A 57,671-nucleotide genomic window follows, 5' to 3' on the forward strand; every position below is an offset into this window, starting at 1 on the left:
AGTGTTGAGAAAGGAATAAAAGCGAGAATGACCGGTTACAGCGTATGGTGTAATCGTTTTCACTATTATCAGCGAAACGGTAAACGAAACGATGAGAGCGGCACGTATTTAATAATAGCAGCAATAAAAAAAGCCAGCATAACGCTGGCCTTTTACGCATAAAGCAGGTGAATTATTTCAGACCGGCAGCGTCACGCAGCAGCGCAGCTTTGTCAGTTTTTTCCCATGGGAAATGTTCACGACCAAAGTGACCATACGCCGCAGTTTCTTTGTAGATCGGGTGCAGCAGATCCAGCATCTGGATCAGGCCGTACGGACGCAGATCGAAGAATTCGCGTACCAGCAGTGTCAGTTGCTCGCTCGGCACTTTCTCAGTACCAAAAGTTTCCACCATGATGGAGGTCGGCTCTGCCACGCCGATGGCGTAGGACACCTGAATTTCACAACGGTCCGCCAGACCCGCCGCCACGATGTTTTTCGCGACATAACGCGCCGCGTACGCCGCAGAACGGTCAACTTTAGACGGATCTTTACCGGAGAACGCGCCACCGCCGTGACGTGCCATGCCGCCGTAGGTATCAACAATGATTTTACGACCGGTCAGACCGCAGTCTCCCATCGGGCCGCCGATAACAAAACGGCCAGTCGGGTTGATGAAGAATTTGGTCGACGCATTCAGCCACTCTGCCGGCAGTACCGGTTTGATGATCTCTTCCATCACCGCTTCCTGCAGCGATTTCTGATCGATATTTTCTGCGTGCTGAGTGGACAGCACCACCGCATCGATACCGGCGATTTTGCCGTCATCATACTGGAAAGTGACCTGACTTTTCGCATCCGGGCGCAGCCATGGCAGGGTGCCGTTTTTACGTACTTCAGCCTGACGCTGCACGAGACGGTGAGCATAAGTGATTGGCGCTGGCATCAGCACGTCGGTTTCGTTGGTGGCGTAGCCAAACATCAGGCCCTGGTCACCCGCACCCTGTTCCAGCGGATCCGCACGGTCAACGCCCTGGTTGATGTCCGGAGATTGTTTACCAATCGCGCTCAGAACCGCGCAGGAATTGGCGTCAAAGCCCATATCGGAATGCACATAGCCAATTTCGCGGACGGTGTTACGGGTGATCTCTTCGATATCAACCCATGCGCTGGTAGTGATTTCACCACCGACCAGCACCATGCCGGTTTTGACGTAGGTTTCACAGGCAACGCGTGCTTTCGGATCCTGCTCGAGGATCGCGTCCAGGACGGCGTCGGAGATTTGGTCAGCAATTTTGTCTGGATGCCCTTCAGATACGGACTCGGACGTAAAGAGGTGTTTTGCCATGTTTTATTTCACCTAAGGAGAGTACGTTAAGCTCAAACTTTTGTATCCGTTAACTTTTCTGGATGATTCCGCTAGCACTGCGGGAAATAGTCACAAGAAGTCTGAGTGTTAATCAGTATAGATGGATTAACATCTGGATGGCTATTTTAGGTGATTTATTCATCGGATTGCCAGTTTTTTTTGATGCAGGTCGCAATCGATGATGAAAACGCGCTGGAAATTTTTCCTGACAGCGGTGGCAGAGTGTGCATTTTTATTTTGCATTTTGCCCCGGTTATCGGTATAAAACGCCGCGCGCGGCTTATGCAAAAAAGCGCACGGTGAAAATCATCGTGATGCCACTTCCAGCCGGGTTAAGCAGTGAACTATTAGCTTTGGCTTGTCGCTGGCCTCAGAGGGTTAGCGTGGAGGTGATACAAAAGAATGAACCGTCGTTTTCCGCTGAATCAGTCATGCCGTTCTGGCATGCGCTTAATTCCCGCAACCTGCATCTCTAATTTGCAAACCTGCCGATGTTCTACCCATCTCGGCGCTTCTCAGGATTCCAGGGCCGGTAAGGCATTGTGAAGTCTGAACAAGGGCGCTCTTGTTCCGACAAGAGTTTTCTCGTGGTTTCTCCGGATAGTCATAATTAGTCCGGATCTGTGTTTTACAATGATATGAACATGAAACCGGTCGCACGGCCGCAGACTCAGCACGCTGTGCTGGGTAAACGCGCCGTTTATGGGTTGTTATCGCAATATTACGCTGCGATAGTAGTCAACTGTTTTACACTTAATAAGACAATTTGAGGTTCGCTATGTCTGACGACATTTCTATGGTTTCGCCTTCGTCAGCAGGCGAACAGGGTGTACTACGTTCCATGCAGGAGGTTGCGATGAGCTCCCAGGAAGCCAGCAAGATGCTACGTACTTACAACATTGCCTGGTGGGGCAATAACTATTACGACGTCAACGAACTGGGACACATCACCGTCTGCCCGGATCCTGATGTGCCGCAGGCGCGCGTTGATCTCGCCGAACTGGTGAAAGCCCGCGAAGCGCAAGGGCAACGTCTGCCTGCACTGTTCTGCTTCCCGCAGATCCTGCAACACCGTCTGCGCTCGATTAACGCCGCGTTCAAACGCGCGCGCGAATCCTACGGTTACCACGGCGACTACTTTCTGGTTTACCCGATCAAGGTGAATCAGCATCGCCGCGTTATTGAGTCGCTGATCCACTCCGGTGAACCGCTGGGTCTGGAAGCGGGCTCAAAAGCGGAACTGATGGCGGTACTGGCGCATGCCGGGATGACCCGCAGCGTGATCGTCTGTAACGGTTATAAAGACCGTGAATATATTCGTCTCGCGCTGGTTGGCGAAAAGATGGGGCACAAGGTCTATCTGGTCATCGAAAAGATGTCCGAAATTGCTATCGTGCTGGAAGAAGCCGAGCGTCTGAACGTGGTGCCGCGCCTTGGCGTGCGTGCGCGTCTGGCCTCGCAGGGTTCCGGTAAATGGCAGTCTTCCGGTGGTGAAAAATCCAAATTCGGCCTGGCGGCGACGCAGGTGCTGCAACTGGTGGAGATCCTGCGTGACGCGGGGCATCTGGAAAGTCTGCAGCTGCTGCATTTCCACCTCGGCTCGCAGATGGCGAACATTCGCGATATCGCGACTGGCGTACGTGAATCCGCACGTTTCTACGTGGAACTGCATAAGCTGGGCGTCAATATTCAGTGTTTTGACGTCGGCGGCGGTCTGGGCGTGGATTACGAAGGGACCCGTTCGCAGTCTGACTGCTCGGTGAACTACGGCCTGAATGAATACGCCAACAACATCATCTGGGCGATTGGCGATGCTTGTGAAGAGAATGGCCTGCCGCACCCGACGGTGATCACCGAATCCGGTCGCGCGGTGACCGCGCACCACACGGTGCTGGTTTCGAATATTATTGGCGTTGAGCGCAACGAATATACCGTGCCTGCCGCACCGGAAGCGGATGCCGCCCGCGCGCTGCAAAGTATGTGGGAAACCTGGCAGGAGATGCACGAACCGGGCAACCGTCGCTCGCTGCGTGAATGGCTGCACGACAGCCAGATGGACCTGCACGATATCCACGTCGGTTATTCTTCCGGCACCTTCAGTCTGCAGGAACGCGCCTGGGCAGAGCAACTGTATCTGAACATGTGCCACGAAGTGCAGAAGCAGCTCGACCCGAGCAACCGCGCGCATCGCCCGATCATCGATGAACTGCAGGAACGTATGGCGGATAAGATTTACGTCAACTTCTCGCTGTTCCAGTCAATGCCGGATGCCTGGGGTATCGATCAACTGTTCCCGGTGCTGCCGCTGGAAGGGCTGCATCACGCACCGGAACGCCGTGCGGTGCTACTGGATATCACCTGTGACTCTGACGGTGCTATCGATCATTACGTCGATGGCGACGGGATCGCCACCACCATGCCGATGCCGCCGTACGATCCGGAAAACCCGCCGATGCTGGGCTTCTTTATGGTCGGCGCTTATCAGGAGATCCTCGGCAACATGCACAATCTGTTCGGTGATACCGAAGCGGTTGACGTGTTTGTTTTCCCGGACGGTAGCGTGGAAGTTGAGCTGTCTGACGAAGGGGATACAGTGGCGGATATGCTGCAGTACGTGCAGCTTGATCCCAACACTTTGCTAACGCAGTTCCGTGATCAGGTAAAAAACACCGATCTCGATGCCGCGCTGCAGCAGCAATTCCTCGAAGAGTTTGAAGCGGGTCTGTACGGCTATACTTATCTGGAAGACGAGTAACGGTTGATGCCCGGTGGCGCTGCGCTTACCGGGCCTGCGGATCTTACTTGAACCCGTACAAAATAACGGCGATAATTCGCTCTATAAGCAGTAACCCAAATCAATCCCTTCCTCGTCGGGCCTAACGACGCGGAGGGGATTTTTTTTACCGACTTTAGAAGAGGTCATAGCCATGAGTACCTTAGGAAATCAGTACGACAACTCTCTGGTATCTAACGCGTTTGGTTTTTTACGCCTTCCGCTGAATTTCCAGCCGTATGACAGTGACGCTGACTGGGTTATCACCGGCGTACCGTTTGATATGGCGACCTCTGGTCGTGCGGGTGGCCGTCACGGTCCGGCGGCAATCCGTCAGGTTTCTACCAACCTGGCCTGGGAACACAACCGCTTCCCGTGGAACTTCGATATGCGTGAGCGCCTGAACGTCGTGGACTGCGGTGATCTGGTTTACGCCTTTGGTGATGCCCGTGAAATGAGTGAAAAACTGCAGGCGCACGCGGAAAAACTGCTGGCGGCCGGTAAGCGCATGCTTTCTTTCGGCGGCGACCACTTTGTGACTCTGCCGCTGCTGCGCGCTCATGCGAAACACTTCGGCAAAATGGCGCTGGTGCATTTCGATGCGCATACCGATACCTACGCCAATGGCTGCGAGTTTGACCACGGCACCATGTTCTTCACCGCGCCGAACGAAGGGCTGATCGATCCGAATCATTCCGTGCAGATCGGCATCCGTACCGAATTCGATAAAGACAATGGTTTCACCGTGCTTGATGCCGGTCAGGTTAACGACCGCACTGTGGACGACATCATCGCGCAGGTGAAACAGATCGTCGGCGATATGCCGGTGTACCTGACCTTTGACATCGACTGTCTGGATCCGGCGTTTGCGCCGGGTACCGGGACGCCGGTGATCGGCGGTCTGACGTCCGATCGCGCCATCAAACTGGTGCGTGGCCTGAAAGATCTGAACATTGTGGGAATGGACGTTGTAGAAGTGGCGCCAGCCTACGATCAGTCTGAAATTACTGCGCTGGCGGCAGCAACGCTGGCGCTGGAAATGCTATATATCCAGGCAGCGAAAAAAGGCGAGTAATCGGACTATTTTACTCGCCATTTTGAACCCGGGCAGTGCTCGCCATCCTCACGTACTACGTGTACGCTCCGGTGGCTGTGCGCTGTCCGGGCTCAAACTGGCTTCGCCAATAACGTCCGATGCCATTAGATATGTGATTATTTAATCCCGTCCGCCTTCATACGGTCGCGCACGTGTTGTGCACGCTCGGCAGAGGCCGGGTGGTCGTCAAACATTGAGCTCTGGCGACCGGCATCCAGTTTCGCCAGTTTTTCGAAACTGGTGGCAAGACCCGTCGGGTTGATATTGCGCTTACGCAGCAGATCGTAAGAGTAGTCATCCGCTTCGGCTTCCTGGCGCTGAGAGAACTGTGAGTTCACCAGTTTCTCGCCAAGGTCGCCCAACTGCGACTGTGACAAACTCCCCACGACGCCACCGGTTGAGGCGGCCGCGACACGCAGGGCGTTAGTCCCCAGCGCAACCTGCATACCTTTTTTCACGTGACCCAGTGCAACGTGTCCCATTTCATGGCCGATAACCGCTTCGACTTCGTTATCGTTCATCATGTCCATCAGACCGCTGTAGACGCGGATACAGCCGTTTGCCATCGCAAAGGCGTTCACGTCTTTGGTCACATAAACTTTGTAGTTTACTGGCTGACCATTAATGTTGTCGCCAAGTGCCGCGGCAATCTTGTTGAGGCGTTTGGTGTATTCGCTGCTGGCAGGGGCGATGGTGGCTTTGCTGTCCAGTTCTTTACAGGACTGGTCACTTAAGGTTTTGACCTGTTCATCAGTGAGTGAATATGCCTGAAAAGCTTCCGCACCGGAGCTTAACAATCCGTTTGAATCCATGTTCTGGCAACCGGTTAGCGCGGTTGCGATCCCTAAGGCGAGTAATGCTGAGCGTATTTTCATCGGTTTATCTTCCGCACGGTGTAGTCATATCAATCTGAAAATTGGTCCGCAGACAGACAATGCGGATCGTGCTGGAAGTATAAAGAAAATAACGACAATGGCGTAAGCAGATTGCGCAACATGCGAGCATGATCCAGAGATTTCTGAAGCGGCAAAAGGATGCTCCATATACATGCTTTGTCGCTTGGGTTACATTGTTCACACTTTTTTCCGGCGTAGCCCAAAACGCGCTGTCGTCAAGTCGTTTCGGGCATGGCCTTCAACAGTCCGATCTGGAGTCAAAATGTCCTCACGTAAAGAGCTTGCCAATGCTATTCGTGCGCTAAGCATGGACGCAGTACAGAAAGCGAAATCCGGTCACCCCGGTGCCCCGATGGGTATGGCTGACATTGCCGAAGTCCTGTGGCGTGATTTCCTGAACCATAACCCGCAGAATCCGTCCTGGGCAGACCGTGACCGTTTCGTGCTGTCTAACGGCCACGGCTCCATGCTGATTTACAGCCTGCTGCACCTCACCGGCTACGACCTGCCGATGGAAGAGCTGAAAAACTTCCGTCAGCTGCATTCAAAAACCCCGGGCCACCCGGAAGTGGGTTACACCGCCGGGGTCGAAACCACCACCGGCCCGCTGGGTCAGGGCATTGCGAATGCGGTGGGTATGGCGATTGCCGAGAAAACTCTGGCAGCACAGTTCAACCGTCCGGGTCATGACATCGTTGACCACTTCACCTATGCCTTTATGGGCGACGGCTGCATGATGGAAGGTATCTCCCACGAAGTGTGCTCCCTGGCGGGCACCCTGAAACTGGGCAAACTGGTGGCGTTCTATGACGATAACGGCATCTCCATTGACGGTCACGTGGAAGGCTGGTTCACCGACGACACCGCGAAACGCTTTGAAGCCTATGGCTGGCATGTGGTGCGCGGCGTGGACGGTCACGATGCCGCCGCCATTAAACGTGCAGTGGAAGAAGCCCGTGCGGTGACGGACAAACCGTCGCTGCTGATGTGCAAAACCATCATCGGTTTCGGTTCTCCGAACAAGGCCGGTACGCACGATTCTCACGGTGCGCCGCTGGGTGATGCGGAAGTGGCCGCCACCCGCGAACAGCTGGGCTGGAAATACGCGCCGTTTGAAATCCCGTCTGAAATCTATGCACAGTGGGATGCAAAAGAAGCCGGACAGGCGAAAGAGTCGGCCTGGAACGACAAATTTGCTGCTTATGCGAAAGCCTTCCCGCAGGAAGCCGCTGAGTTCACCCGCCGTATGAAGGGTGATATGCCGGCAGACTTCGCGGCGAAAGCGCAGGCGTGGATTGAAAGCCTGCAGGCGAATCCGGCGAAAATCGCCAGCCGTAAGGCGTCGCAGAACGCGATTGAAGCCTTCGGACCGTGGCTGCCGGAGTTCCTCGGCGGCTCCGCGGACCTGGCGCCATCCAACCTGACCCTGTGGTCCGGTTCGAAAGCCATCAATGAAGACGCGGCAGGCAACTACATTCACTACGGCGTGCGCGAATTCGGTATGACCGCCATTGCCAACGGCATTGCGCTGCACGGCGGTTTCCTGCCGTACACCTCCACCTTCCTGATGTTTGTGGAATACGCACGTAACGCGGTGCGCATGGCGGCGCTGATGAAACAGCGTCAGGTGATGGTCTACACCCACGACTCCATCGGTCTGGGCGAAGACGGCCCGACCCACCAGCCGGTTGAGCAGATGGCATCCCTGCGCGTGACGCCGAACATGAGCCTGTGGCGTCCGTGCGACCAGGTGGAATCGGCGGTGGCGTGGAAATACGGCGTGGAGCGTCATGACGGCCCGACTGCGCTGATTCTGTCCCGCCAGAACCTGGCGCAGCAGGCGCGTACCGCGAAACAACTGGCGGATATCGCCCGTGGCGGTTATGTGCTGAAAGACTGCGCCGGTCAGCCGGAACTTATCTTCATTGCCACCGGCTCAGAAGTGGAGCTGGCGGTTGCCGCGTGGGAAAAACTGGCTGCGGAAGGGGTGAAGGCGCGCGTGGTTTCCATGCCGTCCACCGACGCGTTCGACAAACAGGATGCGGCCTACCGTGAATCCGTGCTGCCGAAAGCGGTCAGCGCCCGCGTGGCGGTGGAAGCGGGTATCGCGGATTACTGGTACAAGTACACCGGGCTGAACGGTGCTATCGTCGGGATGACCACCTTCGGTGAGTCGGCTCCGGCTGAGAAACTGTTCGAAGAGTTCGGCTTTACCGTCGACAACGTCGTTGCTAAAGCAAAAGCGTTGCTGTAATCACGTAAAAGCTGAAAACGGGTCGCTCAGGCGGCCCGTTTTTTTACCGCCGGGAAACAAAACGGATAATTCCTGGTAGTGGAATAACTAAACCACGTAAACCGCTTTAAAATGTGACGCAGGTCAGATAACTGGTTTCTCTCTCTGGACAATCATTCCTTTTATTCCCCGTTTCGCTTATTCTAGCTGAAACGCTTCAGTCGATTAAATGTTCGACAAATAATCAATCAGTCGCAGTTTGTGACAGGCGAGGTTCCCCTTAGCGCGTTGCTGCATTACTCTGTCAGCCACCTCAAATCAGGGAAAGTCTCGCAGGAGATCTATGACCGTACGCGTAGCGATTAATGGCTTCGGTCGCATCGGACGCAACGTGGTTCGCGCTTTATATGAATCCGGGCGTCGTGCGGAAATCACCGTGGTGGCAATCAATGAACTGGCAGATGCTACGGGCATCGCGCATTTATTGAAATATGACACCAGCCATGGCCGTTTTGCCTGGGATGTTCGCCAGGAGCGGGAACAGCTGTATGTCGGTGAAGATGTGATCCGTCTCCTCCATGAGCGCAGCATTGACGCGCTCCCCTGGCGGGAACTGGGCGTTGATGTGGTGCTTGACTGCACCGGTGTGTACGGCAATCGTGAACATGGCGAAGCGCATCTCGCCGCAGGCGCGAAGAAAGTGCTTTTTTCACACCCTGGCAGTAATGATCTGGACGCGACCATCGTCTATGGCGTTAACCAGCACGAACTCCTCGCCGAGCACCGCATTGTCTCCAACGCATCCTGTACCACGAACTGCATCATCCCCGTCATTAAACTGTTAGATGATGCGTACGGAATAGAGTCGGGCACGGTAACGACGATCCATTCTGCGATGCATGATCAGCAGGTGATCGACGCTTATCATCCGGACTTACGCCGTACCCGTGCCGCGAGCCAGTCGATTATTCCAGTGGATACGAAACTGGCAGCGGGGATCACGCGTATTTTCCCGCAATTCAACGATCGCTTCGAGGCGATTGCGGTGCGCGTCCCGACGATAAATGTGACGGCGATCGATCTTAGCGTCACGGTGAAGAAACCGGTAAAAGCTTGTGAAGTCAACAGGTTGCTGCAAAAAGCAGCACAGGATGCATTTCATGGTATAGTTGACTATACGGAATTGCCGTTGGTCTCCACCGATTTTAACCACGATCCGCACAGCGCCATTGTTGATGGCACTCAAACGCGAGTCAGTGGCGCGCATCTGATCAAAACGCTGGTCTGGTGTGATAACGAATGGGGCTTTGCTAACCGGATGCTCGACACCACGTTAGCAATGGCCGCGAAAGGTTTCAGGTAAAGCGCGTGTGCGCTTGCAAAACTTTAAGAATCAACGAGAGGACTCACCATGTCTGTAATTAAGATGACCGATCTGGATCTGGCAGGTAAACGCGTTTTTATCCGTGCGGATCTGAACGTACCGGTTAAAGATGGGAAAGTGACCAGTGACGCGCGTATTCGTGCTTCTCTGCCGACCATCGAACTGGCACTGAAACAGGGTGCAAAAGTGATGGTAACCTCCCACCTGGGTCGTCCGACCGAAGGCGAGTACAACGAAGAATTCTCTCTGCTGCCGGTTGTTAATTACCTGAAAGACAAACTGTCCAGCCCGGTACGTCTGGTGAAAGACTACCTGGACGGCGTTGAAGTGGCGGCAGGTGAGCTGGTTGTTCTGGAAAACGTTCGCTTTAACAAAGGCGAGAAGAAAGACGACGAAGCGCTGTCTAAGAAATACGCTGCGCTGTGCGACGTGTTCGTGATGGACGCGTTCGGTACAGCACACCGTGCGCAGGCATCCACTCACGGTATCGGCAAATTCGCTGACGTCGCGTGTGCGGGTCCGCTGCTGGCCGCTGAACTGGATGCGCTGGGTAAAGCGCTGAAAGAACCAGCTCGCCCGATGGTTGCTATCGTTGGTGGTTCTAAAGTTTCTACCAAACTGACCGTACTGGATTCTCTGTCAAAAATCGCTGACCAACTGATCGTCGGCGGCGGTATCGCCAACACCTTCGTCGCGGCACAGGGCCACAACGTGGGCAAATCCCTGTACGAAGCGGATCTGGTTGACGAAGCTAAACGCCTGCTGTCTACCTGTGATATCCCGGTTCCGACTGACGTTCGTGTAGCGACCGAATTCTCCGAAACCGCGAGCGCAACGCTGAAATCGGTTAACGACATTAAAGATGACGAGCAGATTCTGGACCTGGGCGACGTTTCTGCACAGAAACTGGCTGACATTCTGAAAAATGCCAAAACCATTCTGTGGAATGGCCCGGTTGGGGTGTTTGAATTCCCGAACTTCCGTAAAGGCACCGAAATCGTGGCTAACGCGATTGCCGACAGCGAAGGCTTCTCTATCGCAGGCGGCGGCGACACCCTGGCGGCTATCGACCTGTTCGGTATTTCCGACAAGATCTCCTACATCTCTACTGGCGGCGGCGCATTCCTTGAATTCGTCGAAGGCAAAGTACTGCCGGCAGTTGCGATGCTCGAAGAGCGCGCGAAGAAGTAAGACATTCAAGGGCAGGGAAACCTGCCCGTTTATTAGCGCGCTTTACAGCACGCACCCTTTTCACAGGCCGAAGATACAGGACTACGTAACATGTCTAAAATTTTTGATTTCGTAAAACCTGGCGTGATCACTGGTGATGACGTCCAGAAAGTGTTCCAGGTAGCTAAAGAAAACAACTTTGCGCTGCCCGCTGTTAACTGCGTGGGTACTGACTCCATTAACGCCGTTCTGGAAACTGCAGCAAAAGTTAAAGCACCGGTTATCGTTCAGTTCTCTAACGGCGGCGCGGCATTCATCGCCGGTAAAGGCGTGAAAACTGACGTTCCTCAGGGCGCTGCCATTCTGGGTGCTATCTCTGGTGCGCATCACGTTCACCAGATGGCTGAGCACTACGGTGTTCCGGTTATCCTGCATACTGACCACTGCGCGAAGAAACTGCTGCCGTGGATCGACGGTCTGCTGGACGCCGGTGAAAAACACTTCGCGGCAACCGGTAAGCCGCTGTTCTCTTCCCACATGATCGACCTGTCCGAAGAGTCTCTGCACGAAAACATCGAGATCTGCTCTAAATACCTGACTCGCATGTCCAAAATCGGTATGACCCTGGAAATCGAACTGGGTTGCACCGGTGGTGAAGAAGACGGCGTGGACAACAGCCACATGGACGCTTCTGCGCTGTACACTCAGCCGGAAGACGTTGATTATGCTTACACTGAGCTCAGCAAAATCAGCCCGCGTTTCACTATCGCAGCATCCTTCGGTAACGTACACGGCGTGTACAAGCCGGGTAACGTGGTACTGACCCCGACTATTCTGCGTGATTCTCAGGAATACGTTTCTAAGAAACACAACCTGCCGCACAACAGCCTGAACTTCGTCTTCCACGGCGGTTCCGGTTCTTCTGCTCAGGAAATCAAAGACTCTGTAAGCTACGGTGTAGTAAAAATGAACATCGATACCGATACCCAATGGGCGACCTGGGAAGGTATTCTGAACTATTACAAAACCAACGAAGCATATCTGCAGGGCCAACTGGGTAACCCGAAAGGCGAAGACCAGCCGAACAAGAAATACTACGATCCGCGCGTATGGCTGCGTGCTGCACAGACCAGCATGATTACGCGTCTGGAGCAGGCATTCAAAGAACTGAACGCGATCAACGTTCTGTAATTTATGCCTGATGGTAATGGAATGGCTTCCCGAGGGAAGCCATTTTTTTAGCGAATGCAGGTGCCTTTTTCGCCGGTCAGCACGTAAGGTGCATCTTTTAGCGCGCCGATAAATGCTGGTTTTCCTGTCTGTTTCACAAACTCGATCACTGCCGCCGCTTTTGGCCCCATTGCGCCGTCCGGGGCGGCGAATGGCGCCAGCTCTTCAACGGTGGCATGACGAATCGCCCGCGCCTGCGGCGTACCCCAGTCCTGATAAACGGCGTCGGCGTCGGTCAGAATCAGCAAATAATCCGCATCAATAGATTGCGCCAGCACTGCTGCGGTTAAATCTTTATCAATCACCGCTTCAATTCCTTTAAAACCGCTCTGTTGCGCCACCACCGGAATACCACCGCCACCGCAGCAAATCACCAGATGCCCGGCTTCCATCAGAGTCTTGATAGCATCAGAATCGAGAATTTTAAGCGGCGTCGGAGAGGGAACTACGCGGCGAACATACTCGCCATCGGCTTTCATCTGCCAGCCGTGTTGCCGCTCCAGCGCGGCTTTCTGATCAGCAGGATACACCGGGCCGATATATTTCCCTGGCGCAGAAAAAGCAATATCCTGCGGATCCACTTCCACTCGGGTGAGCAACGTGGTGACTGGCGGTACATCCGCGTACTGCGATAACCCTTCGGAGATGGCAAAGCCAATCATGCCCTGACTTTCGGCGACCAACACATCCAGCGGCCAGGCCGGTGATCCTTTATATGCCGCGTTCTGTAATGCCAGTAATCCCACCTGCGGTCCGTTACCGTGCACGATAACCAGTTGATAATCCCGCGCCAGCCCGGAGACCATGCTGGCAAAGAGCTCAATGCTGCGCTGTTGGTTTTCTGCGCTTAACGTTTCTCCACGCTGAAGTAATGCGTTGCCGCCGAGGGCAATAACCAGTTTCTTTTTCATCGTCGCCTCAAAAATATCAAAAGTATTTCGCTGATAAAATAATATTCGCAGTGTTTTTATTTGTGATTTATGCGGCAACTTAAATACCATCAAAAATAACTCAGTAATTATTCGGATTGGATGGCGGTTTATTTAAAATTATTTAAATATGATTGTTAGATATTTTTTAATAATGACGCCCTGTATCCGCAGAAATTTATAACAATGAATTTAGTGTGACTTTGCTCAAATGAATTGAAGTTCATGGCCGATAAGTTAAAGACAGTTTAAACATCAATCCCTGTAAACAGGGGCGTTAATACGGTAGCAATTACCGGGGGAGTGCTTATGTCTCAATCATCCGAGGTGACCGAGGTCACACAACGAAAAGGGATCCCAGCCTGGTGGGTGACCGTTTTTCTGTTCTGGCTGGGGTGGATCTTTATGTATGCCGATCGCACCGTACTTAACCCTGTGATGGGGGAACTGGAAAAAGAGTTTGGTTTAACCGGGACGCAGTTAGGAATATTAAATTCCGTGTTTTATTTTTCCTACGCTTTACTTCAGGTACCCGCCGGAATTCTTGGCGATAAAATCGGTAAAAAGAAAGTGCTGGTGCCGGGGTTTATTCTGTTTGGCGTTTTTACGGCTGTAACAGGCTGGGCGAAAAGCTGGTATACGCTGCTGTTTGCCCGCGTGGTGACCGGGGCCGGTGAAGGCACTTACTATGGTCCGCAATATGGCCTGTCGTCTGAACAGATCCCCAAAAAATACCGTTCGCTGGGCAGTGCTATTATCAATAGCGGGATGGCATTTGGTATTGCGCTCGGCCTGATGACGTCGAGCTGGCTGGTCTACGATCAAGGCCATTCCTGGCGGATGCCGTTCTATGCCATGGCGGTGCCTTCCATCCTTGTCGGTGTGGCTATCTGGTTATTTGTTAAAGAGAAAAAGCGCACCACGGATGACACCGGTCAGGCGGTGAAAAAAGGTAAATTCAGCGACCTGCTGAAAAACCGCAACCTGATCATCACCTATATTATGGTGTTCTGCAGTCTGTTCGGGTTCTTCGTTATTCTGACCTGGCTTCCTTATTATTTACAAAGCGAACGCGGAATTGCCGGTAGCGAAACAGGGTTTATCTCGTCGCTGGTGGCATGGATTTCTATTCCCGGCGCACTGCTGTTCTCCAGCCTTTCCGACAAATTAGGCAAACGTAAACCGCTGATTATGTTCCTCGTGCCGGTCGCCATTATCAGTATGTTGTCGATCGTCTGGATGCCGGGTATGACTGGCGTCATTGTCGCCCTTTGTGTCTATGGTCTGGTCGGAAAACTGGCCCTCGACCCGGTACTGGTTGCACTGGTGGCAGACAGCGTGGATGAAAATAATTACAGCACCGCGTTTGGTCTGTTTAATTTCATCGGCATGAGTTCTTCCATTCTGGCTCCCATTATTGCCGGCGCGGCCAGAGATATTACAGGAAGTCTGGCTTCCAGTTTTTATGTCTCTGCGGCGCTGCTGGTTGTTGGTCTTATCGGAATGCTGTTTTTAAAAGAAAAACGCTCATAAAGAGGTAGCGGTAATGATTTACGCCTTTATTAAGAAGGGAAGTTTTCAGGACTCGGTGAGTCTGATGATTATTTCCCGCAAACTCAGTGAACGCCCGGAAGTTGATCAGGTTTCGGTCATGATGGGAACACCGGCAAATAAATCGATGCTCGATTCTACCGGTTTCTGGCATGACGATTTTACCGGGGCGACCCCGAATGACATCTGCGTCGCTGTGCGGACCGAACAAGAACAACCCGGGATCCTTGAGCTGATTCGTGAGCAACTCGAAAAAGAGCTGAGCGACATTGCCAGCGCGTCCGGCAATTCCCGCCAGCTTATCAAAGCCCGGCGCTGGGAAAGTGCCTGTCAGAAACTGCCGCAGGCCAATTTGCTGCTGGTGTCCGTTGCCGGTGAATACGCCGCCGACGTGGCGCGGGAAGGATTACAGGCGGGTAAAAACGTCATGATGTTCTCTGACAACGTGCCGCTGGCACAGGAAGTGGAACTCAAAAAACTGGCGCAGTCGCGCGGGCTTATCGTTATGGGACCGGATTGTGGCACGGCGATGATCGCCGGCAGTCCTCTGGCGTTTGCCAACGTGTTGCCCCGCGGAGATATAGGCGTCATTGGCGCCTCCGGGACAGGGATTCAGGAAATTACCTCACAGATTGCGTTGCATCAGCAGGGGATCACCCATGCCATCGGTCTCGGCGGACGTGATCTCAGCGCTGACGTTGGCGGTATCAGCGCCCTGACGGCGCTGGATATGCTGGCGGGCGATGACGCCACACAGGTGATCGCTTTCGTCTCCAAACCCCCGGCGCCCGCCGTGCGCGAACGTATTCTCACCGCCATGCAGCAACTGAAAAAGCCAGTGGTGGCGCTGTTCCTCGGCACCAGGCCGGAACACCGTCGCGAAGGCAACGTCTGGCTGGCGAACTCGCTGTCCGATGCGGCTCACCTGGCCGTGCTGTTGTCCCGTGTGGCGCAACAGCGGCAGGCGCAACCTGCCGTTGCCGGAAAAGCCATTTGTGGACTTTATGCGGGCGGTACGCTGGCCGCCGAAGCGGCGATGCTGCTCTCTGCCAGCCTGAATATTCCGCTAAGCGCCGATCACCCGAACGGCGTGATGCTGGAAAACGGGGGGCATCGCATTGTTGATCTTGGGGATGACAGCTACACCCTTGGTCGTCCGCATCCGATGATCGATCCCACCACCCGCAGTATCGAAATAGAAAAACTGGCGGCTACGCCGCAGACCAGCGTGCTGCTGCTCGACGTGGTGCTCGGCTATGGCGCTTGTGACGACCCTGCCGGTGCAGTGGTGGAAGCCATTGAGAAGGTGAATGCGCAGCGCGGCGCATCGGCACCGCTGGTGACGATTGCCACGCTTACCGGGACCGAACAGGATCCGCAAGGCCGCAACGGTCAGGCCGAAAAACTGCGCGCCGCCGGGATTGCCGTCGTAGAAACGCTGGAAGAGGCCGTGCTGCTGGCTGTGAGCCTTATCCAGCCATCGCAAAACCCGCACGACAACACACATTTTGCACTGCTTGATGGCGTTCAGGTCATCAACGCTGGTCTGCGCAGTTTCGCGCTGGATCTGCAAAGCAGCGGCACCCCGGTGGTGCACTATCAATGGGCGCCTGTTGCCGGGGGCAACGCACGTCTCGCCAGTTTACTCAAACAGTTACGTTAAGTTCAGAGGTACGGATATGTATTCATCTATTGCACAGGCTAATGAAGCCATCATTGAGAGAATCAAAGCGGCGCGTCCACACTGGATAGCGGTACGTCCGGCAAAAGAGGCAGTGCCTGTGCTGGCTCAGGGGCGTAAGTTACTGCACGCCGGTCCGCCGATTACGTGGAAAGAGATGACCGGACCGATGCGCGGCGCCTGCATTGGCGCGGCGATGTTTGAAGGGTGGGCAATGCGTGAAGAAGATGCGGTAACCCTACTGGAACAGGGGGAAGTCGAATTCATTCCGTGTCACCACGTGGGGGCAGTCGGCCCGATGGGGGGGATCACTTCAGCGACCATGCCGGTGCTGGTCGTGCGCGATGTCGTTCACGGCAATCAGTCCTGCTGCAACCTGAATGAAGGGATTGGCAAAGTCATGCGTTTTGGCGCCTACGGTGAAGACGTACAGCAGCGTCTGCGCTGGATGCGCGATACGCTGGCGCCGGTACTTCAGGATGCGTTAAGCCAGATGGAAAATGGTGTCGATCTGACCGCCATGATGGCGCAGGCCATCACCATGGGGGATGAATTCCACCAGCGTAACATCGCCGCCTCTTCACTGTTGCTGCGCGAGCTGTCGCCGGTTATCGCCCGACTGAACCGCGATAAAAACGAAATCGCCGACGTACTGCAGTTTCTGAGCGTGACCGATCAGTTCTTCCTCAACCTGGCGATGGCCTACAGCAAAGCGGTGATGGATGCTGCGGCGGAAATCAAAGCCGGTTCGGTGGTGACCGCGATGACGCGTAACGGCCGTGAGTTCGGGATCCGCGTCAGTGGTACCGGTGATCGCTGGTTTACCGCACCGGTTAACACTCCGCAGGGGCTGTTCTTCACAGGCTACAGCCAGGACGACGCCAACCCGGATATCGGCGACAGTGCCATTACCGAAACGCTCGGTATTGGCGGCGCGGCAATGATCGCGGCACCTGGCGTTACGCGCTTCGTGGGAGCAGGCGGCATGGGCGCGGCGCTGGAAACTTCCGAAGAGATGGCGGAAATTTACCTCGACCACAACCCGCTGTTCCAGATCCCGTCCTGGGATTTCAAAGGCGCGTGTCTGGGGCTGGATATACGCCGGGTCGTGGAAACGGGTATCACACCGCTCATTAATACCGGGATTGCCCACCGCGAGGCAGGGATTGGTCAGGTAGGTGCCGGTACTGTGCGTGCGCCGCTGTTGTGCTTCGAAAAAGCCTTAGAAGCGCTGGCGGAGCTGCATCACATCAGTGCCTGAAAGTAAGAAGAGGGCGGCATTGCCGCCCCGGAGTGATCATGATGAGAATGGCAATGGCGTCGGCAGGGTTGGATCGCCTTGCTGAGGGGCGATGGACACTGCACAGTCGTTTCACCCAGGCGGTCAATTTCAGTCACGCCAGCGGAGAATTGCTGACTTTTTACCGCTACGGAAAAGGCATGGGACCGGCGGGCATATTGCTTTCCACGCGCGATTTCGCCCGGCTTGCCACGGTGATGGCGTTTGAAAAACAGGGGCAGACATTGTTCATCAACGGCATACCGCTCAGTGCCCGACGCAAGCTGACGCTGACCATCACGCCCACCCGACTCGCGCTTGCGGATCTCTCTTCGTTTCACGCGGTCAGCGGCTTATGTGGCCCGTTGCATCAGCTATCTCTCGACGCACCGCCATGTCAGTCTCTTCTGCGGGGGTTGCAGCGCTGGTCTTGTGGAGAAAAACCTGACTGGCTATCGTTGACAGGATTAGGGCCTGGCTTAACGCCCAGTGGCGATGACATGTTAGTGGGGGCGATGGCCGTGCTGTTTGCTTCACAATTTTCATCACACATTCAGCAACATCCCTTTTTACCCTCTGCCGATCAACTCGCATTATTAACAACGTCGGTAAGCTGTAGCTATCTTAACAGTGCACGCGTTGGGGCGTTTTCCTCGCCAGTGTTACGCGTTGTGCGCCATTTACAACACGGGCGCGACCCGCGATCGGCTATCCGGCGTTTGCTGACCGTCGGGCATACTTCGGGGGCGGATATGCTGGCGGGAATGGTGGTTGCGCTGAAATGGTTACAGGTGAGTCCGCGCAGGAGTAAGCATGCTCGATCAGGAAACGATTCGTACATTTATCCGGGTAGCGGAGACGGAGAGCTTTTCCCGCGCCGCCAGTTCACTACACAAAACGCCCGCCGCGATTAGCTACCGGATCAAAACGCTGGAAGAGCAGGTAGGTACGCAGTTGTTTCTCCGTACTACGCGATCCGTCAGCCTGACTCTGGCCGGCCAGCATTTACTGGAGCATTGCCGCCAGTGGCTGAACTGGCTGGACGCCATGCCAGATGAACTGCAGCAAATTAATGAAGGCGTGGAACGGCAGGTCAATATTGTGATTAATAACCTGTTGTATCAGCCACAGGCTGCGGCAGATTTACTCACCTGGCTGCATCAACAATATCCCTTTACCCGCTTTCAGATCTCTCGCCAGGTATATATGGGGGTGTGGGACTCTCTTCTGTATGACGATTTCCACCTGGCGATTGGCGTGACGGGGTCTGAATCCCTTTCCAACAATATTTCATTATTACCGCTGGGGGAAATTGGTTGGCAATTTGTCATTGCTGCGTCGCATCCACTGGCGCAACACCCGGCGCCGGTATTGTCCGACGATATTTTGCGGCGCTATCCGGCAATTAATATCGAAGATACCTCGCGGACCTTAACGCGGCGTGTTGCCTGGCTACTCAGCGGACAAAAAGAGATCAAAGTACCGGATCTCAGTACCAAGCTGGCCTGCCACTTAAGCGGACTGGGTGTGGGTTTTCTGCCGGAGCGGATGTGTCGACCGTACGTGGAATCTGGTGCGCTGGTGGCGCGGGATGTGGTCAACCCGCGACGGCCATCGCCGTTATCTGTCGCCTGGAAAGTGGCTGAAAGCGGGAAAGTCGTTAGCGACATTGCGGCGCTGTTTGAGACTAAAAATGTGCTGATAAACGGTTTTCTGCGTATGATAGACAGACCGTTCATTTAATAACCACGCGGGCGGGAATCGTCTTATTTTACACCTGGCCGCCGCGTGCGTTTATTCTGAAAAATGGCATATTCCGTCGTTTTTGTTTACCTTTAAAAATAACGTTTCGTGATCTCGATCTCATTGACGTTTACATGGTTATTTTAAAGGAAGAATAAATGGAAGATTTAAATGTTGTCGACAGTATCAACAATGCGGGCTCCTGGCTGGTGCGCAACCAGGCGCTGCTGCTGAGTTATGCCGTCAACATCGTCGCCGCGCTGGCGATTATTATTGTCGGGATGATTGCGGCGCGGATTATCTCCAACACCGTTAACCGCCTGATGGTGTCGCGTAAAATTGATGCCACAGTCGCAGACTTTCTCTCTGCGCTGGCGCGCTACGCGATTATCGCCTTCACGTTGATTGCCGCGCTGGGCCGCGTCGGGGTACAAACCGCGTCGGTGATCGCGGTGCTCGGTGCCGCTGGTCTGGCCGTGGGTCTCGCGTTGCAGGGCTCGTTGTCTAACCTCGCCGCTGGCGTACTGCTGGTGATGTTCCGTCCGTTCCGCGCGGGTGAGTATGTTGATCTCGGTGGCGTTGCGGGCACAGTGCTGAACGTGCAGATTTTCTCCACCACCATGCGCACCGTTGACGGTAAAATCGTGGTGATCCCGAACGGGAAAATCATCGCCGGTAACATTATCAACTTCTCCCGCGAGCCGGTGCGCCGTAATGAATTTATCATTGGCGTGGCGTATGACTCGGATATTGATCTGGTGAAACAACTGGTGAAGCAGATCCTCGAGTCTGACGATCGTATTCTTAAAGATCGTGAGATGACGGTGCGTCTGAATGAGCTGGGTGCGTCGTCGGTGAATTTTGTGATCCGCGCCTGGAGCAAGAGCAGTGATCTACAGGAGGTTTACTGGGACGTGCTGGAGCGCATCAAGCGTGACTTTGATGCCAACGGCATCAGCTTCCCGTATCCGCAAATGGACGTCAATTTCAAACGTCCGCAAAAGGACATTGCTGAGTAATGACGTAAAGGCTGGGCATCCGGCCTTTTTCTTATCGTCCACTATTAGTATTGCTTATTGCTGATTAATATTATCAATTTCCGCTAATGATTTTCTCGCGATATAGTTTGCATCCATACTGAACTGAACGAGAAAGCTGTCGTGTTATCTTATTATTTTCAAGGGCTTGCTCTTGGTGCTGCGATGATCCTGCCACTCGGCCCGCAAAACGCGTTTGTGATGAACCAGGGGATCCGCCGCCAGTACCACATCATGATCGCGCTGCTCTGCGCGTTGAGCGATCTGCTGCTGATCTGCGCTGGCATTTTTGGCGGCAGCGCGTTGCTGATGCAGTCGCCATGGCTGCTGGCACTGGTCACCTGGGGCGGTGTGGCGTTTCTGTTGTGGTACGGTTTTGGCGCGCTGAGAACCGCCATGAGCAACAACCTCGAACTGGCCAGCGCTGAGATAATGAAGCAGGGGCGCTGGAAGATCATTGCCACCATGCTGGCGGTCACCTGGCTCAACCCGCACGTCTATCTGGACACCTTCGTGGTGCTGGGCAGCCTGGGCGGACAGCTTGACGCCATCCCCAGACGCTGGTTTGCGATGGGTACCGTCAGCGCCTCGTTCCTGTGGTTCTTCGGCCTGGCATTGCTGGCGGCCTGGCTGGCGCCGCGGTTGCGGACGGCAAAAGCGCAGCGCATCATCAATGTGCTGGTCGGGTTGGTGATGTGGTGTATCGCGTTTCAACTGGCAAAAGAAGGTGTTACGCACGTGCATGCCCTGTTCAACTAAGGCTTATCTGATGGACTTTTGTTTATCTGCAGCTAAGCTTGCTGGCATGCGCCCTGTTTTTGGGTGAACAACGTAACATGGAGGAACGACAGTGAAGTTTAACGTGATGGCCCTTGCGGCATTCATTGGTTTAAGTGGCATGTCGGTACAGGCAACTGAATTGCCGGACGGTCCGCACATTGTCACCTCAGGGACGGCAAGTGTCGATGCAGTGCCGGATATCGCCACCCTGGCGATTGAAGTGAACATTGCGGCAAAAGACGCCGCGACGGCGAAGAAACAGGCTGACGACCGCGTTGCGCAGTATCTCTCTTTCCTCGAACAGAACGGGGTCGCGAAAAAGGACATCAGCTCCGCTAACCTGCGTACACAACCGGATTACGACTATCAGAACGGCAAAAGCATTCTCAAAGGCTACCGTGCAGTACGTACCGTTGAAGTGACGCTGCGCCAGCTCGACAAGCTGAATGCACTGCTGGATGGCGCGCTGAAAGCGGGGCTGAACGAGATCCGTTCCGTATCGCTGGGCGTTGCGCAACCGGAAGCCTACAAAGACAAAGCACGTAAAGCGGCGATTGATGACGCGGTGCATCAGGCGCAGCAACTGGCCTCTGGTTTTAACGGCAAGCTGGGCCCGGTTTACAGCATTCGTTATCACGTTTCCAACTATCAGCCGAGCCCGATGGTACGGATGATGAAAGCAGATGCCGCGCCGGTATCTGCCCAGGAAACGTATGAACAGCCGACGATCCAGTTCGACGACCAGGTCGATGTGGTCTTCCAGCTGGAGCCTGCTGGTGCAACGGCTGCAACGCAGCAGCCAAAAGCACAGTAAGATCCCTTAAATGAAAAAGGCCGGAACCCCGGCCTTTTTTAATCCTGTCTTAATACCTTATGCCCGTAGTCGATCAGCGCATCGGTGACCCGGCGCATCATACGGCTTTCTGGCGCAAAACGGTGCCAGTAGAGCATCCGGCGCTGGAACAGACCAGGCGTCAAATCGATAAGCTCGCCGCTCGCCAGCTCTTTTTCGATCTGCAGGTGCGGGATCATACAGCAGGTGGTGCTCTGGCGCGCCAGTTGCACGAAAGCTTCCGATGAATTGACGATATGGCACGGCACGCTGCCTGGCGGCAGATCGAAATGCTGTTGCAGGAATGCCTGATGCATATCATCAAGATGGTCAAACGCCACGGCAGGCGCTTTAAGCAGGGCTGAACGCGTTACGCCGTTCGGGAAATAGCGTTGCGCAAAGGGCTTTGAGGCGACAAAAAGATAATCCAGCGCGCCCAGTTGATCGACGAGACAGCTTGGCAGCGCCTGCGGCTGAATACTCACCGCGCCCACCACTTCTCCCCGACGCAAGCGCTCCTGAGTACGGGTTTCGTCTTCCACCTGCAGATTCAGGCGGATCGGGGAGTCGGCCAGCACGGTCGCCAGCGCGGGCAACAGCCAGGTCGCCAGACTGTCGGCGTTCACCGCCAGCGACAGCAGCAGCGGGGTGGAGCCGATTTGCTCATCGCCCAGCCACTCCTCTTCAAGGAGTTCAACCTGACGCAACAGCGCCAGCAGCTTTTGCCCCTGCTCGGTCGGGCGTGGCGGCACGGTGCGCACCAGCAACGGCTGCCCGAACATGTTTTCAAGCTGCTTGATGCGCTGCGAGACAGCGGATTGCGTGATGCACAGCTTCTGCGCCGCGCGCTCAAAGCCACGTTCCCGGATGACGGCATCCAGCGCCTGTAGTGTTCTGTAGTCAGGTCGTTTCATCGGATCTGGCTAACTCCTGTGAAGTCTTTATCTCGCACTATGACATAATTTTGTTTTTGATACAGACCAAATTGGTGACCTCGCAGATCACAAGGCGTTTGCTGATGATCTATAATGCGCGCACCACTCACTCCTTGGGTAACATCATGACGCAGGATGAACTGAAAAAAGCAGTAGGCTGGGCAGCCCTTCAATATGTACAACCGGGCACTATCGTGGGCGTGGGCACGGGCTCGACGGCGGCGCATTTTATTGATGCGCTCGGCACCATGAAAGGGCAGATTGAAGGCGCGGTTTCCAGTTCGGACGCTTCAACCGAAAAGCTGAAAAGCCTCGGGATCACCGTTTTTGATCTCAACGAAGTGGACAGGCTCGGCATCTACGTGGATGGCGCGGACGAAATCAACGACCACATGCAGATGATCAAAGGCGGCGGCGCGGCGCTGACCCGTGAAAAGATCATCGCCTCCGTGGCCGATAAATTTATCTGTATTGCCGATGCGTCCAAACAGGTGGCGATCCTCGGCAATTTCCCGCTGCCAGTGGAAGTGATCCCAATGGCTCGCAGCGCCGTCGCACGTGCGCTGGTCAAACTGGGCGGTCGCCCGGAATATCGTCAGGGCGTGTTAACCGATAACGGCAACGTGATCCTCGATGTGCATGGTCTGGAAATCCTCGACCCTGTCGCGATGGAAAACGCCATTAACGGCATTCCTGGCGTGGTGACTGTCGGGCTGTTTGCCAACCGTGGTGCGGACGTCGCGCTGATCGGCACCGCTGATGGCGTTAAAACCATCGTGAAATGATCTGACGGGAGGCAAACGTCCTCCCGTAAAAAAATTTCTATCTTCCCATTTTAGTGACTTGTGTCACATCTCACGGTCGAGTCTGTTAATCGTACTGTCATATTTCTCAGCCCCAGCATTTTGTCCTGCCTTTTCCCGCTGCATGACATTTCTTCAAATTGCCGACGCAAACGTTCATATTGCCGCGATAATTATTTTTGATATGTTGCTTAGGTGGACTTTTGTCCAACACAACATCAGAAAGCAACATCAGAAAGAAAAAGACGGGACGAGGAAATGGCTAAGGTATCACTGGAAAAAGACAAGATTAAGTTTCTGTTGGTCGAAGGGGTGCACCAGAAGGCGCTGGATAACCTGCGTGCGGCTGGCTACACCAACATCGAATTTCATAAAGGCGCGCTTGATAACGAGCAACTGAAGGCGTCGATCCGTGATGCGCATTTCATCGGCCTGCGATCCCGTACGCACCTGACGGAAGAGGTTTTCCAGGCGGCAGAAAAACTGGTCGCTGTGGGTTGTTTCTGTATCGGCACCAACCAGGTGGATCTCAACGCGGCGGCAAAACGTGGTATCCCGGTATTCAACGCGCCATTCTCGAACACGCGTTCCGTGGCGGAACTGGTGATTGGCGAGCTACTGCTGCTATTGCGCGGCGTGCCGGAAGCGAACGCAAAAGCGCATCGCGGCGTGTGGAACAAACAGGCCGTTGGCAGCTTCGAAGCGCGTGGGAAAAAACTCGGCATCATCGGCTACGGCCATATCGGTACGCAGCTGGGTATTCTGGCGGAATCGCTGGGGATGCATGTCTATTTCTATGATATTGAAAACAAACTACCGCTGGGTAACGCCACTCAGGTTCAGCACCTTTCTGATCTGCTGAACATGAGCGATGTGGTCACGCTGCATGTGCCGGAAAACGCCTCCACCAAAAACATGATGGGGCAAAAAGAGCTGGCGCTGATGAAACCGGGCGCGTTGCTGATTAACGCCGCGCGCGGTACCGTGGTCGACATTCCGGCGCTGTGTGAGGCGCTGGCGAGCAAGCACCTGGCCGGGGCGGCGATTGACGTCTTCCCGACAGAACCCGCCACCAACAGCGATCCATTCGTATCGCCGCTGAGCGAGTTCGATAACGTGATCCTGACACCGCACATCGGCGGCTCCACCCAGGAAGCACAGGAAAACATCGGCCTGGAAGTGGCAGGCAAGCTGACGAAGTACTCCGACAACGGCTCTACGCTGTCGGCCGTCAACTTCCCCGAAGTGTCTTTGCCGCTGCATGGCGGTCGTCGTCTGCTGCACATTCACGAAAATCGTCCGGGCGTGCTGACGGCCATCAACCAGATCTTCGCTGAGCAGGGCGTCAACATTGCCGCACAGTACCTGCAAACTAACGCGCAGATGGGCTACGTAGTTATCGACATCGAAGCGGATGAAGACGTGGCGGAAAAAGCGTTGCTGAGCATGAAGGCCATTCCAGGGACTATTCGCGCACGTTTACTGTTCTGATAGAAAAAGGGATCGCGTTGGCGATCCCTTTTAGCGTTGACCCGATTCAGGCCACAGCCACAGCTTTGATGGCGTAACGACGGCGGGCAGGGGGATATCCCATTGCGCTGTCGGCAGGGCATCCACCTGCTGACAATCATGGGCGTAACCCACCGGGTGCAGACCATGCTGTTGCCAGCATTGCAGTGTGCGGTCGTAAAAACCGCCGCCCATGCCCAGGCGCTGGCCTTCGGCATCAAACGCCACCAGCGGGGTTATCAACACATCAAGGCGATTCAGGGGCAACACGTCGCGCACGTCGAGTCTCGGCTCCTGGATTTTCAGACGATTGACCACCAGCTCGCTGTGCGGATGATAGTGCAGGAACAGCAGATTACCCGGGCTGAACGGATGGAGCACCGGCAGGTAAACGCGTTTTCCGGCGCGCCAGAGTTGTTCAATCAGCGGTTGCGTATCCAGTTCACCATCAAAAGAGAGAAACAGCGCGACGGTATGCGCCATCACCACGGGCGAATACGCCATCATGCGGGCGGCAGCCTGTTGGGCGAAATGCTGTTGTTGTTGCGAGGTCAATGCGCGACGACGTTGCCGGATGTGCTGGCGGATGTCTTGTCTGGATAAGGGTGTTTCAGGGAGTTGAGTCATGGGCGCTTGGAAGAGAGGGAATCTCCGAGATGCCGCCGCAGGCTGTAACCCTTGAACCCGTGGTTCAAGGTGAATACGTCGTCACAGTCTTAAGGCTTCTCGGACTAACCGAGCATGCGCACCGACCATGGAGCGTCGCATTCTTGTTGTTTCAAATATCGGCTCAGGGGACTGGCCCGCTTGCGAACATCTCAGAGAAATTTTTGTCTTCAGGGTCACTCTACCACAGTTAACCATGAAGTGTTATTCAAACTTTTGCCCCGTTCTTTCGGTTATGCGACCCTGGTCAAGCAATGCCTGTTCAATGGTCTGTTGTAGCATCCGAATACGCTGTTCCATGCTGGCGGCGTAATCACGGGTCTTTGCTTTTTCTTGCGTTAACTCATAGCTGATGTTCAGTGCGGCGATGAAAACCAGCTGTTCAGTATTTGTGACTCTAGTGCGTTCTTTCAGATCGTGCAACCGCTGATTTAGATCGTCCGCGGCCTGATTCAGGGCATCCCTTTGTTCAGGCGGGCAATTCACTCGCAGTGAACGGCCAAAAATTTGGATATCGACGGGTTGTGCAGACATGCCACCTTCCTGCTAATTAACTGCGCGGCCTTCACACCCAAACCCGGGTCTGTGAAGGGGCGACACTATAGCTACCCTGGTGTGATGATACAAGCCCTTTTCTGGTATCACCAGGGTCCAAAGTGGTAGCATAACATGATATTCCTCCCAACGACGATGAATGCGCATGTCTATACAGAACGAAATGCCTGGTTACAACGACGTTAACCAGTTACTGAACCAACAGGGAGTGGGCCTGACTCCCGCCGAAATGCACGGTCTCATCAGCGGGATACTCTGTGGCGGAACCAAGGACAGCAGCTGGCAGCCGCTTCTCCACGATCTGACCAACGAAGGCCTGGCTTTCGGCCATGATCTGTCACAGGCGTTGCGTAATCTGCACTCCGCCACCAGCGATGCGCTGGAAGACGAAGGCTTCCTTTTTCAGCTTTATCTGCCTGATGGCGACGACGTGTCGGTGTTTGATCGCGCCGATGCGCTGGCCGGATGGGTTAATCATTTCCTGCTGGGCCTCGGCGTCACGCAGCCGCGTCTCGATAAGATAAAAGGCGAGACCGGCGAAGCGATTGACGATCTGCGCAACATTGCCCAGCTCGGTTACGACGAAGATGAAGACCAGGAAGAGCTGGAGATGTCGCTCGAAGAGATCGTGGAATACGTACGCGTTGCCGCGTTGTTGTGCCACGACACGTTCACGCATCCGCAACCGACCGCGCCGGAAGTCCGCAAACCGACTCTGCACTAAACGAACATTGCTCAGGAGGTCGTCATGACACAGCAAGAGTTTGATCGCCGCCGTCAGGCATTGTTAGCGCAAATGCAGCCAGGCAGCGCGGCGCTGATTTTCGCCGCGCCGGAAGCGACCCGCAGCGCGGACAGCGAATATCCGTACCGTCAGAGCAGCGACTTCTGGTATCTCACTGGTTTCAACGAGCCGGAAGCGGTGCTGGTGCTGATTAAAAGTGATGACACCCACAACCACAGTGTGCTGTTCAACCGCGTACGTGATCTGACCGCTGAAATCTGGTTTGGTCGTCGTCTCGGCCAGGAGGCGGCCCCGGCGAAACTCGGTGTTGACCGCGCGCTGGCGTTCAGCGAAATCAATCAGCACCTGTATCAACTGCTGAACGGCCTGGACGCGATTTACCACGCCCAGGGCGAATACGCGTATGCGGACGACATTGTCTTTACCGCGCTTGATAAGCTCCGCAAAGGCTCCCGCCAGAATCTGAGCGCCCCGGCGTGTGTCATCGACTGGCGTCCGCTGGTGCATGAAATGCGTCTGTTCAAGTCGCAAGAAGAGATTGCCGTGATGCGCCGTGCGGGAGAGATCACCGCTCTGGCCCATCGCCGGGCGATGGAAAAATGCCGCCCGGGGATGTTTGAATATCAACTGGAAGGCGAGATTCACCATGAATTTACCCGCCACGGTGCGCGTTACCCGTCTTATAACACTATCGTTGGCGGCGGCGACAACGGCTGCATTCTCCACTACACCGAAAACGAATCGGAACTGCGCGATGGCGATCTGGTTCTGATTGACGCCGGTTGCGAGTACAAAGGTTACGCAGGCGATATCACTCGTACGTTCCCGGTGAACGGCAAATTCACTCCCGCCCAGCGGGCGATTTACGACATCGTACTGGAATCGCTGGAGACGGCACTGACGCTCTATCGCCCGGGAACTTCCATGCAGGACGTGACCGGCGAAGTGGTGCGCATTATGATCCACGGTCTGGTGAAACTGGGTATTCTGAAAGGCGACGTCGAGACGCTGATCGCCGAAAACGCGCACCGCAAATTCTTCATGCACGGCCTGAGCCACTGGCTGGGGCTGGACGTTCACGATGTGGGCGTCTACGGCACTGATCGCTCGCGGGTGCTGGAGCCCGGCATGGTGCTGACCGTCGAGCCGGGGCTGTACATCGCCCCGGACGCTGACGTCCCGGCGGAGTATCGCGGTATCGGCATTCGTATCGAGGATGACATCGTGATAACCGAAAACGGCAATGAGAATCTGACCGCCAGTGTGGTCAAAAAAGCCGATGACATCGAGGCGCTGATGGCGGCGGCGAGAAGATCATGAGCATCATCATTGTTGGCGGTGGAATGAATGGCGCCACGCTGGCGCTGGCTGTCTCACAACTCAGCGGCGGCAAAATGCCGGTGCATCTGGTGGAAGCCGTCACCCCGGAAAGCCAGCAGCATCCGGGCTTTGACGCCCGCGCGATTGCACTGGCGGCAGGCACTTGTCAGCAACTGGATCGCGTCGGTATCTGGCAGGCGCTGCGTGATTGCGCCACGGCGATCAACACTGTTCATGTCAGCGATCGCGGGCACGCGGGGTTTGTCACGCTGGAGGCGGCAGATTACTCTCTTCCGGCGCTCGGGCAGGTGGTTGAACTGCATGACGTCGGACTGCGGCTGTTTGCCCTGTTGCGCAAAGCGCGCGGCGTAACCCTGCACTGCCCGGCGCGTGTTGAGCAGTTTACCCGCAGCGAAACGGGCGTGAGCGTGACGCTGGATACCGGCGAAACCCTGCAGGGGAAACTGCTGGTCGCCGCCGATGGTTCACGGTCGGCGCTGGGCGAACAGTGCGGCATTCACTGGCAACAGCAACCCTACGAGCAACTGGCGGTGATCGCCAACGTCAACACCTCGCTCGCTCATAATGGCCGCGCTTTTGAACGTTTTACCAAATCTGGCCCGCTCGCCATGTTGCCGATGTCAGAAGGCCGTTGTTCGCTGGTGTGGTGCCATCCGCTTGATAAACACGACGAGGTACTGGACTGGTCAGATGCGCGCTTCCGCGATGAATTACAGTCCGCGTTTGGCTGGCGGTTGGGGCGAATCACTCACGCCGGGCAACGCACCGGTTATCCCCTCACGCTCACCACGGCAGAACGCGCCATTTCGCACCGCCTCGTGCTGGTCGGAAACGCCGCGCAAACACTGCACCCTATCGCGGGGCAGGGGTTCAATCTCGGCTTGCGCGACGTGATGACGCTGGCGGAAATGGTCGCGCCGTCCGTTGACCCCGGCGATTATTCGCTGCTTTGCCGTTATCAGGCGCGTCGTGGCGAAGACAAATCCGCCACCATTGGCGTCACCGACGGGTTAGTGCATGTGTTTGCCAACCGCTGGGCACCGCTGGTGGTCGGGCGAAATATCGGCTTGATGGCGATGGAATTATTCACCCCGGCGCGTGATGCGCTGGCTCAGCGTACCCTTGGCATGGTGGCGAGATAAGGAGTCATAAAGTGCAAAGTGTTGATGTTGCTATCGTCGGCGGTGGCATGGTAGGGCTGGCGGTCGCCTGTGGTTTACAGGGCAGCGGCCTGCGTGTGGCGGTGCTGGAACAGAATGCGCCGCAGCCGTTGAACGCTGATGCGCCGCCTGCGCTGCGTGTCTCCGCCATTAACGCCGCCAGTGAAAAGCTGCTTTCGCACCTGGGTGTGTGGCCGGCCATTCAGGCGACGCGCGCCAGCCGTTATCACGGCATGGAAGTGTGGGACAAAGACAGTTTTGGCCGTATTGAATTTGATGATGTCAGTATGGGCTTCAGCCACCTCGGGCATATCATTGAAAACACCGTGATTCACTATGCGCTGTGGCAAAAAGCGCAGCAGTGCAGCGATGTCACCCTGCTGGCGCCAGCTGAGGTGAAGCAGGTGGCATGGGGCGAAAACGAAGCCTTTATTACCCTGAAAGACGCCAGCATGCTGACGGCACGGCTGGTGGTGGGCGCGGACGGCGCAAATTCCTGGCTGCGCAATAACGCCGATATTCCGCTGGCCTCCTGGGATTATCGTCATCATGCGCTGGTCGCCACGATCCGCACGGCGGAGCCGCATCAGGCTATTGCCCGGCAGATTTTCCACGGCGAAGGGATCCTGGCGTTTCTGCCGCTGCGCGATCCGCATTTATGTTCGATCGTCTGGTCGTTGTCGCCCCAGGAAGCAGAACGCATGCAGCAGGTGAGCGAAGCGGAATTTAATCAGGCATTAACGATTGCTTTCGATAACCGTCTGGGCTTATGCCAGCTGGAAAGCGATCGCCTGGTGTTCCCGCTGACCGGGCGTTATGCCCGCCAGTTCGCGGCACATCGTCTGGCACTGGTCGGAGACGCGGCACACACCATCCATCCGCTGGCCGGGCAGGGGGTTAACCTTGGATTTATGGATGCAGCGGAACTGATTGATGAACTGAAGCGGTTGCATCGCGAAGGCAAAGACGTAGGGCAACATTTTTACCTGCGCCGCTATGAGCGCAGCCGTAAACACAGCGCCGCGCTGATGCTGGCGGGGATGCAGGGTTTCCGCGAATTGTTCGCGGGTGAGAATCCGGCGAAGAAACTGCTGCGCGACATCGGCCTTAAACTGGCCGACACCCTTCCCGGCGTCAAACCGCAGTTGATTCGCCAGGCGATGGGGCTGAACGATCTCCCCGACTGGTTACGTTAACTCCGTCACACTTCTCTTCCCGGCCATCGTGCCGGGACATTTCCCCCTCGTTTGAAATATTCTAATTTCACGCCTTTTTTCGCATTAGTTTTTGTAATGCGTGAAATTCCGCGTTGCGTGAGTTTGGCCCGCATTTCCGCATAAACTGTCACCTTATCCTTGCGTCAAACACGAAATGTTAATTTTATGTGGTACTAATCGCATTTTTCTAGTGGATAACTCTGTAGGGTTTCTTGCTCATTTTGGTCATAAGCTAATGTGATGACCCGTTTTGCCTTATGGTTTACCACCGGGTTCAGTGGTAAGTTCAGGTGAAAGAGAACGTTTGCGTCGATGCGCGGGAGTGGCGTCGACGACGGGTTTTGCGGTGAAAAAAGACGCCGTAAAAACAGGCTGACCTTGCTTATTCAACGAGGAAAAGATGGTTCAACAGACGCCTTTGTATGATCAACACTCGCAGTGTGGCGCCCGCATGGTGGATTTCCATGGCTGGATGATGCCGCTGCACTACGGCTCCCAGATTGACGAGCACCACGCCGTTCGCAACGATGCCGGTATGTTCGACGTATCCCATATGACTATTGTCGATCTTCACGGCAGCCGGACCCGGGAGTTTCTGCGTTACCTGCTGGCGAACGATGTCGCTAAACTCACTATCCCCGGAAAAGCACTCTACACCGGCATGCTCAATGCCTCTGCTGGCGTCATTGATGACCTGATTGTTTACTTCTTTACGGAAGATTTTTTCCGCCTTGTCGTTAACTCCGCGACCCGCGAAAAAGACCTCGCCTGGATCACCCAACACGCAGAACCTTACGCCATCGACATCACCGTACGTGATGATCTGTCGCTGATCGCCGTGCAGGGGCCAAATGCAAAGGCGAAAGCCGCCAGCCTGTTCAGTGACGCACAACGTAAAACCGTCGAGGGCATGAAGCCGTTCTTTGGCGTGCAGGCGGGTGATCTGTTTATCGCCACTACCGGCTATACCGGTGAAGCGGGTTACGAAATTGCCATGCCGAACGAGAAAGCGGCAGATTTCTGGCGTGCGCTGGTGGAAGCGGGCGTGAAGCCGTGTGGTCTTGGTGCGCGCGATACGCTGCGTCTGGAAGCCGGGATGAATCTGTACGGTCAGGAGATGGACGAAGGCGTCTCTCCGCTGGCCGCCAACATGGGCTGGACCATCGCCTGGGAACCGGCTGATCGCGATTTCATCGGTCGTGAAGCGCTGGAAGCACAGCGTGAAAAAGGCACCGAACAACTGGTCGGCCTGGTGATGACCGAAAAAGGCGTTCTGCGCGGCGAACTGCCGGTACGCTTTACCGACGCTCAGGGCAATCAGCAAGAAGGCGTGATCACCAGCGGCACTTTCTCACCGACGCTGGGCTACAGTATTGCGCTGGCGCGTGTACCGCAGGGCATTGGCGACAGCGCTGTGGTGCAAATCCGTAACCGCGAAATGCCGGTCAAAGTGACGAAACCTGTTTTTGTACGCAATGGTAAAGCTGTTGTGTAATCCCTTATTTTTTCTGGAGAAATGTGAATGAGCAATGTACCTGCAGAACTGAAATACAGCAAAGAACACGAATGGCTGCGTAAAGAAGCGGATGGCACCTACACCGTTGGTATCACTGAACATGCGCAGGAACTGCTGGGCGATATGGTTTTCGTCGATCTGCCGGATGTCGGTAAGACGGTTGATGCGGGCGATGACTGTGCTGTGGCCGAATCGGTCAAAGCGGCGTCTGATATTTATGCGCCGATCAGCGGCGAAATCATTGCCGTTAACGAAGAACTTAACGACGCCCCGGAACTGGTGAACAGCGAGCCGTATACCGCAGGCTGGATTTTCAAAATCAAAGCCAGCGACGAATCCCAGATTGCTGATCTGCTGGACGCCACCGCGTACGAAGCTTTACTGGAAGACGAGTAACACCTTTTCTTGCCGGATGGCACTGCGTTTATCCGGCCTACTGCGCGAACGTAGGCCCGGTAAGCGTCAGCGCCACCGGGCAATTCTGTTACAGACAATCACGATTCACTGCACGTTTCAGGACCATCGCTCATGACACAGACTTTAGGCCAGCTTGAAAATCGCGGCGCATTTATTGAACGTCACATTGGCCCGGATCCCCAGCAACAGCAGGAGATGCTGAAAACCGTTGGTGCCGACTCGTTAAACGATCTTATCAGCCAGATCGTGCCAAAAGACATCCAGCTCGCCACGCCGCCGCAGGTGGGGGAGTCGACAACCGAATTCGCGGCGCTGGCAGAACTGAAAGCCATCGCCGGTCGTAACAAGCGCTTTAAGTCTTATATCGGCATGGGCTACACCGCCGTGCAGCTGCCGCCGGTGATCCTGCGTAATATGCTGGAAAATCCGGGCTGGTATACCGCTTACACCCCGTATCAGCCGGAAGTGTCACAGGGCCGCCTGGAAGCGCTGCTCAACTTCCAGCAGGTTACGCTGGATCTGACCGGGCTGGATATCGCTTCCGCCTCGCTGCTCGATGAAGCCACCGCTGCGGCAGAAGCGATGGCGATGGCCAAACGCGTCAGTAAACTGAAAAACGCCAACCGTTTCTTCGTTGCCGCCGACGTGCACCCGCAGACGCTGGACGTGGTGCGTACTCGCGCGGAAACCTTCGGTTTTGACGTGATTGTTGATGATGCCGACAAAGTGCTGGATCACCAGGACGTGTTTGGCGTGTTGCTGCAACAGGTCGGCACCACCGGGGAGATTCACGACTACAGTGCGCTGATTGCTGAGCTGAAATCCCGCAAGGTGGTGGTCAGCGTCGCCGCTGATCTAATGACGCTGGTGCTGCTGACCGCGCCGGGGAAACAGGGCGCGGATATCGTGTTCGGTTCCGCTCAGCGTTTCGGCGTACCGATGGGCTACGGCGGCCCGCACGCGGCTTTCTTTGCTGCTAAAGATGAATTCAAACGCTCCATGCCTGGTCGTATTATTGGCGTATCGAAAGATGCTGCCGGTAACACCGCGCTGCGCATGGCGATGCAGACCCGCGAGCAACACATCCGCCGCGAGAAAGCGAACTCTAATATTTGTACCTCTCAGGTGCTGCTGGCCAACATCGCCAGTCTGTACGCTGTGTTCCACGGCCCGGCAGGGCTGAAGCGCATTGCGGGGCGTATTCATCGCCTGGCCGATATTCTGGCCGCGGGCCTGCAACAGAAAGGTCAAAAACTGCGTTTTGCCCACTACTTTGACACCCTGTGTGTGGAAGTGGCCGACAAAGCCACGGTACTGGCCCGTGCGGAAGCCGCTGAAATCAACCTGCGCAGTGACATCGTTGGCGCGGTGGGCATCACGCTTGACGAAACCACGACCCGCGAAGACGTTCTGAAACTGTTCAGCGTGATCCTCGGTGATAACCACGGTCTGAATATCGACGCGCTGGATAAAGAAGTCGCGCACGACAGCCGCTCCATTCCGGAAGCGATGCTGCGCAATGACGTAATCCTGAGCCATCCGGTATTTAACCGCTATCATAGCGAAACCGAGATGATGCGCTACATGCATTCGCTGGAGCGTAAAGATCTGGCGCTGAACCAGGCGATGATCCCGCTGGGCTCCTGCACCATGAAGCTCAACGCTGCCGCAGAAATGCTGCCGATCACCTGGCCGGAATTCGCCGAACTGCATCCGTTCTGTCCAACGGAGCAGGCAGAAGGCTACCAGCAGATGATTAGCCAACTGTCTGACTGGCTGGTGAAACTGACGGGTTATGACGCTATTTGCATGCAGCCGAACTCCGGCGCGCAGGGCGAATACGCAGGTTTGCTGGCGATCCGCCATTATCACGAAAGCCGTAACGAAGGGCATCGCGATATCTGTCTGATCCCAAGTTCAGCACACGGCACCAACCCGGCTTCCGCGCAAATGGCGGGCATGCAGGTAGTGGTGGTGGCCTGTGATAAAAACGGCAATATCGATCTCGCGGATCTGCGCGCGAAAGCGGAGCAGGCGGGTGAAAATCTTTCCTGCATTATGGTGACCTATCCGTCCACCCACGGGGTGTACGAAGAGACCATCCGTGACGTGTGTGAAATCGTGCATCAGTTCGGCGGTCAGGTGTACCTTGATGGCGCCAACATGAACGCCCAGGTGGGGATCACCTCGCCTGGCTTCATCGGCGCGGATGTATCGCACCTGAACCTGCACAAAACCTTCTGCATTCCACACGGCGGTGGCGGCCCGGGCATGGGGCCGATCGGCGTGAAATCGCACCTTGCTCCGTTTGTTCCGGGCCACAGCGTGGTGCAGATTGAAGGCATGCTGACCCGTCAGGGCGCGGTTTCTGCGGCACCGTTCGGCAGCGCCTCAATTCTGCCGATCAGCTGGATGTATATCCGCATGATGGGCGCCGAAGGGCTGAAGCAGGCGAGCCAGATGGCGATCCTCAACGCCAACTACATTGCCAGCCGCCTGAAAGACGCGTTCCCGGTCCTGTACACTGGTCGCGATGGTCGCGTGGCGCACGAATGCATTCTCGATATTCGTCCGCTGAAAGAAGAGACCGGCATCAGCGAACTGGATATCGCCAAGCGCCTGATCGACTACGGTTTCCACGCGCCAACCATGTCTTTCCCGGTGGCGGGAACGCTGATGGTGGAGCCGACGGAATCGGAAAGTAAAGTTGAGCTGGACCGCTTTATTGATGCAATGCTGGCGATTCGCAGCGAAATCGATCGCGTGAAGCAGGGTGAGTGGACGCTGGAAGACAACCCGCTGGTTAACGCGCCGCACATCCAGCGCGAGCTGGTGGCCGAGTGGGATCATGGTTACACCCGCGAGCAGGCGGTGTTCCCGGCAGGTTTCGCCAACAAATACTGGCCGACGGTAAAACGTCTGGACGATGTTTACGGCGACCGCAACCTGTTCTGCTCCTGCGTACCGATGAGCGAATACCAGTAATTACGTCGCACTGACAGTGAGCCGGGTAATCGTTACCCGGCTTTTTTATGCCATTGAATTCAAAAGCTTTACAAAAAAAGGAACGTGTGTGCGTTGAAATCTGATTGTAACAATATGATTTTATAGTGGTTACAAAAGATAACGGTTTTATTTTAGCTAACAGGTGTTCACTGGAATCATTCTCAGTTACGCTATGTAAGCGTTAAAAGTAGATTCGTTTTCCCGGAGCTCATCATGGTTCGCAAACCATTAATCACACAGGGTTACTCACTGGCAGAGGAAATTGCCAACAGCATCAGCCACGGCATCGGGCTGGTGTTTGGTATCGTCGGTCTGGTGTTGCTGCTGGTGCAGGCGGTAGATGCGAAAGCCAGCGCGATGGCGATAACCAGCTACAGCCTGTACGGCGGCAGCATGATCCTGCTGTTTCTCGCCTCGACGCTCTATCACGCCATTCCGCATCAGCGGGCAAAAATCTGGCTGAAAAAATTCGACCACTGCGCCATCTATTTGTTGATAGCCGGCACCTACACGCCGTTTTTACTGGTGGGTCTTGATTCGCCACTGGCGCGCGGGCTGATGATTGTCATCTGGAGCCTGGCGCTGCTGGGGATCCTCTTCAAACTGACGATTGCGCACCGCTTCAAAGTGTTGTCGTTAATCACCTATCTGACGATGGGGTGGCTGTCGCTGATCGTCGTTTATCAACTGGCAATCAAGCTGGCGGTTGGCGGCGTGACGCTGCTGGCGGTTGGCGGGGTGGTCTATTCGCTGGGCGTGATTTTTTACGTCAGTAAACGCATCCCGTACAACCATGCTATCTGGCACGGATTTGTGCTCGGCGGTAGCGTCTGTCATTTCCTGGCGATTTATTTATATGTGGGGCAAGTGTCGTCGTAATTGCCCGGTGGCGCTGTGCTTACCGGGCCTACAATACCTGCAGACCCGGTAAGACGGCAACTTACTCTTCGAGCGAATAAGGCAGCGGCTCGATGCTCAATGTGTTGGCATCGTCGCGAACACGGAACACGCTGTCCGGCTCCATATCATTGTTCATCACCACCTGCACCAGTAAACGTCCGTCATCCAGTTGAACGGCGGCGAGCACGGTACCGGTACGGCGCCAGTTTTCACCCATCTTCAGTTCAAGATCTTCACCTGCGTCTGGTACACGGCTGGCGGTGCCTGCCAGATACCACATCGCGCGCTTGTTAGCGCCACGGAATTTCGCGCGGGCAACCATCTCCTGACCGGTGTAGCAGCCTTTCTTAAAACTGATGCCACCCAGCGCCTGCAGGTTTGTTGCCTGTGGAATAAACTGACCGCTGTTAGCGCTGTCGATAACCGGCAGCCCGGCTTCGATGTCCAGTGCCAGCCACTGCTGGCTGTTGTTGAGCTGCGCTTCATCACGCAGGGCGTCTGTCACGCGCTGTGCCGTCGCGGCATCAGTAACCAGCAGGAAACGTTCGACAGGCAGTTCGAACCACAAAATGGTGGTGTCGCCGTCCCGGGTGACCTGGTTGTCAGCGTCCGGTAGCGTTGAGAACAGGTTTGCCAGCGCCGCGCGGGCCTGGAACCCCGCCACGCCCAACAAGACGCGTTCGTCATCCGGGGCAATCACAACTTTAGAGAAAACGGCGTATTTTTTAAGCTCAGTGAGCTGGGCGTCACGCAGGCTGCGGCGCTCGATCCACGTAAAACCTTCACCGGAACGGAACAGGCGTAGATTACTCCACATTTTCCCTTTTCCGTCACAATGTGCGGCCAGCAGATGCTGGCTTTCCGCCATGTAATCAACATCAGCGGTGACCTGACCTTGCAGGTATTTTTGGCTGTCCGCGCCGGTGATCGTCGCCAGCGCCCAGTCATCAAGGGTCATCAGCGTCAGCGGCAGACGCGCGGAGGCGGAAGGCTGGCGCGGAGGAAACGGAGTAAAAGCCATAATAATGTCCTGAATTGCTTAACGCTCGAATAATGACTAATGGTAAAAGAGACAGTGCCTAATGCAAGCGCTTTCAACAGGCCATTTGTGCCGTTTTACAGTTCTGCGTACCGCTACGGGAAAAACTGAAAACCTTGCACATCAAAGGGTTTTTTGCTGAATGCGCGCCGCACAGTTTAATATTACTGTAAAGTAAGGGCGGAAAACGCGTTAAACTATTCTGTATTGTTATGCAGGAAGGACAACATGGACATTAATAATAAATCTCGTATCCATTGGGCATGCCGCCGCGGTATGCGCGAACTTGATATCTCTATCATGCCGTTTTTTGAGCATGAGTACGATACGCTGACTGACGACGACAAGCGCCTTTTTATTCGTCTGCTGGAGTGCGACGATCCGGATCTGTTTAACTGGCTGATGAATCACGGAAAACCCGACGATGCCGGGTTACAGCGCATGGTGCTCTTAATTCAGACACGGAATCGGGAACGTGGTCCTGTGGCAATCTGATCTTCGCGTCTCGTGGCGCTCGCAATGGATTTCTCTGCTGCTGCATGGTGTTGTGGCGGCGGTTGTATTGCTGATGCCCTGGCCTCTCAGCTATACCCCGTTATGGCTGTTGCTGCTGTCGCTGGTGGTGTTCGACAGCGTTCGCAGCCAGCGGCGGATTAACGCCCGACAGGGTGAAATCAAACTGCTGATGGACGGGCGGCTTCGCTGGCAGAACCAGGAGTGGGAAATTCTCGGCACACCGTGGATGCTGAGCATCGGGATGCTGCTGCGTTTGCGTCGGGTGGGGCAACGCCGCGGCCAGCATTTATGGCTGGCGGCAGACAGTATGGATAGCAGGGAGTGGCGCGATTTGCGCCGGGTCATTTTGCAAAGACCGGCGCAGGAGTAGCGTGTGGCGTCAGGCGAATTGCTCAGCCATCTCGCCGAGAATTTGCTCACACCAGGTCTGAATGCGTTCGTCGCTCAGATCGTACTGATTGGTTTCATCCAGCGCGAGACCGACGAACAACTGCCCGTCAGCTACGGTCGGTTTTGGGCTGGTGAATTCGTAACCTTCTGTCGGCCAGTAGCCAATGAACGTCACGCCTTTCGTCGCCAGCTTGTCATGCAGCATGCCGAGCGCGTCAAGGAACCATTCGCCATAACCCAGTTGATCGCCCATTCCGTACAGCGCAACGATTTTGCCCTGCAGGTTCAGCGTATCAAGCTGTTCCCAGACGGCCTCCCAGTCTTCCTGAATTTCACCGAAATCCCAGGTGGGAATGCCAAGGATGAGTACATCGTACTGCTCCATGAGCGCCGGTGAGTCATCCTTCACATTATGCAGCGCGACCAGTTCGCTGCCGATAATATCGCGAATTTTCTCCGCCGCCATTTCGGTGTAGCAGGTACTGGAACCGTAGAAAAGACCAATCTTCATCGCCTGAACATCTCATTTCTTGCTATGACTTCGCGCTAGTGTAACAGAAATGCGGTCTGTTCAGGCATAATGGCACGGGTTGCAAACTCAGAGGGGCCGATGTGGAAAAGGATCTCGCACTTATCGAACAGTTTCTTGATGCATTGTGGCTTGAGAAAAATCTGGCGGAAAATACACTCAATGCCTATCGTCGGGATCTGTCCATGCTGGTTGAATGGCTGCAGCATCGTGGGCTAACGCTTGAGACGGTGACGAACGAGGATCTCCAGACATTGCTGGCAGAGCGGCAGGCAGGCGGTTATAAAGCCACCAGCTCCGCACGGCTGTTGAGCGCTATGCGTCGGCTTTTCCAGCATCTGTACCGTGAAAAAATACGTACGGATGATCCGAGCGCGCGTCTGGCGTCGCCAAAACTGCCGCAGCGGCTACCGAAAGATCTCAGCGAGGCGCAGGTTGACCGGCTTTTGCAGGCGCCGCTGGTTGACCAGCCGCTGGAGTTACGCGATAAAGCCATGCTGGAAGTGCTTTATGCCACTGGTCTTCGCGTGACTGAGTTAGTGAGCCTGTCGATGAGCGATATCAGCCTGCGTCAGGGCGTGGTGCGCGTCATTGGGAAAGGCAACAAAGAGCGGCTGGTGCCGCTGGGTGAAGAGGCCATTTACTGGCTGGAGAATTACCTTGAGTATGGTCGCCCCTGGCTGCTGAACGGGGTCTCCATTGACGTCCTTTTCCCCAGCCAGCGCGCGCAACAGATGACGCGCCAGACCTTCTGGCACCGAATTAAACACTATGCCCAACTGGCGGGCATAGACAGCGAAAAGCTTTCGCCGCACGTGTTACGACATGCGTTCGCGACACATCTGCTGAACCATGGCGCGGATCTCCGCGTTGTGCAGATGCTGCTTGGGCACAGCGATCTTTCAACGACGCAGATTTACACCCATGTCGCCACCGAGCGCCTGCGGCAACTTCATCAACAGCATCACCCGCGAGCGTGAGTGCTGATAAAAAGGAAAAGGTATGAAAAAAGGTTTACTGATGTTCACCCTGCTGACCGCTTCGCTGTCCGGAACGGTTCATGCGGATGACGCCGCCATCAAACAGTCGCTGACTAAACTCGGCGTTCAGAACCCGGAGATTCAGTCCGCGCCAGTGGCGGGCATGAAAACCGTGCTGACCGACAGCGGTGTGCTGTACGTGACCGAAGACGGCAAACACATCATTCAGGGACCGATGTACGACGTCAGCGGCGCACAGCCGGTCAACGTCACCAATCAACTGTTAATGACTCGCCTGGATGCGCTACAAAAAGAGATGATCGTCTACAAAGCGCCACAGGAAAAGCACGTCATTACGGTTTTCACTGATATCACCTGCGGCTACTGCCACAAGCTGCATGAAGAGATGAAAGACTACAATGCGCTGGGCATTACCGTGCGTTATCTGGCGTTCCCGCGTCAGGGTATTCAGAGCCAGGCGGAGCAGGACATGAAAGCCATCTGGTGTGCGAAAGATCGCAACAAAGCCTTTGATGACGCGATGGGCGGCAAAGATGTACAACCAGCAAGCTGCGATATTGATATCGCGAAACACTACGCGCTCGGCGTGCAGTTTGGCGTGAATGGCACGCCAGCGATTGTGCTGAACAATGGCTATGTCGTACCGGGTTATCAGGGGCCTAAAGAGATGAAGGCATTCCTGGACGCACACCAGAAACAGACCAGCGGTAACTGATTCGCGTGAAACCACAGATTCAACTTCGTCGTCGTGAAGTCGACGACACGGTGCAACTTCCCGACGATCTCCCCGCGCTGCTGCGCCGTCTGTACGTCAGTCGGGGCGTGAAAAGCGCCGATGATCTCGAACGTAGCGTCAAAGGGATGCTGCCCTGGCAGCAGCTCAGTGGCGTGGAAAAAGCAGTGGAGATCCTCTACAACGCCTTCCGTGAAGGGGTGCGGATCATGGTGGTGGGCGATTTCGATGCCGACGGCGCCACCAGTACGGCACTCAGCGTGCTGGCCATGCGCGCGCTGGGCTGTGAAAACGTCTCCTATCTGGTGCCTAACCGTTTTGAAGATGGTTACGGCCTCAGCCCGGAAGTAGTCGAACAGGCTCACGCGCGTGGCGCGCAGCTGATCGTCACTGTCGATAACGGTATCTCTTCCCACGCCGGGGTGGAACGCGCGCATGCGTTAGGTATCCCGGTGCTGGTCACCGATCACCACCTGCCTGGCGATACACTTCCTGCCGCTGACGCGATCATCAACCCCAATCTGCGCGACTGCCATTTCCCGTCAAAATCACTGGCGGGGGTCGGTGTTGCGTTTTATCTGATGCTGGCGCTGCGCACGCATCTGCGTGATAACGGCTGGTTTGAGGCACGTGGCATTGCGGTGCCGAATCTGGCGGAACTGCTGGATCTGGTCGCGTTGGGAACCGTGGCTGACGTGGTCCCGCTTGATGCCAACAACCGCATTCTTACCTGGCAGGGGCTGAGCCGCATTCGTGCGGGGAAATGCCGCCCGGGAATTAAAGCGTTACTGGAAGTCTCTAACCGCGACGCGCAAAAGCTGGCGGCAAGCGATCTCGGCTTTGCGCTGGGGCCGCGGCTGAATGCGGCAGGGCGGCTGGATGATATGTCTGTCGGCGTGGCGCTGTTGCTGTGCGACAACCCCGGTGAAGCACGAGTGCTGGCGAATGAACTTGATGCGCTCAACCAGACGCGCAAAGAGATCGAGCAGGGGATGCAGGCGGAAGCGCTGACCCTGTGTGAAAAACTGGAACGCAGCCGTGCGACGCTGCCGGGCGGGCTGGCGATGTACCATCCCGAATGGCACCAGGGCGTGGTGGGTATTCTGGCATCGCGGATCAAAGAACGCTTTCATCGTCCGGTGATCGCTTTCGCCCCTGCGGGCGATGGCACGCTGAAAGGCTCCGGACGTTCCATCCAGGGGCTGCACATGCGCGATGCGCTGGAGCGGCTGGATACGCTGCATCCGGGCCTGATGATCAAATTCGGCGGCCATGCCATGGCGGCGGGCCTGTCGCTTGAAGAGGCGCGTTTCGACGAATTCCAGCTGCGCTTCGGCGAACTGGTGACGGAATGGCTCGACCCGTCGCTGTTGCAGGGCGAAGTGGTCTCCGATGGTCCACTTACTCCTGCGGAAATGACGCTGGAAGTGGCGCAGATGCTGCGCGATGCCGGTCCGTGGGGACAAATGTTTCCAGAGCCGTTGTTCGACGGGCGTTTTCGCCTGCTGCAACAGCGCATCGTGGGCGAGCGCCATCTGAAAGTCATGGTGGAGCCAGTCGGCGGTGGGCCGCTGCTGGACGGCATCGCTTTTAATATCGACACCACCTGCTGGCCCGATAACGGCGTGCGTGAAGTGGAGCTGGCGTATAAGCTGGATATCAATGAGTTTCGTGGCAACCGAAGCGTACAGCTCATCATTGACAATATCTGGCCCGGATAACCGTGATATTCGCTATAAAAAAAGGCGGAAATCCGTTAAAATTCCGACTTTATCGCCGCATTTTACAAGTCCATTAAAGAAAACAGACCATGTTTGAAATTAATCCGGTAAAAAACCGCATTCAGGATCTCACTGAACGTTCCGACGTTCTTAGGGGGTATCTTTGACTATGATGCCAAGAAAGAGCGTCTCGAAGAAGTAAACGCCGAGCTGGAACAGCCGGATGTCTGGAACGAACCAGAACGCGCTCAGGCGCTGGGTAAAGAACGTTCCTCCCTCGAAGCCATCGTTGAAACGCTGGATCTCATGTCCCAGGGTCTGGAAGACGTTTCCGGTTTGCTGGAGCTGGCCGTTGAGGCCGACGACGAAGAAACCTTCAATGAAGCGGTAGCTGAGCTTGATCAACTGGAAGAGAAGCTGGCTCAGTTAGAATTCCGTCGCATGTTCTCTGGCGAATATGACAGCGCTGACTGCTATCTCGATATTCAGGCCGGTTCCGGTGGTACGGAAGCGCAGGACTGGGCGAGCATGCTGTTGCGTATGTACCTGCGCTGGGCTGAAGCGCGCGGATTCAAAACCGAAGTCATTGAAGAGTCAGAAGGTGAAGTCGCGGGCCTGAAATCCGCCACCATCAAAATTTCTGGTGACTATGCCTATGGCTGGTTGCGTACCGAAACCGGTGTTCACCGTCTGGTGCGTAAGAGCCCGTTTGATTCCGGTGGCCGCCGCCACACGTCGTTCAGCTCCGCATTCGTCTACCCGGAAGTGGATGACGATATCGACATTGATATCAACCCGGCTGATCTGCGTATTGACGTCTATCGCGCGTCTGGCGCGGGCGGGCAGCACGTTAACCGTACGGAATCCGCGGTACGTATTACCCATATTCCGACCGGGCTGGTAACGCAGTGTCAGAACGACCGTTCACAGCACAAGAACAAAGACCAGGCCATGAAGCAGATGAAAGCGAAGCTTTATGAGCTGGAAATGCAGAAGAAAAATGCCGAGAAACAGGCGATGGAAGATACCAAATCCGACATCGGCTGGGGGAGCCAGATTCGCTCTTACGTCCTGGACGACTCGCGCATTAAAGATTTGCGTACTGGTGTAGAGACCCGCAATACCCAGGCCGTGCTGGATGGCAGCCTGGATCAATTTATCGAAGCAAGTTTGAAAGCAGGGTTATGAGGAACCAAAATGTCTGAACAACAAGCACAAGGTGCCGACGAGGCAATTGACCTTAATAATGAACTGAAATCCCGCCGTGAAAAGCTGGCCGCGCTGCGTGAAGAGCAGGCTGTCGCTTTCCCGAATGATTTCCGTCGCGATCACACCTCTGACCAATTGCACTCTGAATTCGATGGCAAGGAAAACGAAGAACTCGCCTCCCTGAACGTTGAAGTCTCTGTTGCTGGCCGTATGATGACCCGTCGAATCATGGGTAAAGCCTCCTTCGTCACGCTGCAGGATGTCGGTGGCCGTATTCAGCTGTATGTGTCACGTGACGACCTGCCGGAAGGCATTTACAACGAGCAGTTCAAAAAATGGGATCTCGGAGACATCGTTGGTGCCCGCGGTAAGCTGTTCAAAACGCAGACTGGTGAGCTTTCTATTCACTGTACTGAACTGCGTCTGCTGACCAAAGCGCTGCGTCCGCTGCCGGATAAGTATCACGGCCTGCAGGATCAGGAAGCCCGTTATCGTCAGCGTTACCTGGATCTCATCGCGAATGATGAATCCCGTCGTACCTTTAAAGTGCGTTCTCAAATCCTGGCTGGCATGCGCAAATTCATGGTTGAGCGCGGCTTCATGGAAGTCGAAACCCCGATGCTGCAGGTGATCCCGGGTGGTGCGTCTGCACGTCCGTTCATCACGCACCACAACGCCCTTGATATGGACATGTACCTGCGTATCGCGCCGGAACTGTACCTGAAACGTCTGGTCGTTGGCGGCTTCGAACGTGTTTTCGAAATCAACCGTAACTTCCGTAACGAAGGTATCTCCGTTCGCCATAACCCTGAGTTCACCATGATGGAACTCTACATGGCTTACGCTGATTACAAAGATCTGATCGAGCTGACCGAATCCCTGTTCCGTACGCTGGCCGAAACCGTGCTGGGTAAAACGGAAGTGCCTTACGGCGAACACACGTTCGACTTCGGCAAGCCGTTCATCAAACTGACCATGCGTGAAGCTATCAAGAAATACCGTCCGGAAACCAACATGGCGGATCTCGATAACTTCGATTCTGCGAAAGCCATCGCGGAATCTGTCGGCATTCACGTTGAGAAGAGCTGGGGTCTGGGCCGTATCGTCACCGAAATCTTCGACGAAGTGGCAGAAGCCCATCTGATTCAGCCGACCTTCATCACCGAATACCCGGCTGAAGTATCTCCGCTGGCGCGTCGTAATGACACGAACCCGGAAATCACTGACCGCTTTGAATTCTTCATCGGCGGCCGTGAAATCGGTAACGGCTTCAGCGAGCTGAACGATGCGCAGGATCAGGCGCAGCGCTTTAAAGATCAGGTTGCGGCGAAAGACGCTGGTGACGACGAAGCCATGTTCTACGACGAAGACTACGTTACCGCGCTGGAACACGGTTTGCCGCCGACTGCCGGTCTGGGTATCGGTATTGACCGTATGATCATGCTGTTCACCAACAGCCACACCATTCGCGACGTGATTCTGTTCCCGGCTCTGCGCCCACAGAAATAATCGTCTGACGGTGAAAAGCCCCTGGCTCGCGAGAGCGAAGGGGCTTTTTTTTGCCTGTAGATCCTCGGTTTCAGTCGATTTTAAGCCTCACCAGGCATTGGCATCTTGCTTCAGGCTGCTATCATAGGCCATCCGATTGTCGCTGTTTGAGGATTTGCTTTGCGCGCAGGACGCCTGAATCGCTCTCCCTTTTGCCTGATGCTTTGCCTGCTGGCCGGATTACTGCTGGCTGGTTGTTCTGGCAGTAAATCAGGCTCTGACGGTAGTTACAGCGGAGCGACCTATACCGTGAAGCGCGGCGATACGCTGTACCGCATTTCGCGCCTCACCGGTACCAGCGTGAAGGATCTGGCGCGGCTTAACGGCATTTCACCGCCTTATACCATCGAGGTGGGGCAGCGGCTGAAGGTGAATGGCTCGTCGGGCTCCTCAAAGAAAATGAGCAGTAAATCCACCCGCACCGCAAAAGTCACGCCGTCCTCCGCCGTGCCGACATCCTCATGGCCGCCCGTCGGGCAGCGCTGCTGGCGCTGGCCTGCCAGCGGAAAAGTCGTGCTGCCGTATTCAACAAAAGATGGCGGTAACAAAGGCATCGATATCGCAGGCCAGCGCGGTCAGCCAGTGTATGCGGCGGGAGCAGGTAAGGTGGTCTATGTCGGCAACCAACTGCGCGGCTACGGCAACCTGGTGATGATTAAGCACAGCGAAGACTACATCACCGCCTATGCGCATAATGACAAGCTGATGGTAAACAACGGTCAGAACGTGAAAATTGGGCAGCAGATCGCGACCATGGGTAGCAGCGATGCCGACGGCGTGCGGTTGCACTTCCAGATCCGCTATCGCGCAACGGCTATTGATCCGCTGCGTTATCTGCCACCGCAAGGCAGTAAGCCTAAGTGTTAAAAGATTATTTTCTCACCAGTTAGCGTGGGCGAGTCTTGTCAGGCAGGACATAACGTTTATAATGTTTCACGCACTTCTTCGCGGGCGTAGTTCAATGGTAGAACGAGAGCTTCCCAAGCTCTATACGAGGGTTCGATTCCCTTCGCCCGCTCCAAATTACTGATAAATAAACATATTTTTATTTATCAGCTAGTTACTTAGCCCCGCTAATGCAGGTACAGTCGTAACTACACATTGCACAATCGCCGCGCCTGTCGCGTGGTTGGTGTGTGGTAGTCGGGAGCATATCACCGCGCTGGCAGTGGTTTCAACGTTCTTACTGCGACAGCCCAATAACGAACAAAAGCCGCCTGTAACCATCCCCGTAAACCGGCCCATTCACTTTTAGAGATCTTCCGACATACTGATTATGTTCCCGGAGGAGATCGCCATGCGTAAAGCCCGATTCACCGAACACCAGATCATTGCCGTTCTGAAGTCCGTCGAAGCCGGACGTACCGTCAAGGATGTCTGCCGTGAAGCCGGTATTTCTGAGGCCAGCTATTACAACTGGAAAGCGAAGTATGGCGGTATGGAAGCCTCTGATATCAAAAAGATGAAGGATCTTGAGGACGAAAACCGCCGGCTGAAACAAATGTTTGCTGACCTGAGTCTGGAAAATCGTGCGTTAAAAGACGTCATCGAAAAAAAGCTTTAAAATCAGCGATAAAACGTGAGCTCGTCAACTATCTGACTGCCCAGTTTGCGATGAGCATACGCCGGGCATGCAGGATGTTATCGCTGAGCAGGACGGTATTTCGTTACCAGCCGGATACACGGCGTGATGAGCCAGTGATTGTGGCGCTGACTGTAGCGGCTGAGCGCTATCCACGGTATGGATTTAATAAACTTTTTCAGATACTTCGCAGACAAGGCAATCCCTGGAACCATAAAAGAGTCCACCGGATTTACTGCCTGCTGAAACTGAATTTTCGCCGTAAGGAAAGCAGCGTTTGCCGGTACGTAACCCGTCACCACTGGCAACGCCGGAAGCACTTAACCAGAGCTGGTCGATAGACTTTATGCATGATGCTTTGGTCTGCGGCAGACGGTTCCGGACCTTCAATGTGGTTGATGACTTTAACCGCGAGGCCCTCGCAATAGAAATCGATCTGAATATCCCGGCACAACGGGTGGTCCGGGTGCTGGACAGGATCGTGGCAAACCGGGGTTATCCGCTGAAACTGCGGATGGACAACGGCCCGGAACTCATTTCGCTGACGCTGGCGCAATGGGCAGAAGAGCATGGTGTGGCACTGGAATTTATTAAACCAGGCAAACCAACACAGAATGCGTTTATCGAACGTTTTAACCGGACCTACCGGACAGAAATACTGGATTTTTACCTGTTCAGGACACTGAATGAAGCACGGGAAATAACAGAGCGCTGGCTGACGGAATATAACAGTGAGCGACCTCATGAATCCCTGAATAACCTGACGCCGGAAGAGTACCGGCTGATGGCTGAAAAACCGGAAATCTCAAAAAGTGCGTGGAACTAAAACGGGTGTGCTTACAAAAGGACTCGCGGAAAATAAGTTTACCGACGATCACTTAATCGGCTTTATGCTGCAGCATCCGATCCTGATAAAACGGTCAGTCGTAGTACCACCGATGGGGATGCGTCTGTGCTGTCCCTCGAGGTGGTTCTTGATATTCTTCCGGAGCCGCAAAAAGCCGCTTTTTCTAAGGAAAACGGTGAGCAAATGGTTAATAATTTTTTGCCCCGACGTGTGTCTGAGCTATTCGTTTCTTAAGAATACCAACATTCCATTAGTATTCTTAATGGGTTGAGGATAATCAAGCCTCGTGGCAATCGCCTCTATGACAAAATCTTCATCAAAATCCGCAATAACTTCAGTTTCTACCACTGACACTAACTCCTCATCATCGTCATTGGGTTCACCGTCAAAATAAAACAGCAAGCTGATATTTTTATTTTTCAATTCAACAACTACAGCTCGAATGTTTGGAGTTACATTACCTAACAGAGCCCTTTGTAAGGAAAGCCTTACATATGAACTTAAATCCGAGGAAGTCATCACATTCTCCTTCATTTTTCTGATGGCCTTGCAGGAACAATGTGGACACCATTTTTCCCATAGTGAACGATACCGTTCGTTGTCGGTATGGATATTCCTGTTTGAGGGTCTATGTAGTTCCCTATAGGCTTCCCATAGTTTATACGCTCTTTTGAACCAGGAGTCCCGACAGGAACGTTACCTACTTGCTGACCAGTTCCCAATTTAGGAAGCAATGAGTCAGGGGAAACTGAAAGTGTGCTCTTATTCAACCCTGCTTCAGAAGCGATTTTGAATTCATTCGTACCTGGTACGTGTTTATTTTGCTGTCCTTTATTAATCGAAAACTTAGCTCCACCACCACCACCTTTCAGTGGATCGCCATCCCCATCAAGAACTTTGGCAGTACTGTTAAATAAAGGGTTAATGTCAATAATTTTGCCCGGTCGAAGCCCGAGCCGCTTTTCTTCTTCCTCACTAAGCGAGTTATTCTCAACTGCATTTTTACCCGCCTGAGCACCGGTCCCTGCTGCTGCACTGTTGCCTGCCAGTCCACCGGCTACCCCCGATGCGATGGTTGCCAGCATGCTGATTTGCTGACGTTCCTGTTCGCTGAGATTGTCGGTTTTACCACCATAGTAGTTATTGATGATGTATTGTGCCGCTAGCTCCCCACTGAACGCACCTGCTGCACCGGCTGCAGCATTGTTTCCGCCTAGCTGTGCTGCCAGTGCACCCCAGACAGCATGTGCCATCAGGTTCGCTTCCTGGTTGTCTCCGGTTGTCTGCTTGATAAGCTGTGCGACTGCCGGATTCAGCCCACCCGCCAGCGCCTGACCGAAGTTGTCAGCATTCAGTCCGCCCAGCACACCCGTGATGGCCTGTACCACCATCTGCGATGTGCTGCCCGTGCCGTAGCCCTTCATGACATCCTTGTAGTCTTGCGTGTTGCGCAGTTGCTCATCACTCAGGCCCGGATGCTTATCTCTTGCTTTCTGCATCGCCTCAGTTTCACCCAGTGTCATGACGATGTTACTCATCTGACCGCCAATCTGGCTGATAACCTGTGCTTGCTGCAGACGTTGCTGTTCTTTCTCCTTGTCAAAGATAGGAGCAATGCTGCCGTTGGCATTTTCCGGGTCCCGGCTGAGGTCAGCCACATCCTGCTTCTGATTTTCCTTATCCCGTATGACGATACTGCCGCCACTGATGGCAGATGACGTGGTGCCTTCCGCATGCCCCTTGCTGCCCGAAAGTCCTGTAAGGGCATTCGCCGCATTTGCCATTGCATTTGAGGCCACCATCTGGCTGCCTGACATCCCGGAGCCACCGGAAACGCTGATACCGGTATGACTGGTTTTGTAGTCCGCCTCATTGTGAATATCCGTCCAGCCCAGCGTTCCGGTGTCGAGTCGGTTTTTATCGTCCGTTGCCGTGGACGCAATCACTGCCCCGTCAAGCTGGGTGTGATTACCCACAGTGACATCAAAACCACCTTTTCCGGCGTAAATTCCGCTCTGTTCCTGAACCGAGTCGTAATTGCTTTTGATTTTGTCCTGACTGATGCTGGCATAGGCACTCCCGCCACCTCCGCCAAACGTAAAGCTGCCGCCTGCGGCCACGCTGTTCTGTTTACTGTCGTAGCGGTCACTGTCCTGAAGACTGGAAATCGTGAGGTTGTTCCCCACATCAGCGGTCACTTTCTCACCGCTGACCTGGGCACCGGACAGGGTGGTGTCCCGTCCGCTGGTGAGGGAGATATTTTTACCCGCATCCAGTGTGGTTTCGGTCCAGGTCGTGCCGTTGCCTTTCTCGCTGCCTTTTGACCCGTTAATGCTGGCGAAGATACTCAGCCCGCCGCCGTTAGTCCCGCCACCAAAGCTGACGCCGACACCACCGCCCTTGCTGCTGTTCTTCCCTGTGGTCTGCTGCGTGTTCGCGGCGGCTGCGAGAAGAATGTCATTCTGCGCGTTAAGGGTTGTGTCATTGCCGGATTTAATCTGGCTGCCTGCAATGAGGATATCGCCGCTGTTGTTCTGGTCCTTATTTTTCCCGGTGGCAGTGATGGAGACATTGTTACCGGCACTGAGGGTTGAGCCGGAAACCATATCGTGCTGATATTTCGTCTCTGACTTCGACTGCTGATGGTTCAGGGAGATGCTCACGCCGATACCGTTATTCGGGTCAGCACTCTGCTGTTGTAATCCATAATTCGCTCCGGCCTGTACGCCGGACAGGATGGCTTGAGTCCCTTTCAGTGCCCCCAGTCGACTGTCACTGCTGTTTTTTGCATCCTGCGCAGCGGATACAGCCTGATTCAGCGCACTGCCGACAGCACCTGAGAGGGCCACTGTGATACCCGTGGATTTCTGCTCAAATCTCTCGTCCACGGTGCGACGGTCATGACCCGGGTCAATCACCACACTGTCACCGGTAATGCTGATGTCCCGGTTTGCAATCACATCCGAGCCGCTGATATGCACCTGGTTACCCGCGGTGATGCTGACGTTACCGCCCGTACTGCCCACCGTGGAGGCACTCTGGCTCTGTGTGGTACCGGCCTCACGGCGGTCATGCGTGGTTTTACTGCTACCGATGGTGAAACCAATGCCACCGGTACCCATCAGACCGGATTTTTTCTCTTCCTTAAAGCGCCAGGATGTATCGGTGTTGGTGGCCGCCGTAATCTCCACGTTATTGCCGGCAGCCAGTGCCACATCCTGGTCAGCCACCACATCTGAGCCTTTTACCTTCAGGTCATTACCCGCACTGACGGTGACGCTGTTCCCGGAAAGCAGGGAGCCTTTCTCCCGGGTGGCGCTGTCTTCCTCAATGGTGTGTGTGGTTTTCTTGCTGAGGAATCCGCCGCTGGTTTTCTTCTCTTCCTTATAGTGATAATCACTTTCGGTAGCGGTGGTCAGCGTAACGTCACGCCCGGCAACCAGGGCAATATCTCCCCCCGCTGTTGCAGAAGAGGCCTCAGACGTGATATCCCGTCCGGCAACCATCACGGTATCTCCACCGCTGAGGATTTCCGTGCTCTGCTGGCGGACCGATTCATTAATCTCTTTTTTGTTTTTCGACATGTAGCTGTTGCCCTGGCTGGCAGATTCCGCCATCAGGTTCATGTCGCGGCCCGCCTGCAGGGCGACGTTGTTTTCCGCCGCAATCCCGGCAGCCTGACTGTTCACATCACGACCAGCGGCAAGGGTGAGATTATCTCCGGCTGTCACCGTGGAGACTGCCGCGTGGCTTTCGTGGCTTTCAGCTTTGCCGTTGCGCTGCGTTTCTCCTTCACGTGCGGCATTCAGGTTCAGGTCATTGCCCGCCGCGAGCAGGGCACTTTCACCTGCAGATACAGAAGACGCGGAGACGTTCAGGTCGTTGCCCGCCTGCATGGCGAGATTACCGCCTGCAGTGATGCTGCTGCCCTGTTGACTGACAGAGCTGTTGTTGATATCGCCCTTACCCCTGAATCCGGTGCGACTCTTGTGCTCTGCGATCTCATTCGCCGTAACGTTAATATTACCTTCTGCTGCCATGGTGAGATCGCCACCTGCAGCGACATTTGCGCCGGTGACGTTAATATCTTTCCCGGCGTAAAGATCGAGGGAGTCCTTCGCGGTGATGGAGGCTGTCGGTCCGACGTCTGTTCCTGAAATATGGACATTGCCGGTACGCCCTTTCGCATTTACATCCCACTGCTGTGTCTGAGTGATGTTGTTAATGCTGCCGGTCACGCTCTCCAGTTGTACGGTCCTACCGCTGATAGCCGAGCCGATATTGTTGATATCACCCAGCGCGCTCAGTGAAAGGTTCCCGCCAGCGTTTATCAGTCCGGTATTCAGGTTGCTGAGGCTGTTGCTGCTGTCGATAGCTAATGCATTCTGCGCAGTAATGGTGCTGCCATCGTTGATGACAGTACCACCAGCCAGTTGAATGTTATTTCCGCTGATAACGCTGCCGATCTGCACGACAACGTCTTTCGGTGACAGATACACTTTCGGGAGCATCACCGTCTGACCGTTGATGGTCGCGGATTCCCACCACAGGATGCTCTGATCGAGTGCGGCGATCTGCGCGGCCGTCAGCGCGACGCCAAACTGCAGGCCGAGGGCGCTCTGCGTGGCGGCGGCGTTATCTATCAGGTATCGCATCTGGTCGAGGTCAGAGCCGAGACCGTTGATATAGCGACTGCCGGTCTGGTTGAGGATGTAATTGCTGACGTAGCGGGTATCAAATGCCGCATCACCGAGGAAGCGATAGTCGTTATCCGGGTTAAGGCCGAGCCGGTCGAGGAAATACGACGATCCCAGGAACTGGTTCTGATCAGTAAACGCGCTGTTCGTTTCTCGCGGCGCATCGCCCGGTTGCATGCCCAGCAGCGCATAAAGGTCGCCATACAGGCTGGGGTCAAGCTGACCGAGTCCGTCGAGTTTCGGGTTAACAGTAATAAGATACGGGCTGTCCGGATCGGTGGACGTAACAAAATAGCCGTTATTGCCCGAGGGGAGGGGATAAGCTCCGGTGGCTGAATTATCCAGTGAATCGCCACCGGTCAGGTTTTGCAGTGCCTCATTGACTTCATCGCGCCATTCGGGGGAATTGACTGCGACAGTGTCTGCGTCTGTGAGCGATTGCGTTTGTTCCGCATCACTTACCGCCTGTTGACTGAGCGGTGTCAGCGACGGGGTGGTGATAGCGTTACTAATCTGCCCGGCACTGGCGGTGGCACTGGTATTACTGATATCACTGGTGAAAGTGGCATTAACATTGCCGCCCGCCTGGATAACAGATCGATAAATATCGCCATTTTCCCGTGAGGTATCATGACCGACCAGCGTAAACGCAATTGTATTACTGTCCGGCATAACGTCTGAGTATTTATTCCCGTCTGTCGGGTAGCCGGTTTCCGGATCTACCGCATACCCGATACGCCCGGGATCGTACTGATAGACATACCACTCTGTGGCTGTCCCTGACTGCCAGCTCTGATTATTGAGCACGTTTCCGGTAAGGATGATATTCCCGTTAGCCAGAATATTACTGGCCTGGTTTTCCAGCGTACCGGCGGCGATGGTCAGGTTATTGCCTGATGCTATCTGCGCCACGCCTCCGGTGCTTGTTACATCAAGCCGGGTCTGGTTGGCGATGAATTTCTGTACGGCTGAATCAGTAAACATCGCATAATAGAACTGATTCCAGTGAATATAGTTACACGCACCATGGCCGTTGCACGATCCCACCTGGCGCTCAACCACCTCGCTGGTCATGCCATAGCTTCCCTCAGCCAGGTTACTGATATCGATATTTACCGTTGCATCGCCGATGCCGGGGATCGCCTGCCCGCCATTAATATGTGTTTCTGTAACTTTCAGACCATCCCGCTGATTCAGCAGATGACCCGTCTTCATCGTGATATCACCCCTGAGGGTCTCGATATTTCCTGATGTATTGATAATCTCCGTGTTCGCCGCACCCGCTGCATTCTTCTGCATCACCAGGCTGTTGCCCGCCAGAATATCGCCGTAAATATTGTGAATGCGGTCAGCAAACAGCTGCAGATTGTTACCGGCATAAATCAGTGCGGTGTTCAGCAGCGTTCCGGCGGCGTTCATCGTCATGTTACCTGCCGTACCGAGAAAACCATTCACCGTGATATCACTACGTGAGGTCATCTGTACGTCACCGCCCGCCGACAGGCTCCCCGCGTCGTTAAGCAGAATGCTCTGCGCATTGAACGTGCTGCTGGCCGTGCCGGTGGTCAGTTGACCATTGTTGGTCAGCACGCCCCCCGCACTGAGCAGCAGGCCGTTGCCCTGCATGACGCCATTGCTGGTGATGGCCCCCTGCGAGGTCACGGAGAGCAGATTGCCCGCCGCCAGGGTGCCGCTGTGGGTGAGGGCGCTAACCAGTTTCAGGGTGGTATCGCCAAGCGCGACGACCTGACCGGCGCTGGTGAGGGTGTTGCTGTCGAGCAACAGATCCCCGGCGCTGAACAGTTTGCCGTCTGCCTGGTTATTAACGGTAGCGCTCTTCACGGTAAGGGAAGAGGTGCCCAGTACGGTGCCGCTGTTAGTCAGCGTGTTATTCAGCACCTGCAGGTTTGCGCCCTGCAGCGTGCCGGTGTTGGTCAGGCTGGTTCCGCGCAGCTCGGCATCACCGGTCGCCACTATCTTCCCGCCGTTAACGGTCTGCACGGCATTCACCAGCAATGTCAGCGCCTGGATAAGCCCGTTACTGCCAGTGGTGAGTTGTGGCGTGGTCAGTGTGAGTCTGCCGCCGGAGAGGATGTTGCCGTCGTTCTGCGCGCGAGTGCTGGCGGTGAGCGTGGTCGCGCCGCCGCCCTGCAGCGTACCGTTGTTGATAAGTGTCGCGGTGGAGAGGCTGAGCGCATTCTGACTCAGCAATACGCCATTCACGGCGTTGTTCAGCTCGCCACTGATGTTCAGGTCGAGCGATTCCCCCTGCACGCGTCCACTGTTGGCGAGCGACGCGGCGTTGACAGTCGTAGCTTTACCCTGCAGTTGTCCGGCGTTACTGATGCCTGCGGCCTGCAGTGCCAGCGCACCGGCGCTGAGCATTTTGCCGCCGGTCTGGTTGGTCAGCATCCCGTTCAGCGAAACCGCCAGACCACTGACGCCGGTGATGTCGCCTGCGTTGGTCAGTGTGTCACCCGACAGCGTCAGGTTCTGCGCGATCCATTGTCCGCTGTTGCTTAAATTCAGCGCACTGAGCGCCATCTCACCATTCGAAATGAGCTTACTGCCTGCCGCGCCGGTGAGGTTACCGGTCAGACGGACGCTCATGCTTTCTGACGCCTGAATAATGCCGCCATTCGTCAGTGACAGCGCGTCAGTCAGCACGCGTTTACCCTGCCACTGTCCCTGGTTATTGATGGTACTGGTGCTGGCGTTCAGATCACCGGCGGTCAGCAGCGAGCCTGTGGTACGGTTGTTCAGCGTCGTTCCCGCAAGGGTTAGATTGCCTGCTGACAGCACCTGGCCCTGGTTGTCCGTGCTCTGTGCTGTCAGAATGGCGTTACTCTGGCTCATGATGTCGCCACTGTTAACAAACTGGCTGGCGAGGGTAGCGGAGAGATTACCGGTCGCCAGCAGGCTGCCACTGTGGTTCCAGCCCGTACCGTTCAGCGTGACGTTCTCACCCTGCAGGGTTCCTGTGGTGGTGAGCTGCCCGGCGGTGATATCCAGCGCGCCCGCAGTTAACCAGCGGCCTGCGGTGCCCTGCGTCAGTGTGTCACCCGCGAGGGTCAGGGCGCTCACTCCCTGCAGCAGACCGTCACCAGTGAGGGTGGTGGTCTGGACGGTCAGGGCGGCATCGCCAGAGATAAGACCGTTATTAACGATATCGGGAATACTGAGCGTCAGGTTTGCGGCACTGTACAGAGTCCCGGCCTGCTGGTTATCCAGTTGGCGGGTGTTCAGCAGCAGTTGTGAATCGCCCTGCAACAGACCGCTGTTGGTCAGCGTCTGTGACTGAGTGTTCAGGGTGGTGGCCGTCATCACGCCCTGGTTAATCAATGCCGGAGCGTTAATGTTCAGTGCCTCTGCACTGCTTTTGCCGCTGTGGGTCAGACGTTCGCTGGCGGTAATTTTTAACTGACTTTTCGCCGCCTGGGTACCGCCCAGAGTGGCCTGCTTCGCGTTGAGCGTCAGGTTACGCCCCTGAATCTGCGAAGCGGTGGTGGTGCTGAGGTTCTGTCCCTGCACCGTGATATCGCCGGTGGCGTTTACCGCACCGCTCAGCGTCTGGTTTGTAGCATTCAGCGACAGGGCATTACCGGCGACCAGTTCGCCGCTGTGGCTGAGTGTGCCGGTGGTGACGCTCAGGTTCTGCCCGGCGGTCACGCGCCCCTGTGTTGCCACACTGCTACCTGCATTCAGGGCGATATTGCGTGCGGCATCGGTCTGGCTGTTGCCATCCTGAGAAAGGGTGGTTGCCCGCAACGTGGCATCCCGACCGGCGATCAGTTTTTCATTCTGTTGAGTGATTTTACCGCTGGCAGTCAGGCTGAGGTCGTTGTCGCTGTTAAGCGAACCGTTGCCAAGAGCGATGTCGCTCTGGCTGCTGACGGTCAGGTTACCGCCTGCCTTGTGATCGCCGGCTAAGGTGACGGACTGGCCTTTTGCCGTGATGGCGCCGGTGGCGAGGCTGTTGTTGACGGTCAGTCTGCCGTTCGTATCCAGCGTAATATCACCGCTGCGGGCATTGAGGTTACCGAGGTTCACCCCGACGCCGCTTTCACCGGAGACCAGTTGAATACGGTTGGCGTACATCCCGCCGAGTGCGCCGGTATCAATGGCGACTTTCGGTACCTCGCCTTCACCTTTCAGTGCACTGACGCGACCGTCCGCCGTCACCCTGTTGGCCCCGGCAATCACTGTCAGGTCTTTTGCATGCAGGGCGGCGTTAATGTCCGTGGCGCGGGTAAGAATGGATACTGAGTCGCTGAGACTGCCGTCGAGCCCCTGACCTTCAATGGTAATGCTGCCTTTAGTGACATCAAACGACTGCAGGTTGCCGCTGGCATCCAGTACCGGTTTCCCGGTGGTCAGTGTCACATTTGGGGTATTGATAAATCCGCAGCCGTTACAGGTAATGCCGTAAGGGTTGGCAACAATCACGTTCGCCGCTTTACCCGCCACTTCGGTATAACCCTGAAGCTGTGAACGGTTAGCGCTGGTGACTTCGTTAATGATACCTCTGGCTTCCTGACCCGCTTTCAGGTTCGGGTTGTTCTGGATCAGACCACCCAGTTGGGTCTGATTGAGTTTGCCGGTGGCGTTGTTGAGGATTAACCCCTCTTTACCGACATTGTAATTATTGTATTTGTTATGGGATATCCCAGCTCCGTTAGGCGTGGCGATATTCACCACCGGCACGCCGTTGCCTGCCTTGTCCATCTTTGTGTTACCGGTGGGGGTGATGGTCGCAGCCACCGCGGGCAGAAACGGTTGCGTTGCCAGCAGGGTACTCAGCAGCCAGCTCAGTACACGCTGAGAAAATCGGGTCTGATTGTTATCCATCGTTTTTGTCCCTTAAAACGCCACCGCCACGCGGTAATAAATAATAAAATGGTCCGGTGCCAGCCAGTCCGGGTATTTCACGGGGGTTCCCACGGTAAACTGTGTCGAAAACCAGCGGTTCGCGCTGGTCAGCCCGACCGCTGCACCCCATAACGTGCCGCTGGCGTACGGATCCTGGTCATCCTGTTTCAGCCAGCCGCCATCCAGTGCCGCCATCACGCTGATTTGCCCCAGCCACGGCAGGGTAAACAGCGAGTAATTCAGCTCATTTCGCAGATA

The 57,671-nt window shown here is 55.2% G+C and carries 45 protein-coding genes, 1 tRNA gene, 1 other RNA gene and 2 pseudogenes (1 of these 49 cut by a window edge); 37 read left to right on the top strand and 12 right to left on the bottom strand.

Annotation, left to right across the window (positions count from 1 at the left end; genetic code table 11):
* Positions 1-172: 172 nt before the first annotated feature.
* Complete coding sequence (metK, locus tag QMG90_RS04520) at positions 173-1,327, bottom strand: methionine adenosyltransferase (protein ID WP_038158165.1); 1,155 nt, start codon at positions 1,325-1,327, stop codon at positions 173-175.
* Positions 1,328-1,792: 465 nt separating this feature from the next.
* On the opposite strand from metK, the gene QMG90_RS22520 reads away from it, so the two are divergent.
* The 4 genes from QMG90_RS22520 (at position 1,793) to speB (ending at position 5,196) form a co-directional block, all read left to right on the top strand.
* Positions 1,793-1,894, top strand: coding sequence for a hypothetical protein (locus QMG90_RS22520; protein WP_425427456.1), 102 nt, complete (start codon positions 1,793-1,795; stop codon positions 1,892-1,894).
* Between the two features lie 98 nt (positions 1,895-1,992).
* Positions 1,993-2,118 (top strand): acid stress response protein YqgB, encoded by a 126-nt coding sequence (gene yqgB / locus QMG90_RS04525; RefSeq protein WP_283282773.1) that lies wholly within the window; start codon positions 1,993-1,995, stop codon positions 2,116-2,118.
* An 8-nt stretch (positions 2,119-2,126) separates the two neighbouring features.
* Positions 2,127-4,103: a biosynthetic arginine decarboxylase gene (gene speA, locus QMG90_RS04530; protein WP_283282774.1), complete on the top strand. Its 1,977-nt coding sequence runs from the start codon at positions 2,127-2,129 to the stop codon at positions 4,101-4,103.
* Positions 4,104-4,275: 172 nt separating this feature from the next.
* Positions 4,276-5,196: an agmatinase gene (gene speB / locus QMG90_RS04535; protein ID WP_038158159.1), complete on the top strand. Its 921-nt coding sequence runs from the start codon at positions 4,276-4,278 to the stop codon at positions 5,194-5,196.
* A gap of 137 nt (positions 5,197-5,333) precedes the next feature.
* Here speB and loiP read toward each other — a convergent pair whose 3' ends face one another.
* Complete coding sequence (gene loiP / locus QMG90_RS04540) at positions 5,334-6,092, bottom strand: metalloprotease LoiP (RefSeq protein ID WP_038158157.1); 759 nt, start codon at positions 6,090-6,092, stop codon at positions 5,334-5,336.
* A gap of 283 nt (positions 6,093-6,375) precedes the next feature.
* Between loiP and tkt the strand changes: the two genes are divergently transcribed.
* From tkt to fbaA, 4 genes are all read left to right on the top strand, one after another.
* Positions 6,376-8,367, top strand: coding sequence for a transketolase (gene tkt, locus QMG90_RS04545; protein ID WP_283282775.1), 1,992 nt, complete (start codon positions 6,376-6,378; stop codon positions 8,365-8,367).
* 322 nt (positions 8,368-8,689) lie between these two features.
* Positions 8,690-9,709 (top strand): erythrose-4-phosphate dehydrogenase, encoded by a 1,020-nt coding sequence (gene epd, locus QMG90_RS04550; RefSeq protein ID WP_283282776.1) that lies wholly within the window; start codon positions 8,690-8,692, stop codon positions 9,707-9,709.
* 48 nt (positions 9,710-9,757) lie between these two features.
* Positions 9,758-10,921, top strand: coding sequence for a phosphoglycerate kinase (gene pgk, locus QMG90_RS04555; RefSeq protein ID WP_283282777.1), 1,164 nt, complete (start codon positions 9,758-9,760; stop codon positions 10,919-10,921).
* A gap of 90 nt (positions 10,922-11,011) precedes the next feature.
* Entirely contained in the window at positions 11,012-12,091 is a 1,080-nt protein-coding gene (gene fbaA / locus QMG90_RS04560) for a class II fructose-bisphosphate aldolase (RefSeq protein ID WP_283282778.1), read from the top strand.
* Between the two features lie 47 nt (positions 12,092-12,138).
* Here fbaA and QMG90_RS04565 read toward each other — a convergent pair whose 3' ends face one another.
* The gene (locus QMG90_RS04565; protein WP_283282779.1) at positions 12,139-13,041 is read right to left on the bottom strand and encodes a carbamate kinase; all 903 of its coding nucleotides are present in this window, start codon (positions 13,039-13,041) and stop codon (positions 12,139-12,141) included.
* Positions 13,042-13,368: 327 nt separating this feature from the next.
* Between QMG90_RS04565 and QMG90_RS04570 the strand changes: the two genes are divergently transcribed.
* The 8 genes from QMG90_RS04570 to QMG90_RS04605 all read left to right on the top strand — a co-directional run bounded on the left by QMG90_RS04570 (position 13,369) and on the right by QMG90_RS04605 (position 21,944).
* Positions 13,369-14,592 carry an MFS transporter gene (locus QMG90_RS04570; protein WP_283282780.1) on the top strand — a complete coding sequence of 408 codons (1,224 nt, stop codon included), beginning with the start codon at positions 13,369-13,371 and terminating at the stop codon, positions 14,590-14,592.
* Between the two features lie 13 nt (positions 14,593-14,605).
* A complete protein-coding gene (locus tag QMG90_RS04575; RefSeq protein WP_283282781.1) occupies positions 14,606-16,273 on the top strand; it encodes an acyl-CoA synthetase FdrA in 1,668 nt (555 codons plus the stop codon).
* A gap of 16 nt (positions 16,274-16,289) precedes the next feature.
* Positions 16,290-17,552 (top strand): YlbE family protein, encoded by a 1,263-nt coding sequence (locus tag QMG90_RS04580; protein ID WP_283282782.1) that lies wholly within the window; start codon positions 16,290-16,292, stop codon positions 17,550-17,552.
* A 38-nt stretch (positions 17,553-17,590) separates the two neighbouring features.
* Entirely contained in the window at positions 17,591-18,484 is an 894-nt protein-coding gene (locus QMG90_RS04585) for an oxamate carbamoyltransferase subunit AllH family protein (protein WP_283282783.1), read from the top strand.
* Entirely contained in the window at positions 18,384-19,313 is a 930-nt protein-coding gene (gene allS, locus QMG90_RS04590) for an HTH-type transcriptional activator AllS (protein ID WP_283282784.1), read from the top strand. The genes QMG90_RS04585 and allS overlap by 101 nt, the downstream gene beginning before the upstream one ends.
* Positions 19,314-19,471: 158 nt before the next feature.
* Positions 19,472-20,332 (top strand): small-conductance mechanosensitive channel MscS, encoded by an 861-nt coding sequence (locus QMG90_RS04595; RefSeq protein ID WP_283282785.1) that lies wholly within the window; start codon positions 19,472-19,474, stop codon positions 20,330-20,332.
* A gap of 141 nt (positions 20,333-20,473) precedes the next feature.
* The gene (gene argO / locus QMG90_RS04600; RefSeq protein ID WP_283282786.1) at positions 20,474-21,109 is read left to right on the top strand and encodes an arginine exporter ArgO; all 636 of its coding nucleotides are present in this window, start codon (positions 20,474-20,476) and stop codon (positions 21,107-21,109) included.
* 91 nt (positions 21,110-21,200) lie between these two features.
* The gene (locus QMG90_RS04605) at positions 21,201-21,944 is read left to right on the top strand and encodes an oxidative stress defense protein (RefSeq protein ID WP_283282787.1); all 744 of its coding nucleotides are present in this window, start codon (positions 21,201-21,203) and stop codon (positions 21,942-21,944) included.
* 38 nt (positions 21,945-21,982) lie between these two features.
* Here QMG90_RS04605 and argP read toward each other — a convergent pair whose 3' ends face one another.
* Positions 21,983-22,876 (bottom strand): DNA-binding transcriptional regulator ArgP, encoded by an 894-nt coding sequence (gene argP / locus QMG90_RS04610; protein WP_283282788.1) that lies wholly within the window; start codon positions 22,874-22,876, stop codon positions 21,983-21,985.
* A gap of 146 nt (positions 22,877-23,022) precedes the next feature.
* On the opposite strand from argP, the gene rpiA reads away from it, so the two are divergent.
* Both rpiA and serA read left to right on the top strand, forming a co-directional pair.
* Positions 23,023-23,682, top strand: a complete 660-nt coding sequence (gene rpiA / locus QMG90_RS04615; RefSeq protein WP_283283885.1) for a ribose-5-phosphate isomerase RpiA — start codon at positions 23,023-23,025, stop codon at positions 23,680-23,682.
* Between the two features lie 276 nt (positions 23,683-23,958).
* Positions 23,959-25,191, top strand: a complete 1,233-nt coding sequence (gene serA, locus QMG90_RS04620; RefSeq protein WP_283282789.1) for a phosphoglycerate dehydrogenase — start codon at positions 23,959-23,961, stop codon at positions 25,189-25,191.
* Between the two features lie 30 nt (positions 25,192-25,221).
* Here serA and QMG90_RS04625 read toward each other — a convergent pair whose 3' ends face one another.
* The 3 genes from QMG90_RS04625 to zapA form a co-directional block, all read right to left on the bottom strand.
* The gene (locus tag QMG90_RS04625) at positions 25,222-25,836 is read right to left on the bottom strand and encodes a 5-formyltetrahydrofolate cyclo-ligase (protein ID WP_283282790.1); all 615 of its coding nucleotides are present in this window, start codon (positions 25,834-25,836) and stop codon (positions 25,222-25,224) included.
* Positions 25,837-25,853: 17 nt separating this feature from the next.
* Positions 25,854-26,037, bottom strand: a non-coding RNA gene (ssrS, locus tag QMG90_RS04630) — 6S RNA.
* 42 nt (positions 26,038-26,079) lie between these two features.
* Positions 26,080-26,409, bottom strand: coding sequence for a cell division protein ZapA (gene zapA, locus QMG90_RS04635; protein ID WP_038158105.1), 330 nt, complete (start codon positions 26,407-26,409; stop codon positions 26,080-26,082).
* 166 nt (positions 26,410-26,575) lie between these two features.
* Between zapA and QMG90_RS04640 the strand changes: the two genes are divergently transcribed.
* The 8 genes from QMG90_RS04640 to trhA all read left to right on the top strand — a co-directional run bounded on the left by QMG90_RS04640 (position 26,576) and on the right by trhA (position 36,711).
* Positions 26,576-27,154, top strand: coding sequence for a YecA/YgfB family protein (locus QMG90_RS04640; RefSeq protein ID WP_283282791.1), 579 nt, complete (start codon positions 26,576-26,578; stop codon positions 27,152-27,154).
* Between the two features lie 24 nt (positions 27,155-27,178).
* Positions 27,179-28,495 carry a Xaa-Pro aminopeptidase gene (gene pepP / locus QMG90_RS04645; protein ID WP_283282792.1) on the top strand — a complete coding sequence of 439 codons (1,317 nt, stop codon included), beginning with the start codon at positions 27,179-27,181 and terminating at the stop codon, positions 28,493-28,495.
* The gene (ubiH, locus tag QMG90_RS04650; protein ID WP_283282793.1) at positions 28,492-29,658 is read left to right on the top strand and encodes a 2-octaprenyl-6-methoxyphenyl hydroxylase; all 1,167 of its coding nucleotides are present in this window, start codon (positions 28,492-28,494) and stop codon (positions 29,656-29,658) included. The genes pepP and ubiH overlap by 4 nt, the downstream gene beginning before the upstream one ends.
* Before the next feature lie 11 nt (positions 29,659-29,669).
* The gene (gene ubiI, locus QMG90_RS04655; RefSeq protein WP_283282794.1) at positions 29,670-30,872 is read left to right on the top strand and encodes an FAD-dependent 2-octaprenylphenol hydroxylase; all 1,203 of its coding nucleotides are present in this window, start codon (positions 29,670-29,672) and stop codon (positions 30,870-30,872) included.
* A gap of 421 nt (positions 30,873-31,293) precedes the next feature.
* Positions 31,294-32,388, top strand: coding sequence for a glycine cleavage system aminomethyltransferase GcvT (gene gcvT / locus QMG90_RS04660; RefSeq protein WP_283282795.1), 1,095 nt, complete (start codon positions 31,294-31,296; stop codon positions 32,386-32,388).
* 27 nt (positions 32,389-32,415) lie between these two features.
* Positions 32,416-32,805, top strand: coding sequence for a glycine cleavage system protein GcvH (gene gcvH / locus QMG90_RS04665; protein ID WP_038158089.1), 390 nt, complete (start codon positions 32,416-32,418; stop codon positions 32,803-32,805).
* A 132-nt stretch (positions 32,806-32,937) separates the two neighbouring features.
* Positions 32,938-35,811, top strand: a complete 2,874-nt coding sequence (gene gcvP, locus QMG90_RS04670; RefSeq protein ID WP_283282796.1) for an aminomethyl-transferring glycine dehydrogenase — start codon at positions 32,938-32,940, stop codon at positions 35,809-35,811.
* Between the two features lie 234 nt (positions 35,812-36,045).
* Positions 36,046-36,711 carry a PAQR family membrane homeostasis protein TrhA gene (gene trhA / locus QMG90_RS04675; protein WP_283282797.1) on the top strand — a complete coding sequence of 222 codons (666 nt, stop codon included), beginning with the start codon at positions 36,046-36,048 and terminating at the stop codon, positions 36,709-36,711.
* A 61-nt stretch (positions 36,712-36,772) separates the two neighbouring features.
* Here trhA and ygfZ read toward each other — a convergent pair whose 3' ends face one another.
* On the bottom strand, positions 36,773-37,753 hold the full coding sequence (ygfZ, locus tag QMG90_RS04680) for a tRNA-modifying protein YgfZ (RefSeq protein ID WP_283282798.1): 981 nt from the start codon (positions 37,751-37,753) through the stop codon (positions 36,773-36,775).
* Positions 37,754-37,999: 246 nt separating this feature from the next.
* Between ygfZ and sdhE the strand changes: the two genes are divergently transcribed.
* Together sdhE and QMG90_RS04690 are read left to right on the top strand one after the other, a co-directional pair.
* Entirely contained in the window at positions 38,000-38,266 is a 267-nt protein-coding gene (sdhE, locus tag QMG90_RS04685; protein ID WP_054177491.1) for an FAD assembly factor SdhE, read from the top strand.
* Positions 38,247-38,657: a protein YgfX gene (locus tag QMG90_RS04690; protein WP_283282799.1), complete on the top strand. Its 411-nt coding sequence runs from the start codon at positions 38,247-38,249 to the stop codon at positions 38,655-38,657. The genes sdhE and QMG90_RS04690 overlap by 20 nt, the downstream gene beginning before the upstream one ends.
* A 9-nt stretch (positions 38,658-38,666) precedes the next feature.
* Here QMG90_RS04690 and fldB read toward each other — a convergent pair whose 3' ends face one another.
* On the bottom strand, positions 38,667-39,188 hold the full coding sequence (gene fldB / locus QMG90_RS04695) for a flavodoxin FldB (protein WP_283282800.1): 522 nt from the start codon (positions 39,186-39,188) through the stop codon (positions 38,667-38,669).
* A gap of 101 nt (positions 39,189-39,289) precedes the next feature.
* Between fldB and xerD the strand changes: the two genes are divergently transcribed.
* From xerD to QMG90_RS04740, 9 genes and pseudogenes are all read left to right on the top strand, one after another.
* Positions 39,290-40,186 (top strand): site-specific tyrosine recombinase XerD, encoded by an 897-nt coding sequence (gene xerD / locus QMG90_RS04700; protein ID WP_283282801.1) that lies wholly within the window; start codon positions 39,290-39,292, stop codon positions 40,184-40,186.
* 22 nt (positions 40,187-40,208) lie between these two features.
* Positions 40,209-40,922, top strand: a complete 714-nt coding sequence (gene dsbC, locus QMG90_RS04705; RefSeq protein WP_283282802.1) for a bifunctional protein-disulfide isomerase/oxidoreductase DsbC — start codon at positions 40,209-40,211, stop codon at positions 40,920-40,922.
* A gap of 5 nt (positions 40,923-40,927) precedes the next feature.
* A complete protein-coding gene (gene recJ / locus QMG90_RS04710) occupies positions 40,928-42,661 on the top strand; it encodes a single-stranded-DNA-specific exonuclease RecJ (protein WP_283282803.1) in 1,734 nt (577 codons plus the stop codon).
* Between the two features lie 89 nt (positions 42,662-42,750).
* A protein-coding gene (gene prfB, locus QMG90_RS04715; RefSeq protein WP_283282804.1) for a peptide chain release factor 2 occupies positions 42,751-43,849 on the top strand; the annotation gives its coding sequence in 2 pieces (ribosomal slippage) (positions 42,751-42,825 and positions 42,827-43,849; 1,098 coding nt in all).
* Between the two features lie 9 nt (positions 43,850-43,858).
* The gene (gene lysS, locus QMG90_RS04720; protein ID WP_283282805.1) at positions 43,859-45,379 is read left to right on the top strand and encodes a lysine--tRNA ligase; all 1,521 of its coding nucleotides are present in this window, start codon (positions 43,859-43,861) and stop codon (positions 45,377-45,379) included.
* A gap of 159 nt (positions 45,380-45,538) precedes the next feature.
* Positions 45,539-46,285 carry an amidase activator ActS gene (gene actS / locus QMG90_RS04725; RefSeq protein WP_283282806.1) on the top strand — a complete coding sequence of 249 codons (747 nt, stop codon included), beginning with the start codon at positions 45,539-45,541 and terminating at the stop codon, positions 46,283-46,285.
* An 80-nt stretch (positions 46,286-46,365) separates the two neighbouring features.
* A tRNA-Gly gene (locus QMG90_RS04730) sits at positions 46,366-46,439 on the top strand.
* Between the two features lie 276 nt (positions 46,440-46,715).
* Positions 46,716-47,826 (top strand): annotated as a pseudogene (locus QMG90_RS04735) (IS3 family transposase).
* A gap of 19 nt (positions 47,827-47,845) precedes the next feature.
* Positions 47,846-48,081, top strand: a pseudogene (locus QMG90_RS04740) (ArsC/Spx/MgsR family protein); the annotation flags it as partial.
* On the opposite strand, the gene QMG90_RS04745 reads toward QMG90_RS04740, so the two are convergent.
* The 3 genes in view from QMG90_RS04745 to QMG90_RS04755 are tightly spaced (at most 12 nt apart) and all read right to left on the bottom strand, a layout consistent with a single transcriptional unit that may run on beyond the window.
* Positions 48,067-48,366, bottom strand: a complete 300-nt coding sequence (locus QMG90_RS04745) for a MafI2 family immunity protein (RefSeq protein WP_283282807.1) — start codon at positions 48,364-48,366, stop codon at positions 48,067-48,069. The pseudogene QMG90_RS04740 and the gene QMG90_RS04745 sit on opposite strands and share 15 nt — an antisense overlap.
* 11 nt (positions 48,367-48,377) lie before the next feature.
* A complete protein-coding gene (locus QMG90_RS04750) occupies positions 48,378-57,392 on the bottom strand; it encodes a hemagglutinin repeat-containing protein (protein WP_283282808.1) in 9,015 nt (3,004 codons plus the stop codon).
* A gap of 12 nt (positions 57,393-57,404) precedes the next feature.
* Positions 57,405-57,671, bottom strand: the 3' portion of a protein-coding gene (locus QMG90_RS04755) for a ShlB/FhaC/HecB family hemolysin secretion/activation protein (protein WP_283282809.1). The gene runs 1,428 nt beyond the window's last position; the window shows 267 of its 1,695 coding nt (coding positions 1,429-1,695); the start codon falls outside the window, past its right edge — the gene reads right to left on this strand; the stop codon is at positions 57,405-57,407.

The organism is Trabulsiella odontotermitis, assembly GCF_030053895.1.
Classification (GTDB): domain Bacteria; phylum Pseudomonadota; class Gammaproteobacteria; order Enterobacterales; family Enterobacteriaceae; genus Trabulsiella; species Trabulsiella odontotermitis_C.

What these genes read in the sequence shown, in the direction of transcription:
- metK (WP_038158165.1), bottom strand. Translation starts at nt 1,327, where the DNA reads ATGGCAAAACACCTCTTTACGTCCGAGTCCGTATCTGAAGGGCATCCA.
- QMG90_RS22520 (WP_425427456.1), top strand. Translation starts at nt 1,793, where the DNA reads ATGCGCTTAATTCCCGCAACCTGCATCTCTAATTTGCAAACCTGCCGA.
- yqgB (WP_283282773.1), top strand. Translation starts at nt 1,993, where the DNA reads ATGAAACCGGTCGCACGGCCGCAGACTCAGCACGCTGTGCTGGGTAAA.
- speA (WP_283282774.1), top strand. Translation starts at nt 2,127, where the DNA reads ATGTCTGACGACATTTCTATGGTTTCGCCTTCGTCAGCAGGCGAACAG.
- speB (WP_038158159.1), top strand. Translation starts at nt 4,276, where the DNA reads ATGAGTACCTTAGGAAATCAGTACGACAACTCTCTGGTATCTAACGCG.
- loiP (WP_038158157.1), bottom strand. Translation starts at nt 6,092, where the DNA reads ATGAAAATACGCTCAGCATTACTCGCCTTAGGGATCGCAACCGCGCTA.
- tkt (WP_283282775.1), top strand. Translation starts at nt 6,376, where the DNA reads ATGTCCTCACGTAAAGAGCTTGCCAATGCTATTCGTGCGCTAAGCATG.
- epd (WP_283282776.1), top strand. Translation starts at nt 8,690, where the DNA reads ATGACCGTACGCGTAGCGATTAATGGCTTCGGTCGCATCGGACGCAAC.
- pgk (WP_283282777.1), top strand. Translation starts at nt 9,758, where the DNA reads ATGTCTGTAATTAAGATGACCGATCTGGATCTGGCAGGTAAACGCGTT.
- fbaA (WP_283282778.1), top strand. Translation starts at nt 11,012, where the DNA reads ATGTCTAAAATTTTTGATTTCGTAAAACCTGGCGTGATCACTGGTGAT.
- QMG90_RS04565 (WP_283282779.1), bottom strand. Translation starts at nt 13,041, where the DNA reads ATGAAAAAGAAACTGGTTATTGCCCTCGGCGGCAACGCATTACTTCAG.
- QMG90_RS04570 (WP_283282780.1), top strand. Translation starts at nt 13,369, where the DNA reads ATGTCTCAATCATCCGAGGTGACCGAGGTCACACAACGAAAAGGGATC.
- QMG90_RS04575 (WP_283282781.1), top strand. Translation starts at nt 14,606, where the DNA reads ATGATTTACGCCTTTATTAAGAAGGGAAGTTTTCAGGACTCGGTGAGT.
- QMG90_RS04580 (WP_283282782.1), top strand. Translation starts at nt 16,290, where the DNA reads ATGTATTCATCTATTGCACAGGCTAATGAAGCCATCATTGAGAGAATC.
- QMG90_RS04585 (WP_283282783.1), top strand. Translation starts at nt 17,591, where the DNA reads ATGATGAGAATGGCAATGGCGTCGGCAGGGTTGGATCGCCTTGCTGAG.
- allS (WP_283282784.1), top strand. Translation starts at nt 18,384, where the DNA reads ATGCTCGATCAGGAAACGATTCGTACATTTATCCGGGTAGCGGAGACG.
- QMG90_RS04595 (WP_283282785.1), top strand. Translation starts at nt 19,472, where the DNA reads ATGGAAGATTTAAATGTTGTCGACAGTATCAACAATGCGGGCTCCTGG.
- argP (WP_283282788.1), bottom strand. Translation starts at nt 22,876, where the DNA reads ATGAAACGACCTGACTACAGAACACTACAGGCGCTGGATGCCGTCATC.
- rpiA (WP_283283885.1), top strand. Translation starts at nt 23,023, where the DNA reads ATGACGCAGGATGAACTGAAAAAAGCAGTAGGCTGGGCAGCCCTTCAA.
- serA (WP_283282789.1), top strand. Translation starts at nt 23,959, where the DNA reads ATGGCTAAGGTATCACTGGAAAAAGACAAGATTAAGTTTCTGTTGGTC.
- QMG90_RS04625 (WP_283282790.1), bottom strand. Translation starts at nt 25,836, where the DNA reads ATGACTCAACTCCCTGAAACACCCTTATCCAGACAAGACATCCGCCAG.
- zapA (WP_038158105.1), bottom strand. Translation starts at nt 26,409, where the DNA reads ATGTCTGCACAACCCGTCGATATCCAAATTTTTGGCCGTTCACTGCGA.
- QMG90_RS04640 (WP_283282791.1), top strand. Translation starts at nt 26,576, where the DNA reads ATGTCTATACAGAACGAAATGCCTGGTTACAACGACGTTAACCAGTTA.
- pepP (WP_283282792.1), top strand. Translation starts at nt 27,179, where the DNA reads ATGACACAGCAAGAGTTTGATCGCCGCCGTCAGGCATTGTTAGCGCAA.
- ubiH (WP_283282793.1), top strand. Translation starts at nt 28,492, where the DNA reads ATGAGCATCATCATTGTTGGCGGTGGAATGAATGGCGCCACGCTGGCG.
- gcvT (WP_283282795.1), top strand. Translation starts at nt 31,294, where the DNA reads ATGGTTCAACAGACGCCTTTGTATGATCAACACTCGCAGTGTGGCGCC.
- gcvH (WP_038158089.1), top strand. Translation starts at nt 32,416, where the DNA reads ATGAGCAATGTACCTGCAGAACTGAAATACAGCAAAGAACACGAATGG.
- gcvP (WP_283282796.1), top strand. Translation starts at nt 32,938, where the DNA reads ATGACACAGACTTTAGGCCAGCTTGAAAATCGCGGCGCATTTATTGAA.
- trhA (WP_283282797.1), top strand. Translation starts at nt 36,046, where the DNA reads ATGGTTCGCAAACCATTAATCACACAGGGTTACTCACTGGCAGAGGAA.
- ygfZ (WP_283282798.1), bottom strand. Translation starts at nt 37,753, where the DNA reads ATGGCTTTTACTCCGTTTCCTCCGCGCCAGCCTTCCGCCTCCGCGCGT.
- sdhE (WP_054177491.1), top strand. Translation starts at nt 38,000, where the DNA reads ATGGACATTAATAATAAATCTCGTATCCATTGGGCATGCCGCCGCGGT.
- fldB (WP_283282800.1), bottom strand. Translation starts at nt 39,188, where the DNA reads ATGAAGATTGGTCTTTTCTACGGTTCCAGTACCTGCTACACCGAAATG.
- dsbC (WP_283282802.1), top strand. Translation starts at nt 40,209, where the DNA reads ATGAAAAAAGGTTTACTGATGTTCACCCTGCTGACCGCTTCGCTGTCC.
- lysS (WP_283282805.1), top strand. Translation starts at nt 43,859, where the DNA reads ATGTCTGAACAACAAGCACAAGGTGCCGACGAGGCAATTGACCTTAAT.
- QMG90_RS04745 (WP_283282807.1), bottom strand. Translation starts at nt 48,366, where the DNA reads ATGACTTCCTCGGATTTAAGTTCATATGTAAGGCTTTCCTTACAAAGG.
- QMG90_RS04750 (WP_283282808.1), bottom strand. Translation starts at nt 57,392, where the DNA reads ATGGATAACAATCAGACCCGATTTTCTCAGCGTGTACTGAGCTGGCTG.